The organism is Pseudomonas sp. WPR_5_2 (genome assembly GCF_003634475.1).
Taxonomy (GTDB): Bacteria; Pseudomonadota; Gammaproteobacteria; order Pseudomonadales; family Pseudomonadaceae; genus Aquipseudomonas; species Aquipseudomonas izuensis.
The window spans coordinates 115,344-171,113 of the sequence record NZ_RBLA01000010.1; the positions used below are offsets into that span (position 1 = coordinate 115,344).

The 55,770-nt window shown below is 60.3% G+C and carries 54 protein-coding genes and 1 pseudogene (2 of these 55 running past the window's edge); 25 read left to right on the forward strand and 30 right to left on the reverse strand.

Annotated features, from left to right (window positions below; translation table 11 throughout):
* Nucleotides 1–392, reverse strand: the 5' portion of a protein-coding gene (locus BJ917_RS28780; RefSeq protein ID WP_096515028.1) for a ferredoxin--NADP reductase. It extends 385 nt beyond the left edge of the window; the window shows 392 of its 777 coding nt (coding positions 1–392); its start codon is at nt 390–392; the stop codon falls past the left edge of the window.
* Nucleotides 393–716: 324 nt separating this feature from the next.
* Between BJ917_RS28780 and BJ917_RS28785 the strand changes: the two genes are divergently transcribed.
* The gene (locus tag BJ917_RS28785) at nt 717–1,448 is read left to right on the forward strand and encodes an autoinducer binding domain-containing protein (RefSeq protein WP_096515026.1); all 732 of its coding nucleotides are present in this window, start codon (nt 717–719) and stop codon (nt 1,446–1,448) included.
* Between the two features lie 163 nt (nt 1,449–1,611).
* Nucleotides 1,612–2,736, forward strand: a complete 1,125-nt coding sequence (locus BJ917_RS28790; protein ID WP_121105735.1) for a methyltransferase — start codon at nt 1,612–1,614, stop codon at nt 2,734–2,736.
* 76 nt (nt 2,737–2,812) lie between these two features.
* On the opposite strand, the gene BJ917_RS28795 is transcribed toward BJ917_RS28790, so the two are convergent.
* From BJ917_RS28795 to BJ917_RS28805, 3 genes are all read right to left on the reverse strand, one after another.
* Nucleotides 2,813–2,980, reverse strand: coding sequence for a DUF2474 domain-containing protein (locus BJ917_RS28795; RefSeq protein ID WP_096515022.1), 168 nt, complete (start codon nt 2,978–2,980; stop codon nt 2,813–2,815).
* An 80-nt stretch (nt 2,981–3,060) separates the two neighbouring features.
* Nucleotides 3,061–4,068 carry a cytochrome d ubiquinol oxidase subunit II gene (gene cydB / locus BJ917_RS28800; protein WP_121105737.1) on the reverse strand — a complete coding sequence of 336 codons (1,008 nt, stop codon included), beginning with the start codon at nt 4,066–4,068 and terminating at the stop codon, nt 3,061–3,063.
* A 2-nt stretch (nt 4,069–4,070) separates the two neighbouring features.
* The gene (locus tag BJ917_RS28805; protein ID WP_096515018.1) at nt 4,071–5,495 is read right to left on the reverse strand and encodes a cytochrome ubiquinol oxidase subunit I; all 1,425 of its coding nucleotides are present in this window, start codon (nt 5,493–5,495) and stop codon (nt 4,071–4,073) included.
* A gap of 482 nt (nt 5,496–5,977) precedes the next feature.
* On the opposite strand from BJ917_RS28805, the gene BJ917_RS28815 reads away from it, so the two are divergent.
* The 3 genes and pseudogenes from BJ917_RS28815 to BJ917_RS28825 all read left to right on the forward strand — a co-directional run bounded on the left by BJ917_RS28815 (nt 5,978) and on the right by BJ917_RS28825 (nt 7,883).
* Nucleotides 5,978–7,219: an MFS transporter gene (locus BJ917_RS28815; RefSeq protein WP_096515016.1), complete on the forward strand. Its 1,242-nt coding sequence runs from the start codon at nt 5,978–5,980 to the stop codon at nt 7,217–7,219.
* An 85-nt stretch (nt 7,220–7,304) separates the two neighbouring features.
* Nucleotides 7,305–7,582: pseudogene (locus BJ917_RS28820) on the forward strand (type II toxin-antitoxin system RelE/ParE family toxin).
* A gap of 13 nt (nt 7,583–7,595) precedes the next feature.
* Nucleotides 7,596–7,883 (forward strand): HigA family addiction module antitoxin, encoded by a 288-nt coding sequence (locus BJ917_RS28825; protein WP_121105739.1) that lies wholly within the window; start codon nt 7,596–7,598, stop codon nt 7,881–7,883.
* Nucleotides 7,884–7,889: 6 nt separating this feature from the next.
* Here the strand turns inward: BJ917_RS28825 and BJ917_RS28830 are convergent, their stop codons facing one another.
* Nucleotides 7,890–8,441, reverse strand: coding sequence for a DJ-1 family glyoxalase III (locus tag BJ917_RS28830; protein WP_096515012.1), 552 nt, complete (start codon nt 8,439–8,441; stop codon nt 7,890–7,892).
* An 82-nt stretch (nt 8,442–8,523) separates the two neighbouring features.
* Nucleotides 8,524–8,961: a DUF4879 domain-containing protein gene (locus BJ917_RS28835; RefSeq protein WP_096515010.1), complete on the reverse strand. Its 438-nt coding sequence runs from the start codon at nt 8,959–8,961 to the stop codon at nt 8,524–8,526.
* Nucleotides 8,962–9,178: 217 nt separating this feature from the next.
* On the opposite strand from BJ917_RS28835, the gene BJ917_RS28840 reads away from it, so the two are divergent.
* Both BJ917_RS28840 and trmA read left to right on the forward strand, forming a co-directional pair.
* The gene (locus tag BJ917_RS28840) at nt 9,179–10,474 is read left to right on the forward strand and encodes an NCS2 family permease (RefSeq protein ID WP_121105741.1); all 1,296 of its coding nucleotides are present in this window, start codon (nt 9,179–9,181) and stop codon (nt 10,472–10,474) included.
* The gene (trmA, locus tag BJ917_RS28845) at nt 10,471–11,550 is read left to right on the forward strand and encodes a tRNA (uridine(54)-C5)-methyltransferase TrmA (RefSeq protein WP_121105743.1); all 1,080 of its coding nucleotides are present in this window, start codon (nt 10,471–10,473) and stop codon (nt 11,548–11,550) included. The genes BJ917_RS28840 and trmA overlap by 4 nt, the downstream gene beginning before the upstream one ends.
* A 59-nt stretch (nt 11,551–11,609) precedes the next feature.
* Here the strand turns inward: trmA and BJ917_RS28850 are convergent, their stop codons facing one another.
* Nucleotides 11,610–11,816, reverse strand: coding sequence for a 4-oxalocrotonate tautomerase family protein (locus BJ917_RS28850; RefSeq protein ID WP_096515004.1), 207 nt, complete (start codon nt 11,814–11,816; stop codon nt 11,610–11,612).
* Nucleotides 11,817–11,936: 120 nt separating this feature from the next.
* Between BJ917_RS28850 and BJ917_RS28855 the strand changes: the two genes are divergently transcribed.
* The 3 genes from BJ917_RS28855 (at nt 11,937) to BJ917_RS28865 (ending at nt 14,287) form a co-directional block, all read left to right on the forward strand.
* The gene (locus BJ917_RS28855; RefSeq protein WP_096515002.1) at nt 11,937–12,848 is read left to right on the forward strand and encodes a LysR family transcriptional regulator; all 912 of its coding nucleotides are present in this window, start codon (nt 11,937–11,939) and stop codon (nt 12,846–12,848) included.
* 138 nt (nt 12,849–12,986) lie between these two features.
* Nucleotides 12,987–13,427 carry a type II 3-dehydroquinate dehydratase gene (gene aroQ, locus BJ917_RS28860; RefSeq protein ID WP_096515000.1) on the forward strand — a complete coding sequence of 147 codons (441 nt, stop codon included), beginning with the start codon at nt 12,987–12,989 and terminating at the stop codon, nt 13,425–13,427.
* On the forward strand, nt 13,424–14,287 hold the full coding sequence (locus BJ917_RS28865; protein WP_372237775.1) for a shikimate dehydrogenase: 864 nt from the start codon (nt 13,424–13,426) through the stop codon (nt 14,285–14,287). The genes aroQ and BJ917_RS28865 overlap by 4 nt, the downstream gene beginning before the upstream one ends.
* A 101-nt stretch (nt 14,288–14,388) precedes the next feature.
* On the opposite strand, the gene BJ917_RS28870 is transcribed toward BJ917_RS28865, so the two are convergent.
* On the reverse strand, nt 14,389–15,063 hold the full coding sequence (locus BJ917_RS28870; RefSeq protein ID WP_096514998.1) for a TetR family transcriptional regulator: 675 nt from the start codon (nt 15,061–15,063) through the stop codon (nt 14,389–14,391).
* Nucleotides 15,064–15,165: 102 nt separating this feature from the next.
* Complete coding sequence (quiC, locus tag BJ917_RS28875) at nt 15,166–17,067, reverse strand: 3-dehydroshikimate dehydratase QuiC (protein ID WP_096514996.1); 1,902 nt, start codon at nt 17,065–17,067, stop codon at nt 15,166–15,168.
* 514 nt (nt 17,068–17,581) lie between these two features.
* Here quiC and BJ917_RS28880 point away from each other — a divergent pair.
* Nucleotides 17,582–18,919: an MFS transporter gene (locus tag BJ917_RS28880; protein ID WP_096514994.1), complete on the forward strand. Its 1,338-nt coding sequence runs from the start codon at nt 17,582–17,584 to the stop codon at nt 18,917–18,919.
* 123 nt (nt 18,920–19,042) lie between these two features.
* On the opposite strand, the gene BJ917_RS28885 is transcribed toward BJ917_RS28880, so the two are convergent.
* From BJ917_RS28885 to BJ917_RS28900, 3 genes are all read right to left on the reverse strand, one after another.
* Nucleotides 19,043–19,921 carry a DMT family transporter gene (locus tag BJ917_RS28885; protein ID WP_096514993.1) on the reverse strand — a complete coding sequence of 293 codons (879 nt, stop codon included), beginning with the start codon at nt 19,919–19,921 and terminating at the stop codon, nt 19,043–19,045.
* Between the two features lie 113 nt (nt 19,922–20,034).
* Nucleotides 20,035–20,850, reverse strand: a complete 816-nt coding sequence (locus BJ917_RS28890; RefSeq protein ID WP_096514991.1) for a sugar phosphate isomerase/epimerase — start codon at nt 20,848–20,850, stop codon at nt 20,035–20,037.
* A gap of 229 nt (nt 20,851–21,079) precedes the next feature.
* Entirely contained in the window at nt 21,080–21,856 is a 777-nt protein-coding gene (locus tag BJ917_RS28900) for an IclR family transcriptional regulator (protein ID WP_096514989.1), read from the reverse strand.
* 174 nt (nt 21,857–22,030) lie between these two features.
* Between BJ917_RS28900 and BJ917_RS28905 the strand changes: the two genes are divergently transcribed.
* The 4 genes from BJ917_RS28905 to BJ917_RS28920 all read left to right on the forward strand — a co-directional run bounded on the left by BJ917_RS28905 (nt 22,031) and on the right by BJ917_RS28920 (nt 26,777).
* The gene (locus tag BJ917_RS28905; protein WP_121105745.1) at nt 22,031–23,779 is read left to right on the forward strand and encodes an FAD-dependent oxidoreductase; all 1,749 of its coding nucleotides are present in this window, start codon (nt 22,031–22,033) and stop codon (nt 23,777–23,779) included.
* A gap of 117 nt (nt 23,780–23,896) precedes the next feature.
* The gene (locus tag BJ917_RS28910; RefSeq protein ID WP_121105747.1) at nt 23,897–24,766 is read left to right on the forward strand and encodes a neutral zinc metallopeptidase; all 870 of its coding nucleotides are present in this window, start codon (nt 23,897–23,899) and stop codon (nt 24,764–24,766) included.
* 148 nt (nt 24,767–24,914) lie between these two features.
* Nucleotides 24,915–25,808 carry a neutral zinc metallopeptidase gene (locus BJ917_RS28915; protein ID WP_121105749.1) on the forward strand — a complete coding sequence of 298 codons (894 nt, stop codon included), beginning with the start codon at nt 24,915–24,917 and terminating at the stop codon, nt 25,806–25,808.
* Complete coding sequence (locus BJ917_RS28920; protein WP_121105751.1) at nt 25,809–26,777, forward strand: alpha/beta fold hydrolase; 969 nt, start codon at nt 25,809–25,811, stop codon at nt 26,775–26,777.
* Between the two features lie 138 nt (nt 26,778–26,915).
* On the opposite strand, the gene BJ917_RS28925 is transcribed toward BJ917_RS28920, so the two are convergent.
* The 3 genes from BJ917_RS28925 to BJ917_RS28935 all read right to left on the reverse strand — a co-directional run bounded on the left by BJ917_RS28925 (nt 26,916) and on the right by BJ917_RS28935 (nt 29,051).
* Nucleotides 26,916–27,509, reverse strand: a complete 594-nt coding sequence (locus BJ917_RS28925) for an HAD family hydrolase (protein WP_096514979.1) — start codon at nt 27,507–27,509, stop codon at nt 26,916–26,918.
* Nucleotides 27,506–28,375 (reverse strand): acyl-CoA thioesterase II, encoded by an 870-nt coding sequence (gene tesB, locus BJ917_RS28930; RefSeq protein WP_096514977.1) that lies wholly within the window; start codon nt 28,373–28,375, stop codon nt 27,506–27,508. Before tesB ends, BJ917_RS28925 begins: the two co-directional genes overlap by 4 nt.
* Nucleotides 28,376–28,481: 106 nt before the next feature.
* The gene (locus BJ917_RS28935; protein ID WP_096514975.1) at nt 28,482–29,051 is read right to left on the reverse strand and encodes a GNAT family N-acetyltransferase; all 570 of its coding nucleotides are present in this window, start codon (nt 29,049–29,051) and stop codon (nt 28,482–28,484) included.
* A 92-nt stretch (nt 29,052–29,143) separates the two neighbouring features.
* Between BJ917_RS28935 and BJ917_RS28940 the strand changes: the two genes are divergently transcribed.
* Together BJ917_RS28940 and BJ917_RS28945 are read left to right on the forward strand one after the other, a co-directional pair.
* On the forward strand, nt 29,144–30,064 hold the full coding sequence (locus BJ917_RS28940) for a histone deacetylase (RefSeq protein ID WP_121105753.1): 921 nt from the start codon (nt 29,144–29,146) through the stop codon (nt 30,062–30,064).
* A gap of 280 nt (nt 30,065–30,344) precedes the next feature.
* Entirely contained in the window at nt 30,345–31,586 is a 1,242-nt protein-coding gene (locus BJ917_RS28945; RefSeq protein WP_121105755.1) for a TIGR03862 family flavoprotein, read from the forward strand.
* Nucleotides 31,587–31,701: 115 nt separating this feature from the next.
* On the opposite strand, the gene BJ917_RS28950 is transcribed toward BJ917_RS28945, so the two are convergent.
* On the reverse strand, nt 31,702–33,039 hold the full coding sequence (locus tag BJ917_RS28950; protein ID WP_096514969.1) for a DEAD/DEAH box helicase: 1,338 nt from the start codon (nt 33,037–33,039) through the stop codon (nt 31,702–31,704).
* Between the two features lie 55 nt (nt 33,040–33,094).
* Nucleotides 33,095–34,036, reverse strand: coding sequence for a drug/metabolite exporter YedA (gene yedA / locus BJ917_RS28955; protein WP_096514967.1), 942 nt, complete (start codon nt 34,034–34,036; stop codon nt 33,095–33,097).
* Between the two features lie 165 nt (nt 34,037–34,201).
* Between yedA and BJ917_RS28960 the strand changes: the two genes are divergently transcribed.
* On the forward strand, nt 34,202–34,660 hold the full coding sequence (locus tag BJ917_RS28960) for an Lrp/AsnC family transcriptional regulator (RefSeq protein ID WP_096514966.1): 459 nt from the start codon (nt 34,202–34,204) through the stop codon (nt 34,658–34,660).
* 125 nt (nt 34,661–34,785) lie between these two features.
* On the opposite strand, the gene BJ917_RS28965 is transcribed toward BJ917_RS28960, so the two are convergent.
* The 3 genes from BJ917_RS28965 to BJ917_RS28975 all read right to left on the reverse strand — a co-directional run bounded on the left by BJ917_RS28965 (nt 34,786) and on the right by BJ917_RS28975 (nt 36,950).
* Nucleotides 34,786–35,397 (reverse strand): PolC-type DNA polymerase III, encoded by a 612-nt coding sequence (locus tag BJ917_RS28965; RefSeq protein ID WP_096514964.1) that lies wholly within the window; start codon nt 35,395–35,397, stop codon nt 34,786–34,788.
* A gap of 22 nt (nt 35,398–35,419) precedes the next feature.
* Nucleotides 35,420–35,899 (reverse strand): NYN domain-containing protein, encoded by a 480-nt coding sequence (locus BJ917_RS28970; protein ID WP_096514962.1) that lies wholly within the window; start codon nt 35,897–35,899, stop codon nt 35,420–35,422.
* A 256-nt stretch (nt 35,900–36,155) separates the two neighbouring features.
* Nucleotides 36,156–36,950 (reverse strand): DUF2076 domain-containing protein, encoded by a 795-nt coding sequence (locus BJ917_RS28975; RefSeq protein WP_096514960.1) that lies wholly within the window; start codon nt 36,948–36,950, stop codon nt 36,156–36,158.
* Between the two features lie 179 nt (nt 36,951–37,129).
* Here BJ917_RS28975 and BJ917_RS28980 point away from each other — a divergent pair, with 179 nt between their 5' ends.
* Together BJ917_RS28980 and BJ917_RS28985 are read left to right on the forward strand one after the other, a co-directional pair.
* Nucleotides 37,130–37,804: a YciC family protein gene (locus tag BJ917_RS28980; RefSeq protein ID WP_096514958.1), complete on the forward strand. Its 675-nt coding sequence runs from the start codon at nt 37,130–37,132 to the stop codon at nt 37,802–37,804.
* 66 nt (nt 37,805–37,870) lie between these two features.
* A complete protein-coding gene (locus BJ917_RS28985; RefSeq protein WP_096514956.1) occupies nt 37,871–38,950 on the forward strand; it encodes an endonuclease/exonuclease/phosphatase family protein in 1,080 nt (359 codons plus the stop codon).
* Between the two features lie 99 nt (nt 38,951–39,049).
* Here the strand turns inward: BJ917_RS28985 and BJ917_RS28990 are convergent, their stop codons facing one another.
* From BJ917_RS28990 to BJ917_RS29005, 3 genes are all read right to left on the reverse strand, one after another.
* Nucleotides 39,050–39,484 (reverse strand): RidA family protein, encoded by a 435-nt coding sequence (locus tag BJ917_RS28990; protein WP_121105757.1) that lies wholly within the window; start codon nt 39,482–39,484, stop codon nt 39,050–39,052.
* A 37-nt stretch (nt 39,485–39,521) separates the two neighbouring features.
* A complete protein-coding gene (locus BJ917_RS28995) occupies nt 39,522–40,802 on the reverse strand; it encodes an NAD(P)/FAD-dependent oxidoreductase (RefSeq protein ID WP_256658582.1) in 1,281 nt (426 codons plus the stop codon).
* Nucleotides 40,803–41,148: 346 nt separating this feature from the next.
* Nucleotides 41,149–42,204, reverse strand: a complete 1,056-nt coding sequence (locus BJ917_RS29005; protein ID WP_096514950.1) for an ABC transporter substrate-binding protein — start codon at nt 42,202–42,204, stop codon at nt 41,149–41,151.
* A 375-nt stretch (nt 42,205–42,579) separates the two neighbouring features.
* On the opposite strand from BJ917_RS29005, the gene BJ917_RS29010 reads away from it, so the two are divergent.
* Nucleotides 42,580–43,491 carry a LysR family transcriptional regulator gene (locus BJ917_RS29010; protein ID WP_096514948.1) on the forward strand — a complete coding sequence of 304 codons (912 nt, stop codon included), beginning with the start codon at nt 42,580–42,582 and terminating at the stop codon, nt 43,489–43,491.
* A 107-nt stretch (nt 43,492–43,598) separates the two neighbouring features.
* On the opposite strand, the gene argE is transcribed toward BJ917_RS29010, so the two are convergent.
* The 3 genes from argE to hrpB form a co-directional block, all read right to left on the reverse strand.
* Complete coding sequence (gene argE, locus BJ917_RS29015) at nt 43,599–44,771, reverse strand: acetylornithine deacetylase (RefSeq protein WP_121105763.1); 1,173 nt, start codon at nt 44,769–44,771, stop codon at nt 43,599–43,601.
* Complete coding sequence (locus tag BJ917_RS29020) at nt 44,764–45,441, reverse strand: DUF1028 domain-containing protein (RefSeq protein WP_096514944.1); 678 nt, start codon at nt 45,439–45,441, stop codon at nt 44,764–44,766. Before BJ917_RS29020 ends, argE begins: the two co-directional genes overlap by 8 nt.
* 232 nt (nt 45,442–45,673) lie before the next feature.
* Nucleotides 45,674–48,190: an ATP-dependent helicase HrpB gene (gene hrpB / locus BJ917_RS29025; protein WP_121105765.1), complete on the reverse strand. Its 2,517-nt coding sequence runs from the start codon at nt 48,188–48,190 to the stop codon at nt 45,674–45,676.
* Between the two features lie 109 nt (nt 48,191–48,299).
* Here hrpB and BJ917_RS29030 point away from each other — a divergent pair, with 109 nt between their 5' ends.
* Both BJ917_RS29030 and BJ917_RS29035 read left to right on the forward strand, forming a co-directional pair.
* Entirely contained in the window at nt 48,300–48,719 is a 420-nt protein-coding gene (locus BJ917_RS29030) for a polyribonucleotide nucleotidyltransferase (protein ID WP_096514940.1), read from the forward strand.
* Between the two features lie 23 nt (nt 48,720–48,742).
* Nucleotides 48,743–49,648 (forward strand): cation diffusion facilitator family transporter, encoded by a 906-nt coding sequence (locus BJ917_RS29035; RefSeq protein WP_096514938.1) that lies wholly within the window; start codon nt 48,743–48,745, stop codon nt 49,646–49,648.
* Here the strand turns inward: BJ917_RS29035 and BJ917_RS29040 are convergent.
* Entirely contained in the window at nt 49,633–50,697 is a 1,065-nt protein-coding gene (locus tag BJ917_RS29040; protein WP_096514936.1) for a DUF6515 family protein, read from the reverse strand. The two genes, BJ917_RS29035 and BJ917_RS29040, sit on opposite strands and share 16 nt — an antisense overlap.
* Before the next feature lie 435 nt (nt 50,698–51,132).
* On the opposite strand from BJ917_RS29040, the gene BJ917_RS29045 reads away from it, so the two are divergent.
* Together BJ917_RS29045 and BJ917_RS29055 are read left to right on the forward strand one after the other, a co-directional pair.
* A complete protein-coding gene (locus tag BJ917_RS29045) occupies nt 51,133–51,612 on the forward strand; it encodes an Lrp/AsnC family transcriptional regulator (RefSeq protein ID WP_007937367.1) in 480 nt (159 codons plus the stop codon).
* 212 nt (nt 51,613–51,824) lie between these two features.
* Nucleotides 51,825–52,034 carry a DUF2788 domain-containing protein gene (locus BJ917_RS29055; protein WP_046815823.1) on the forward strand — a complete coding sequence of 70 codons (210 nt, stop codon included), beginning with the start codon at nt 51,825–51,827 and terminating at the stop codon, nt 52,032–52,034.
* Here the strand turns inward: BJ917_RS29055 and BJ917_RS29060 are convergent.
* The 3 genes from BJ917_RS29060 to BJ917_RS29070 all read right to left on the reverse strand — a co-directional run.
* Nucleotides 52,029–52,664, reverse strand: a complete 636-nt coding sequence (locus BJ917_RS29060; RefSeq protein WP_096514934.1) for a pseudouridine synthase — start codon at nt 52,662–52,664, stop codon at nt 52,029–52,031. The genes BJ917_RS29055 and BJ917_RS29060 overlap by 6 nt on opposite strands.
* A gap of 71 nt (nt 52,665–52,735) precedes the next feature.
* The gene (gene amn / locus BJ917_RS29065) at nt 52,736–54,235 is read right to left on the reverse strand and encodes an AMP nucleosidase (protein ID WP_172901646.1); all 1,500 of its coding nucleotides are present in this window, start codon (nt 54,233–54,235) and stop codon (nt 52,736–52,738) included.
* Nucleotides 54,236–54,406: 171 nt separating this feature from the next.
* A protein-coding gene (locus BJ917_RS29070) for an acyl-CoA dehydrogenase family protein (protein WP_121105767.1) crosses the window boundary here: on the reverse strand, nt 54,407–55,770 show its 3' portion. The gene runs 286 nt beyond the window's last position; 1,364 of the gene's 1,650 nt are visible here — the last part of the coding sequence; the start codon falls outside the window, past its right edge; its stop codon occupies nt 54,407–54,409.

Consider the following 55,770-nt stretch of genomic DNA (forward strand, 5'->3'; position numbering starts at 1 on the left):
AGAATCGACAGAAACGGCGCCAGGCCAGTACCGGTGGATAACAACCACAGATCACGCCCCTCGGCAAAACGATCGAGCGTCAGGTAACCGAAGGCCTGGCGGTCAACCAGCAGTGTATCGCCCACGCCTAGCCGACTCAGTTCACTGGTGAACTCGCCTCCCGGCACGACAATGGAAAAGAACTCGAGAAACTCGTCAAAGGGCGACGACACCATGGAATAAGCACGCCATACGGTACTGCCATCGGCTTTTGTCACGCCCAACCGGGCAAATTGTCCCGCACGAAAACGAAAGCCCGGATCCCTGGTGGCGCGCAGGGTGAACAGGTTCGGGGTCAATGGCTGGACGTCGAGCAAAGTCTGGCGGGTAAATTTCTCTTCGCTGGCAGTCATGGCGGGCTCCATTCAACAGATAACCGCAGTGTCTCGCAAAGCGAACCCGATAAACACCGACGCTTTGTAGTGTCTTTGGCAAACAGTCCGATTCTCACTAACTTGCTACAAGCGTTAACTGTTCAGTTCAAAATAAGATTAACACTGTCATTCAATTTAACTGCATAGCGATGTATCACGGTTAGAACCATAAACTTTCATGAAAGACGTTAATGAATTAAAAAATTCTCAACCTATGTATCGGAAACATCCTACACTCCCTTTCTCACTGACCGTCTGGATCCAATCTGCACCCTCAAGCTATCACGACTGTGGAGCCTCATGATGGAAAAATGGAAGGAGTCTCAACTTAAACAAATATCCTCTGCTACCGAACTGGAGACCGCTTACCGAATATCATTGAACTTCGTGAAAAATATCGGGTTTAAATTTTTCGCTTTTTCAACGACTTGCCCAACAAAAACTGAGCACTTCCATACGGTGCGGTTCAACAATTACCCACAATACTGGAACACCGAATACGAAAAAAGGAAGTACGGCTCCCTCGACCCGGTAGTGGCTCATTGCAATCAATCTATGCTACCCATTCTTTGGAGTGAAGAGCTTTTCTGTGAAGTTCCGTGGATTTGGACGACACTTGAGCAGCAAGGAATACAGTATGGTTGGTCACAAGCCGTTCACGACGACAATAGCGGCTTCTGCAGCATTCTGAGCCTGGCCAGAAGCCATTGCCCGATCAGTCCGTGGGAGCTCTATGAAAATCTGGGGTTCTCCGTGTTCATTGGCCGTCACTTGCATAAACTGGTCCTGCAAACACTGCCCAAGGAACCGGCCAAATCGTCTACACCACATTTATCGCCACGGGAAATCGACGTACTGAAGCTGGCGGCAGCCGGCAAGACCGCTTATGAAAGCGCCCGGATTCTCAACCTCAGTGCCCGCACGATCAATTTCCATGTACAGGAAGCCATCCGCAAACTCGGGGTCAATAACAAGGTTTCTGCCGTCATCGCCGCCGTGAAGGCCGGCTATCTCAATAGCAACGCGATGCGCTGAGCCGAAAAACCTGCGAGTAATCCGACACAAAAAAACGTACCATTCGCGGTCCCTCCTGAGTGATGACGTGTGGGTTGTCCACGACGCAGTCCACTCGGACGGCCCCGCCCGCCAGGACGCCCCTGGGCACGGGATACCCGTTGATTACCCAGAGCCCCGCCCCATGCCTTTGCTCGAAACACCTTTCGCCAGCCTTGACCTGATCCGCCAGCCCGAACAGCAGAACGAGCCGCTGCAAGCCTTTGATGCGGCAGACGAGTACCTGCTCAATCACCTGGCCGAACAGAAGCCCTCGGTCGACACACGAGTACTGGTGCTGAACGACAGTTTCGGCGCATTGGCCGCCAGTCTGGCCGGCAAGGTCAAGGTGATCAGTAGTGGCGACTCGTTCCTGGCCTTCCAGGGCCTGGAAAAGAACCTGACCCGCAATGGCCAGGCGTTTGATGCGGTGCCGGCCATACCCGCCAGCGAAATACCGACAGGGCCGTTTGACCAGGTGCTGGTACGGGTGCCGAAGACCCTGGCGTTACTGGAAGAGCAATTGATCCGGCTGCAAGGTCAGTTGGCTCCCGGCGCTCAAGTGGTTGCGGGAGCGATGATCAAGCATTTGCCACGCGCCGCGGGTGATCTGCTGGAGCGCTACATCGGCCCGGTGCAGGCGTCATTGGCGGTGAAGAAAGCCCGGTTGCTGATTGCCACGGTTGAAGCCAAGGCACCGGCCACGTCGCCCTACCCGACCCGTTATCGCCTCGATACCCCGGCCATCGAACTGCTCAACCACGCCAACGTCTTCTGTCGCGAAGGCCTGGATATCGGCACGCGGGCGTTTTTGCCGCATTTGCCGAAAAACCTTGGCGCGGCACGGGTTGCCGACCTCGGATGCGGTAATGGCGTGCTGGCCATCGCCAGCGCCCTGCAAAACCCCGACGCCCACTACACGCTGGTGGACGAGTCGTTCATGGCGGTGCAGTCGGCCGCCGAAAACTGGCGCGCGGCACTGGGTGACCGCGATGTCATCGTGCGTGCCGGTGATGGCCTGGCCGGGCAGGATCCTCAATCGCTGGACGTGGTGTTGTGCAATCCACCGTTTCACCAGCAACAGGTTGTCGGCGATTTCCTCGCCTGGCGGATGTTCCAGCAAGCCCGGGAGGCCCTGGTGGTGGGGGGTGCGCTGTACATCGTCGGCAATCGTCACCTGGGTTACCACAGCAAACTGGCGCGTTTATTCCGCGGTGTCGAGCAAGTGGCAGCTACGCCGAAGTTCGTCATTCTCAAGGCTCGCAAGTAACGGGTTCGCAAAAAAAACCCTCCAGCCGGAGGGTCATCAATCCGCGCCTGAAGGCGACGGGACGGGATGTCGTTTTTCAGTGAGTGGTCAGGCCTGCGGCGTTCATGAACATGCGCATCAAGCTGGCCACGACGAACAACGCACCGACGCTGCCAACCCAGATCAGGGCCAGCCAGCCAAGCCGCTGCCACAGCGGCTTTTTTTCGGCTTCTTCAATGTCGTGCAGGGAATGTTTGCCGGTCATTGCTAAATACTCCGAGGAAGAAGGCGCCTGTGAAGACGCCATCGCGAGCAAGCTTTGCTCCTACAGGTTTGAGGCGCGCTCTAGTGGTAACCGTCTTCGTGGGTGACTTTGCCGCGGAACACGTAGTAGCTCCAGAAGGTGTAGCCCAGGATGAACGGGATGATGAACAGCGTGCCCACCAACATGAAGCCCTGGCTCTGCGGTGGTGCGGCGGCATCCCAGATCGAGATCGACGGCGGCACGATATTCGGCCACAGGCTGATCCCCAAACCGCTGTAGCCGAGGAAGATCAGCACCAGCGTCAGCAGGAATGGCGTGTAGTGCGCATTGCGGGCCACCGCACGGATCAGACCGTACAGGGTCACCAGCACCAGAATCGGCACCGGCAGGAACCAGAACAGGTTGGGCAACGTGAACCAGCGCGCGGCAATTTCGACGTGAGCCAGCGGCGTCCAGATGCTGACGATACCGATCACCGCCAGCAACACGAACGCCAATGGCCGCGCCAGGTCATGCATCTGTTCCTGCAATTTGCCTTCGGTCTTCATGATCAACCAGGTGCAGCCAAGCAGCGCATAGGCCACTACCAAAGCGGCGCCGCAGAACATCGTGAAGGGCGTCAACCAATCCAGGGAACCACCGGCGAACTGACGATCGACGACCGGCAGGCCATCAATGAAAGCGCCCAGCGCCACCCCCTGGAAGAACGTTGCAGCTAGCGAGCCGCCAATGAATGCCTTGTCCCAGAGATGGCGTTTATCGTCCCGCGCCTTGAAGCGGAACTCGAACGCCACGCCGCGAAAAATCAGCCCGATCAGCATGAAAATCAGCGGCAGGTACAACGCCGAGAGCACCACCGAGTAGGCCAGCGGGAAAGCACCGAACAACGCCGCCCCCCCCAGTACCAGCCAGGTTTCGTTGCCGTCCCAGACTGGCGCAACGGTGTTCATCATTACGTCGCGGTCACTCTTGCCCGGTATGAACGGGAAGAGAATGCCGATGCCGAGGTCAAAGCCGTCCATGACCACGTACATCATGATGCCGAAGATGATGATCACGGCCCAGATCAGCGGAAGATCAATACCCATGTTCAAATCTCCTTGGTCAGGGTGTGGTGCTCATCGTCGGCAGCGGACAGCGGACGCGCCGGTGTGCGCTTCTGGCCGGGACCTCCGTCGTTGGTTTCCTTGCCTTCGTCGATCTTCGGCCCTTTGCGTACCAGGCGCATCATGTAGCCCAGACCGGCACCGAACAGCGCGAAATACACCACGACAAAGAGGATCAGGGTGATGCTCATCTGCATGAAACTATGGTGGGAGGACGCATCCGCCGTGCGCATCAGACCGTAGACCACCCACGGCTGGCGGCCGATTTCAGTGGTGAACCAGCCGGCAAGAATCGCGATCAGGCCGGACGGCCCCATCCACAATGCCAGGTGCAGGAACGGCCGCGAGGTATAGAGCGTGTTGCGTTTGCGCAGCCAGAGGCTCCACAGACCGGTGAAGATCATCAGGAAGCCCAGGCCGACCATGACCCGGAACGACCAGAACACGATGGTCGAATTAGGTCGGTCTTGCGGCGGAAATTCCTTGAGCGCCGGCACCTGTTTATCCAGGGAGTGAGTCAGGATCAGACTGCCCAGGTACGGTATCTCGACGGCAAATTTGGTCCGCTCTTCTTTCATGTCCGGCCAGCCGAACAGGATCAGCGGGGTCGCCTCGTTACCCTTGTTTTCCCAATGGCCCTCGATCGCGGCGATTTTCGCCGGCTGATGTTCGAGCGTGTTGAGGCCGTGGAAGTCACCGATGACCGCCTGAATCGGCGCGACGATCAGCGCCATCCACATCGCCATCGACAGCATCTTGCGGATCGCCGGGTTGTCCTTGCCGCGCAGCAAATGCCAGGCCGCCGAGGCGCCGACGAAGAAGGCGGTCGCGACGAACGCCGCGGTGGCCATGTGCATCAGGCGATAGGGGAACGACGGGTTGAAGATCACCGCCAGCCAGTCGGTTGGAATGACCTGGCCATTGACGATCTCAAAGCCCTGCGGCGTCTGCATCCAGCTGTTGGAGGCGAGAATCCAGAAGGTCGAGATCAATGTGCCGATGGCGACCATGACGGTGGCGAAAAAGTGCAAGCCGCGCCCGACCTTGTTCCAGCCGAACAGCATCACACCGAGGAAACCGGCTTCAAGGAAGAAAGCCGTGAGGACTTCGTACGTCAGCAATGGCCCGGTCACGGACCCGGCGAAGTCCGAGAAGCGACTCCAGTTGGTACCGAACTGATAGGCCATGACCAACCCCGAGACCACGCCCATGCCGAAGTTGACGGCAAAGATCTTCGACCAGAAATGGTAGAGGTCGCGGTAGGTGTCGTTGTGTGTTTTCAGCCACAAACCTTCGAGTACCGCCAGGTAACTCGCCAGGCCAATGGTGATGGCAGGGAACAGGATGTGGAACGAGATGGTGAACGCGAACTGAATTCGGGCGAGATCAAGTGCCTCTAAACCGAACATAAGTCTTCCTCTGTCAGGTAATACGGCTGCTGGCCGGAAGCCTGCACCCACGGCCCCCACGGGTATGAAGTGTGGCGAATCTCTATTTGTTCTTTTTTTACACGCATCGCTACGCAGGGAATCTGGCCTTGCGGCCGCCGGATCAGATCCTTTGAGGGGATTGATCTGGATCAAGTAACGTTGAAAGAGTAGTCCCATTTCCGGGGATGAACCGCGTGGTCTTTTGCCGCGTGACAAGTTGCCTCATGGTTGGGGTAACAGGCAGAAACACATCTCCCTGTGGGAGCGAGCCTGCTCGCGAAGAGGTCGGCACGTCCATCGCTGATGTCGACTGACACTCCGCCTTCGCGAGCAGGCTCGCTTCCACAGGATTTGTCTCGTTGCGGCAATCGATGTCTGGCTAACGAAATTTTCCGGCACCGCAACTTCCTGTTACAGGTTGGTGATAACCTCACCCTTCCTCTCCCCCAGACTCGCCTCAAATGCCCAGCCAAGAGCCTTTGCTGTTACGTCACCACCGTCCTTTCCTCGCGTTCTGGCTGGCCCGGATTTTTACCGCCAGTGGCTTTCAGATGCTCACCGTGGCCATCGGCTGGAACCTCTACCAACTGACCGGCAATGTGCTCGACCTGGGCCTGGTAGGGTTGGTGGAGTTCGCCCCACGTGTCCTGTTCATGCTGCACACCGGGCACGTCGCGGACCGCTACGACCGGCGCAAGGTCGCGGCGATCTGCCAGTCCTTGCAAGCGCTGATCGCCCTGTCGCTGGCCATCGGCAGCGCGACCGACCATGTCACCCGGGAAATGATCTTCATCCTCGCTTTCCTGCTGGGCGCCGCCCGCTCCTTCGAAATGCCGACCACCCAGGCCTTGCTGCCGAGCATTGTGCCCAGCGCCCTGTTCCCTCGTGCCGTGGCCGCCGCGCAATCGGCCCAGCAATCAGCGACCATCGTCGCCCCGGCCCTGGGCGGTCTGCTCTACGCTTTCGGCAGCGTGTGGGTCTATGGTCCGACGGTGATCCTCTACCTCATTGCCTGCACCCTGATGCTCAATCTGCCGGCTCGCCAGACACCTTTGAACAAGGGCAAGGCCACGCTGGATTCGCTGTTGGCCGGGATTCGCTTCATTCGCAGCAGGCCGGACATTCTCGGTGCGATCTCCCTGGACCTGTTCGCGGTCCTGCTCGGTGGCGCGACGGCGCTGCTGCCCGTCTTCGCCAAGGACATTCTGCTCACCGGCCCGTGGGGACTTGGCTTGCTGCGCTCGGCGCCGGCGGTGGGGGCGCTGTTGATGTCGTTGTTCCTGGCGAGGTTTGCCGTGGAACGCAATGTCGGACGGGTGATGTTCACCGCGGTGGGCGTATTCGGCGTGGCGACCATCGCCTTCGGTCTGTCGACCTCGTTCTGGTTCTCGCTGGCCGTGCTGGTGGTATTGGGCGCGGCCGACATGATCAGCATGGTGATCCGTGCCTCTTTCGTGCAACTGGAAACCCCGGACGAAATGCGCGGCCGTGTCAGCGCGGTCAATGGTCTGTTCATCGGCGCCTCGAACCAGCTGGGTGAATTCGAATCCGGGCTGACGGCCCACTGGTTCGGCACCGTGCCGGCAGTGGTCATGGGCGGCATCGGGACGCTGGTGGTGACCGGCACCTGGATCAAACTGTTCCCGACCCTGGCCCGGCGCGATCGAATGCATGTGCCGGTGCAAGAAGAGGCGAAGGTCTGAAGCACTTGCCCATCACAGATTTGCCGATCAAGTGCGATACATAGATACCGCCTAGAGTGTAATGTATCGCCTTACACTCAGCGACATGATCAAATCCTTTCAGCACAAAGGCCTTCGGGGCTTCTTGAAACCGGTTCGACTCGCGGGATACGGGCAGACCACGCAAAGCGTCTGTCTCGAATGCTGCAGTTCATGGATCGCGCATCGGTACCTGGCGACCTCGACCTTCCGGGATGGCGCCTGCATCCGCTCAGAGGTGATTTGAACAACTATTGGTCACTGAGTGTTTCGGGAAACTGGCGGGTGATTTTTCGCTTTATCGGCTCGGATATAGAACTGGTCGACTATCTGGACTACCACTGACAGGAGGCAGGACATGCCCATGCACAACCCGCCGCATCCCGGCGAAACACTGTTGATGGATGTATTACCTGATCTGGGCATCAGCATCGCTGAATTAGCCCGGCATCTCGGGTTTGCGCGCCCTCATCTGTCACGCGTATTGCACGGGCATGCCCCCATCAGTCCGGACCTGGCGGTTCGTCTTGAGCGTGCGGGAATTGGCAAGGCTCGCGTATGGTTGGGGGTCCAGACCGACTACGATCTATGGCAAGCGGAGCGACGCGAGCAACCGGTCATCACCCTCATCGCTGCCCACGCATAACGTGTCTTAAACGACCAACTCTGCCGCCACCGCCGTCCGCGTGGCTTGGCCGCACAACTGTTCCACCAGGGTCAGGGCAAATGCCAGCGCGGCACCCGAACCCTGGGCAGTGATGCAGTTGCCATCGACCACCACGGGTTGATCGACGAAGTTACAGCCCGACAGCTGATGACTGGCCGAAGGCAGGCACGTCATGCGCCGCTGACGCAGCACGCCGTAGCTTTGCAGCGCCAGCGCCGGAGCCTCGGCGATGCCCGCGAACAGGCGACCGGCCGCGGCCTGGTCCTTGATCAGTTGTTGCAGGGGTTGATGGGCCGCCAGGTGTTGCGCCCCCACGGCACCGCCAGGCAGGACGATCAGGTCGAAGGGCTGGGCCAGCAAGTCCACCAGCATCGCATCGGTGGTGAGGCGGGTTCCGCGGGCGCAGGTGAGCATGCGCCGTCCTTCGATGCTCGCCACCACCACTTCGACTTTGGCGCGGCGCAGTACATCGACCAGGGTCACGGCTTGCAGGTCATCGATGCCCTCGGCGAGGGTAATCAGGGCTCTAAAGGTCATGAACGCAATCCATGGAATGATCCTTAAAGCGTAGTCAGCTTTCCTTACCCTTGTTCGAGGCTCACTATTTCTTGATACAGCGCTACTTGATGTAAAGCTGTGTCGACATCGTGTTGCCCGGTGCATTGATCGACGTGTTGCTGAAGGTGAACGTGCCTTCCTGCTTGCCGGCCAGATCGAAAACGTACAGGTTGCCGACCGTTTTTCGACCCGCGACGCAATCGGTGAGGTTGCCGTTATCGTAGGCGCAGACCGGCGTGCGGCTTCCGTTCACCTCGAAACCATCCAGCGCGACATGGGGCTGGCTGCCACCGTAGCCCACTTCCAGCACGAAAACCCTGATGTTCGCGCCACTGTGATTGCAGCGGGTCTGTGTCTGCCCTTCTTCAATGGTTTCGAAACCACAGCCCGGCGACTCGACCTTGAGCACTTTCAGTTGGGTCAGCGGCGGTGCCGAGGCCGCCGAGGCGGTTTGTGCCCCCAGGACCATGGCAATCAAGATCAATAGACACTTTTTCATGCAACCCCCCAAAAAAACCAGCGCGCAGTATGGCTGACTCAGGTTAAACGCAAAACATCGACGACGTTCACTGCCATAAGCAGCCATAAACCCACGCGGCTGGTATGATGCGCGGCTTTTTCCGACCCACAGTAAATTCCCAGGCGCCTGCAGCGGTCTGTGCTTTGCTGTTGAGGTCGATACATTCACGGCGCCCGGCGCGCCACGGGGAGCAGACATGCTGGAAAGGCTGTTTCAACTCAAGGCACACAACACCAACGTACGCACCGAGATTCTGGCGGGCGTCACGACCTTTTTGGCCATGGCCTACATTCTGTTCGTCAACCCGAGCATCCTCGGCGAAACCGGCATGGACAAGGGCGCCGTGTTCGTCGCCACCTGTCTGGCAGCGGCCATCGGCTCCACGGTGATGGGCCTGATCGCCAACTACCCGATCGCCCTCGCACCGGGCATGGGCCTGAACGCCTTCTTCACCTACACCGTGGTGCTGCACATGGGCCACACCTGGCAAGTGGCGCTGGGTGCAGTGTTCATTTCGGCCGTGTGCTTCTTCCTGCTGTCGATCTTCCGCATTCGTGAGTGGATCATCAACAGCATCCCTCTACCGCTGCGTTCGGCAATCGCCGCCGGTATCGGCCTGTTCCTGGCGCTGATTGCCCTGCACAACGCAGGCATCGTGGTCAGCAACCCGGCAACCATGGTCGGCCTGGGCGACCTGAAGCAACCGGCTCCGATCCTCGCAACCCTCGGTTTCGCCCTGATCGTTGCCCTCGAAGCCCTCGCCGTGCGTGGCGCGGTGCTGATCGGCATTCTGGTGGTGACCATCGTTTCCATCGTCATGGGCTTCACGCCGTTCGGCGGCGTGATGTCGATGCCACCTTCGCTGGCGCCGACCTTCCTGCAACTGGACATCAAAGGCGCGCTGGACATCGGTCTGGTCAGCGTGATTTTCGCCTTCCTGTTCGTCGACCTGTTCGACAACTCCGGCACCCTGATCGGCGTTGCCAAGCGCGCCGGCCTGATGGGCAAGGACGGCCACATGCCGAAAATGGGCCGCGCCCTGATCGCCGACAGCACCGCTGCGATGGCCGGTTCCCTGCTGGGCACCTCGACCACCACCAGCTATATCGAATCCGCTGCTGGCGTGAGTGCCGGTGGCCGTACCGGCCTGACTGCCATAGTCGTGGCGATTCTGTTCCTGCTGGCACTGTTCTTCTCGCCACTGGCCGCCAGCGTTCCAGCCTTCGCCACCGCACCGGCCCTGCTGTTCGTCGCCGTGCTGATGACATCCGGGCTGGCCGAAATAGACTGGGACGACATCACTGTTGCCGCGCCCGTGGTGATCACCGCGCTGGCAATGCCATTCACTTACTCCATCGCCAATGGCATTGCCTTCGGTTTCATTTCCTGGACCGCCATCAAGCTAATGTCCGGTCGCGGCCGTGAGCTGAACCCGGCGCTGGTGATTCTGTCGATTCTGTTCGTGATCAAGCTGGGTTGGTTCAACGCATGACTTTTGATTCCCAGGCCTACGCCCTACAGCTCGAAGACAAGGTCACGCGTTTGCGTGATCTGCTGGCCCCCTTCGATGCGCCGGAGCCGGTCGTCTTCGACTCGCCGCTACAGAATTTCCGCCTGCGCGCCGAATTCCGCCTGTGGCGCGAAGCAGGCGAGCGCCATTACGCGATGTTTTCCCAGGAAGACAAACGTACGCCAATCCTGATCGAAGAGTTCCCGATCGCCAGCCTGCGCATCAATCAGTTGATGCCGCAGCTCAAAGCGGCATGGCAGGCCAGTTCGGCCCTGAGCCACAAGCTGTTCCAGGTGGAGTTCCTGACCACCCTGGCCGGCGATGCGATGATCACCTTGTGCTATCACCGCCCGCTGGACGAGCACTGGCACGCGGCGGCCACGAAACTGGCAGCCGACCTCAACGTCAGCATCATCGGCCGTTCAAAGGGCAAACGCGAAGTCATTGGCCGCGATTACGTGGTCGAGCAACTGGAAGTGGGCGGTCGCACCTTCAGCTATCGCCAACCCGAAGGCGCGTTTACCCAGCCCAACGGTACAGTGAACCAGAAGATGCTCAACTGGGCATTCGACGCACTCGGTGATCGTACCGACGACTTGCTGGAACTGTACTGCGGCAATGGCAACTTCACCCTGCCGCTGGCCACCCGCGTGCGCAAGGTGCTGGCCACCGAGATCAGCAAGACCTCGGTCAATGCTGCGCTGAGCAACCTCAGCGAAAACGCTGTGGATAACGTCACCCTGGTGCGCCTGTCCGCCGAAGAACTGACCGAAGCGTTGAACGAAGTTCGTCCGTTCCGTCGCCTGCACGGCATTGACCTGAAAAGCTACGAGTTCGGTAGCGTCTTCGTCGACCCGCCCCGCGCCGGCATGGACCCGGACACCTGCGAACTGACCCGACGTTTCGACAACATTCTCTATATCTCCTGCAACCCGGAAACCCTGGCGGCCAACATCGCCCAACTGCACGACACCCACCGCATCACCCGATGCGCGATGTTCGACCAGTTCCCGTGGACGCATCACATGGAATCCGGGGTGTTGTTGACCCGGCGGTGATTGCAGACATCACCCACAAAAAAGCCGTCATCACGACGGCTTTTTTGTTTTCAGCGAAATCACCCCGGCTGATTTTTACGATATTCAGTGGTGGTAATGCCCTTATACCCCCAGTTATCTGTGTCGATTTCCTCGATCACGATATGGGTCAGCTCCGGAGGCTTGCCGAGGACACGCTGCAAGGTCTCGGTGATTTCGGCGATGACCTGGGCTTTCTGCTCACGGGTAACGCCGTCACGGGTAATACGTACACTGACGAAAGGCATGCTGCTTCTCCTGCTCGGTTGATTCAGAAAGGCTTACCAATTGAAGCTCACTGTATCTGTGTGCAGGCATCTGATAAATACTGGTTTACGCACTTAATTTGATCCCCGGTGTAATCAATCATGCAGCGACAATTCGACGATCTTCAACTGGGCAGCATCGAGCTGTTTTGCCTGGCCGCCGAGGCCGGCAGCTTCACCGCGGCCGCGCTGGTGGCGGGCGTCACGCCGGCCGCAGTGAGCCGCTCGGTGTCACGCATGGAGGAGCGTCTGGGGGTGCGGCTGTTTGCGCGCACCACCCGCAGCGTCAACCTGACCGACAGTGGCCGGCGTTATTACGAAGAATGTCGCCAGGCATTGGCACAACTGGTGGAGGCCCAGCGCGAAGTCATGGGCCAACAGCAAGTGCCGTCCGGGACGTTGCGCATCAGTATTCCGACCACCTACGCACACCATCGAATCCTGCCGTTGCTCCCTGAATTTCGTGCGCGCTTTCCGGCGGTGAAGGTCGAGTCGCACATCAGTAATCGCAACATCGATTTCGTCGGTGAAGGCTATGACATGGCAATCCGCGTGCGCGCGATTCCTGACTCTGGCCTGATCGCCCGGCAACTGGAAGACGCCGCACTGGTGATGATTGCCAGCCCTGAATACCTCAAGCGTGCCGGCACCCCGCAAACCCTTGACGATCTGCAACAGCACGAATGCATTCAGTACGAACTGCCCAGCAGCGGTCGGCGCATCGCGTGGCTGTTCAATGATAACGGCGTACAGCGCGAAATTCTGGCCGAGGGCAACTTCAGCTGTTCCGACGATGTGCTGGGTGGCGTGACGCTGGCAAAACACGGTGCCGGTCTGTTTCAGACGTATCGCTTTATCGTCGAAAAAGAACTGGCCGATGGCACATTGGTGGAAGTGCTCAAACCCTATGGCGGGCGCTCGCGACCGTTTACGTTGCTCTATCCGCAAAGCCGTCACATGCCCCTTCGATTGCGGGCCTTTATCGATTTTCTGGTGGAGCATTTACCACGCTGAAAGCGAAACCGTCCGATCACCGCACACAAACCGCTGGGGAGCTTCCGCTTCAATTGACCAAATTAACCATCTAGTACAATTTATCTCCACAGGCCGAACCCTTGGCCAATGCCAAAAACAATAAGTGGAGAAACGTCGATGTCCCCCATCATTCTGGTGCTCAACGGCCCGAATCTGAACCTGCTCGGCACCCGTGAACCGGCGACTTACGGCCATGAAACCCTGGCAGACATTTCAGCCTTGTGCGGCCGTGCCGCCGAAGAGTTTGGCCTGGCGGTGGAGTTTCGCCAGACCAACCACGAAGGCGAACTGCTCGACTGGATTCACAACGCACGCGGCCGATGCGCCGGGATCGTGATCAACCCCGCCGCCTGGACACACACCTCGGTGGCGATCCGCGATGCCCTGATCGCCAGTGAACTGCCAGTGATCGAAGTCCACCTGTCCAACGTCCACGCCCGCGAACCTTTCCGCCATCACTCCTTCGTATCAGCCATTGCCACTGCCGTAATGGCCGGGTTCGGCAGCCACGGCTATCGCCTGGCGCTGGAGCATTTCAGCCAACGTCTGAAAGGATGAGCATCGTGAAACAGAACCAGACTGTATTGGCAGGACTGATCGGTGCCGGCATCCAGGCTTCGCGCACGCCGACGCTGCACGAGCACGAAGGCGATGCCCAGGGGTTGCGTTACCTCTATCGCCTGATCGACCTCGATCAACTGCAACTCGACTGCAACGCCCTGCCCGACCTGTTGATGGCTGCCGAGCGCATGAACTTCACCGGACTGAACATCACCTTCCCGTGCAAGCAGGCGATCATCCCGTTGCTCGACGAATTGTCACCGGAAGCCCGCGGCATTGGCGCGGTCAATACCGTGGTACTGAAGGACGGCAAACGCATCGGCCACAACACCGATTGCCTGGGGTTTGCCGAGGGTTTTCGCAGGGGGCTGAAGGGCGTTGCCGTTGAACGTGTCGTCCAGATGGGTGCCGGTGGCGCTGGCGCAGCGGTAGCCCACGCGCTACTGAGCGAAGGCGTACAGCAGCTGAGCATTTTCGATGTGGATACGAGCCGCGCCCAGAGTCTGGCGGACAACCTCAATCAGCATTTCGGCGAGGGCCGTGCAGTGGCCGGCCATGACCTCGCTGGCACCCTGATTGAGGCTGACGGCCTGGTGAATACGACACCTATGGGCATGAAAAAACTGCCGGGCATGCCGGTGCCCGTAGAGTTGCTTCGAGCACAACTGTGGGTGGCGGAGATTGTTTATTTCCCACTGGAAACCGAACTGCTGCGCAATGCCCGTGCCCTGGGTTGCCGGACGCTGGATGGTGGCAACATGGCGGTGTTCCAGGCGGTGAAGGCGTTCGAACTATTCAGCGGCGTGGTGCCGGATGCCCAGCGGATGCTGGCGCATTTTCAGAGCATGAATGTTTGAAATAGACGGGAGTACACCCGTAGGAGCCGGCTTGCTGGCGATGGCGTCTTTGAATACGCCATCGCCAGCAAGCCGGCTCCTACGAAAAGCAATTCGTCAGGTCAGGCCTGCAGGTAGCGCAACACCGACTCGCAGATCATCTCGCGATGACGCTGCTTGATGCTTTCGTCCGGCAGATCGATCTGGAAAATCTCGCCAAAGGTGTGGCGGTTCGACACGCGATAGAAGCAGAACGAACTGATCAGCAGATGCACATCCAATGGATCAAGACCGGCGCGGAACAGCCCCTGCTCGGCGCCGCGACGCAGAATCTCGCCCAATGAATCAAGAATGGTGTTGTTCATCGCCTTGATCGCATCGGAGCGTTTCACATACTCGGCGTTGTGAATGTTCTCGATGCTCACGATGCGCACGAAATCGACGTTGCGGTCATGGTGATCGAAGGTGAACTCCACCAGCCGCCGAATCGCCTCCACCGGGGCCAGTTCGGCCAGGTGCAATCGGTTTTCGGTGCTGCGGATATCGCCGTAGAGCTTTTCCAGAACCTCGACGTAGAGCTGTTCCTTACTGCCGAAGTAGTAATAGATCATGCGCTTGGAGGTGTGAATGCGTTCGGCGATGGCATCGACGCGCGCCCCGGAAAGACCTTGTTGAACGAACTCGACAATCGCCTCTTGAAGGATATTCTCGCGGGTTTTTTCCGGGTTGTTCTTGCGACTCTTGCGCGGTTCGACAGGTTGCACTGGCGCTGCGGGGAGTTCTGAAGTCATTGTCATTGCGGGCTCACGGCCATCACTGCACAGGTGGGCGATTATGAGCCGCGCCGCACAGTGAAGGAAGCCGTGCGGCAACGGTTTGTCGACGTGATTACGATTTTCCTACAACTTTGTCTGACGTACGGCACCACTTCGTGATTTCGCCATGGCCGCCAGGCGCACCGCGACGTTGGCCGCACCGTAACCGGCATAGCCGTTCCTGCGCTGGATGATCTCGAAGAAGAACCGCCCCTCGAATGGCTCGGTGTAGACATGAAACAGTTCGCCACCTTGGGCATCGCGGTCATAAAGCACGTTGTAGTAAGCGAGCTCACTCAGGAATTCGTCATCGAAATCGAACCGGGCCGCCAGGTCGTCATAGTAGTTCAGCGGAATATCCAGGAGCGGCACACCCGCCTCTTTCGCGCGGCTGACTTCGGCAAAGATGTCGTCGCAATCGAAAGCGATGTGATGCACCCCGGAGCCGCGATAACTCGACAACGCGTGTGAGATCGCGGTGTTGCGGTTCTCTGAAATGTTCAGCGGCAAGCGAATCGAACTGTCCCGACTGCGCAGCGCGCGACTTTTCACCAGACCATAAGGATCGGGCAGAACCACCTCGTCATCGGCCTCGAAATCCAGCAGGCTCTTGTAGAACAGTACCCAACTGTCGAGGCTGTCGGCGGGCAGCGCCATGGCCATATGGTCGATCCGCTTGAGGCCGCCTCGGGCCACGGCACCAGGCAATAGATTGAAGTCGGTGCCATAGACGTCGGCCTCCTGATCCACCAGGTAAATCAGGCTGCCGTCCGGCGCGCGCACCGCGGCGAGCTCCAGTTCATTGGGGCCGACCAGTCCGCGATAGGGCTGGCCTTTGTAGGCCACGGCCCGCGCCAGAGCGCTGGCACTGTCCTTGACCCGCACGGCGGTGGCGCACAGCGACGGACCGTGTGCCTCGAAGAAACTGTGGCCGAACGAGTAAGGTTCGGCGTTGAGGATCAGGTTGATATCACCCTGGCGCAGCAGGCTGACGTTCTTGGAGCGATGCTGGCCGGCCTTGACGAAACCCAGCCGTTCCAGCCAGTGGGAGAGTTTGGCGCCGAGGCTTTCGTCCACGGCGAATTCGAGAAACTCGATGCCGTTGTACTCGCTGGCCTTCGGTGTCTCGAACAAAATGTCGAGGTTGTTCGATGGCTGGGTTTGCTGCGCCAGACGCTGCCGGGTTTTCTCCTCCAGGTACAACAATGAGCGCAGGCCGTCGGCGGCGTTGGCCCGTGGCGGTGCGGCGCGGAAACCGTCATTGAAGATCTCCAGCGACAGCGGTCCGGTATAGCCACTCTTGATGATCGGAGCGAGGAAGCCCGGCAAATCGAATTCGCCCTGGCCCGGGAAACAGCGGAAGTGCCGACTCCACTCCAGCACGTCCATGGCCAGGATCGGTGCATCGGCCATTTGCACGAAAAAGATCTTGTCGCCGGGAATCTCGGCGATGGCACTCGGATCGCCCTTGAGCGACAGCGTATGGAAGCTGTCGAGCAACACGCCGAGGTTCGGGTGATCAGCCTGCCGGACGATGTTCCACACCTGTTGCCAGGTGTTCACATGCCGCCCCCAGGCCAGTGCTTCATAACCAATACGAAGGCCACGCGCGCCGGCGTGTTCGGCGAGCAGGCGCAGGTCATCGACCAGAATCTGTTCATCACCGATGGCGTCGGCCGAGGCGTTGCTGCACACCAGCACCAGGTCAGTCCCCAGTTCCTGCATCAGGTCGAACTTGCGCTCCGCCCGCTCCAGATTGCGCGACAGGCGGTCACGGCGGCAACCTTCGAAATCCCGGAAGGGTTGAAACAGGGTGATGGCGATCCCGAGATCGGCGCACATCTGCCTGATTTCCCGCGGGCTGCCGTCGTAGTAGAGAAGATCGTTCTCGAATATCTCGACACCGTCAAAGCCGGCGGCGGCAATGGCTTCGAGTTTTTCCGGCAGGGTACCGCTCAAGGACACGGTGGCAATGGAACGCTGCATATTTCGACTCCCGGGGTGGAGGCAATCTTGTTAAGGGCATTGCGCGCTTTTATGTAGGGGATTGCGTTTATCTTGGTTTGAATTATTGGCTGCGCGATTCAACACAGCAATTCAAAGTGTACTATCCGGTTAGTTTTGCGTGCGATTATCGAACACAATGGACTTTGGTGAATTGACGATTTTTTGTTCGCTGCGCAACATCAACACCACATTGAGTCCGGTCTTCAAATGCCGGCTTCAGTTAACCAAGACCCAGAACACCACATAAAAATTTCAAAAAACGGGTATACGCTCATGCGCTCATTCAACGCCTTGCTCGCTCGAACCACCGTCATTACGCCCTGCCTGGCGTCCATCCGAACCCTGCACACCGCCGGCATCACCGTGCCGCTAGCTGAATAACCCGTCAGTCGACGAAACCAGCCGATCAGTCCCGCGCCCACCGCATCGATTGATCACGTGCCCTTGAAGATTCGACGAGCTTCGCTTGTCAGTCATTGAACGGATGGCCCAGATGAATCCTACTCAAAGCTCTCGCATGGCCCCGGCCATGAGCGCCGCCACTGGCGGCATCGGCGACAAAATCCGCGGTGCCATGGCGGTCGGCAAAACCCGCTGGGGCATGCTGGCGCTGGTGTTCTTCGCCACCACCCTGAACTACATCGACCGCGCCGCGCTCGGCGTCATGCAGCCGATCCTCGCCAAGGAAATGAGCTGGACGGCGATGGACTACGCCAACATCAACTTCTGGTTCCAGGTGGGTTATGCCATCGGTTTCGTGCTGCAAGGCCGCCTGATCGACCGGGTCGGCGTCAAGCGCGTGTTCTTCTGCGCCGTGCTGCTCTGGAGCCTGGCGACAGGCGCCCACGGCCTGGCCACTTCGGCGGTCGGTTTCATGGTCTGTCGCTTCATTCTCGGCTTGACCGAAGCCGCCAACTACCCGGCCTGCGTGAAAACCACGCGCCTGTGGTTCCCGGCCGGCGAACGCGCCGTGGCCACCGGAATTTTCAACGCCGGGACCAACGTCGGTGCGATGTTCACACCGATGCTACTGCCGCTGATCCTGCACACCTGGGGCTGGCAGGCTGCGTTCCTGTGCATGTCGGCACTGGGTGGCATCTGGGTGTTGTTCTGGGCCTTGAAGTACTTCAATCCGGAAGATCACCCGAGCGTCAAACAGTCGGAACTCGAGTACATCCAGAACGAAGTCGAACCGGAACAAACCCGCGTACCCTTCTCGCGAATCCTGCGCATGCGCGGCACTTGGGCCTTCGCCCTCGCCTATTCGATGACCGCACCGGTGTTCTGGTTCTACCTGTACTGGCTGCCACCGTTCCTCAATCAGCAATACAACCTGGGCATCAACGTGACCCAGATGGGCATCCCGCTGATCATCATCTACCTCACCGCCGACTTCGGCAGTGTGGGCGGCGGGATTCTGTCTTCGTTCCTGATCGGCCGCGGGGTCAACCCGATCAAGGCGCGACTGATGTCCATGTTCCTGTTCGCCTGCTGCATCATCGGCGTGATCATGGCGGCCGGCTCCAGCAACCTGTGGGTGGCGGTATTCGCGATTTCCCTGGCCATCGGCGCGCACCAGGCCTGGACCGCGAACATCTGGAGCCTGGTGATGGACTACACGCCCAAGCACATGATGAGCACGGTGTTCGGCTTCGGCGGCATGTGCGCCGCGATTGGCGGGATGTTCATGACCCAGTTGGTCGGCCACATCCTGACCGTCACCAACAACAACTACACCGTGCTGTTCACCCTGATTCCGGCGATGTACTTCATCGCGCTGACCTGGCTGTACTTCATGGCACCGCGCAAGATTCCGAGCGTTACCGACTAAAGAAGTCATCATTCCCTGTGGGAGCGGGCTTGCCCGCGATAGCGGTGGTTCAGCCAACATTTATGTAGGATGTGCCGACCTCATCGCGGGCAAGCCCGCTCCCACAGTGTTTTTCATAGGCGTCTATTTGCGGCTTTGCTGCCACGCCGCCGCCAGCCCGCTGCAGCAAATCACAGCAATACCGATCACGGTGGTCAGGGTCGGCGTGTGGGAAAACAGCCACCAGCCCAACAGGCCGGCAAACACGATCTGGCAATAGCTGAACGGCGCCAGCAAGGCTGGCGCGGCATGGCGGAAAGCCTGGGTCAGGAACAGATGCGCCGTCATCCCGCAGGCCCCCAGCGCCAGCATCATTGCGCCATGCATCAGGCTCGGCAACTGCCAGAAGAACGGCACCAGCGCACTCATCACCAGGGTGTTGCACAAGCCTGCGAAAAAGTTGCTGGTGGTCGGACTGTCGATCTCGCTGAGCTTGCGTGTCAGCAACTGATAGAAGCAGAAAAACAGCGCCGAGCAGAACGGCAGCAACACCGCTGGCGTGAACAACTCACCACCGGGGTGAACGATGATCAGCACCCCGCCGAACCCGAAAATCACCGCCAGCCATTGCCCGCGCGTCACCCGCTCCTTCAACAGCGGCACCGACAGCGCGGTGACCAGCACCGGTGCCAGGAAGTTGACCGAAGTGGCCTCGGCCAACGGGATGTACATCAACCCGGTGGTGAAAAACAGGCTGGTGCCCAGCAGGCACAATGCCCGGGTCAGTTGAAGCAGCGGTCGCTTCGTGCGCAGGACCCGCAGCCCGGATTGCGGCAGAAAGATCCCGGCCATCAACAGGGTATGGACCACATAACGGGCCCACACCACCATGACAATCGGATAGAACCCGGACAGGTATTTCGAAATGGCGTCGTGGCTGGAAAACAGGAAGGTGGCGACAACGATCAGCAGAATCCCTTTGAAGGGCTGATTGACGCCGGAAAGCGGGGTGCTGACGGTCATTGGGTTTCCTTTGCATTAAAAATCAAAAGCATCGCGGGCAAGCCTTGCTCCCACAGAATTGAGGTGATCCTTGTGGGAGCATGGCTTGCCCGCGATCAGGTGCGCAGCACCGCTTACAGCCGCGCCAACAATTCCCGGGTTCTGTCCAAAGCCATCCGCGCCCGCTCCAACCCACTCACACCCTGCTCCAGCAGTTGTACCGTGGGAATCTCCAGGCTCAATGGAATGTTAGCCGGCAAACAACCCAACAATCCCGACAAATCACAATCACCATCGCCGGGAAAGCGTCGCTCGTTGCGCGCCTGACGCAATATCTCGGCCATGTCGGCCGGTCGCTGTCCGGCAACATCACACAACTGCGCATACCGCAAACGTGAAGGCGCAACCCTGGCCAGATCTTCCAACCGTGAACCCGAACGGTCGAAGTGGAACGCGTCCACCAGCACTGCACCGTTTTCGCGCCCGGCGCGCTCGACGATGCGCACGGCTTGTTCAAGATTGCGCGCGTCGGTCCAGGGCATGAACTCCAGATGCGGATGCAAGCCATAGGACACTGCCAGATCGCACAGTTCGGCAAAGTTTTCCGTCATCCGTTGCTCGTCAGAATCATTACCGGCCACCAGCAATTCGCTGGCACCGAATTCGGCACCGACCGCCAGAATGTTCTCGAACTCGGCTACGACGGTTTCCGGCTTCAGCCGCAGGATTTCTACATCCAGCACACGAATGCCGGTGTCACGCAGACGCGCCAGGGTCTGGCGTCGTAATTCAGCATCGGCCACCAACGGAAAATGATGTTCCTGCGGCGTCGCCGGCACCAGGCGCAAACCGACATGGCTGTAACCGGCTCGCGCGGCCACCTCGACCATGTCGGGCGGTGACAACTCCAGCACGGTCAGGCTGGCGAGGGAAAAGATGCGTTCACTCATGGGCGGCCTCTTGTTGGACGACTGAATTCCAACAATTTAGAACCAGGTTCCACATTCTTATACAAGTAGACACCGATAGTGTTCGATCAACGCACATTTTTAGGGCAAACCCATACCCTGTGGGAGCGGGCTTGCCCGCGATAGCGGAATGTCTGCCGACATAGATGTTGAATGTGGGCCCCTTATCGCGGGCAAGCCCGCTCCCACAAGAGCCGTATATGTCCACCAGCTAAGTGAACAACTCCGACGCCACGCTCGCCGCCGATAACTCCTCGGTAAACGCCAACAACAACGGCGCCAGTTCATGCAACCGCGCCCCCGGCATCCGCGCACTCGGCCCGGCAATGCTGAGCACTCCGATCACCCGTCCATCACCGGGATGACGCACCACCGCGGCAATCGCCGACGTACCCACCGCCGAACTTTCCTCGACGCACGCATAGCCTTGCTCGCGTGCCAGACGCAGGCGTTCGAGCAGTTCGATGTTGGAACGCGGTGCATTCGGCCCCAACTCCAGCGGCCGATCCGCCGCCTGGCGCTCCACCCGTGACAAGGCTTCGGCATCGCTCATGCACGCCAGCCAGGCATGCCCGGATGCGGTGTAGAACAACGGTGCGTCACGGCCCATGTCCGGGTCGTAACGCAAACCGGAACGAGCGCCCTGGGACTTGGCGATCCAGGTCTGCCGCTCGCCCTCGATCACCCCCAGACGCACCAGTTCACCGGTTTCCTGGGCCAGGCGATCGAGCACCGGCTGCACGATATCGGCGCCGCTGCTCGACAGGTAACGGAACCCCATCGCCACCAGTTTGGTCGACAAGTGGTAACGCAGGTTTTCCGGATTCTGGCGCACATAGCCGAGGCGAATCAGCTCGGCGAGCAGCCGGTGAGTGGCGCTTTTGGGGATGTCCAGTTGCTCAGCCAGCGTCTGCATCGGCAGGCCGCGAGGGTCGCTGGTAAGGCTTTCAAGCACACTGAAAACACGTTCGATCTGACTGCCGGCCATGGGCGTCTCCACGCAAATTTTGCCGATTCTAGAAGACATCCGGTGGATTACGAAATCTGGAACTGACTGTCCGATAACCGCCCATTTTATGGACATCGTCCTTGCCCGATTCAATCAACCTCTTATATTTTTCGGAATCAAATTCCAAAATAATAAATCGCTGGAGCCCGAAAAATGCCTGCCGAGCCGCAATTTCTTCCTGAAGTTGACTGCGATGTACTCGTTGTCGGTTCTGGTGCGGCCGGTTTATCGGCGGCTGTGACCGCGGCATGGCATGGCCTGAAAGTCATCGTGGTCGAAAAAGACCCGGTGTTCGGTGGCGCTACGGCCTGGTCAGGTGGCTGGGCCTGGGTGCCGTGCAATCCCCTGGCCCGTCGCGCCGGGATCGTCGAAGACGTGGAGTTGCCGCGCACCTACCTGAAACACGAGTTGGGCGAGCATTTCCAGCCAGCGATGATCGACGCATTCCTGGAGGCCGGCCCTCGGATGGTCGCGTTCTTCGAACAACACACTTCGTTGCAATTCGCCGACGGCAATGCGATTGCCGACATTCATGGCGAGACGCCGGGTGCCGGTACCGGTGGACGCTCAGTGATCGCCGCGCCGTACGACGCACGAAAAATCGGCAAGTTGCTCAAGCGCCTGCGTACGACCATGCGGGAAACGTCCTTCATGGGCATGCCGATCATGGCCGGTGCAGACCTCACGGCGTTTCTCAATCTGACCCGTTCGCTGTCGGCAGCCTGGCATGTTACCCGGCGATTTACCCGTCACCTGCTCGACCTCGTCCTGCAGGGTCGGGCGATGCAACTGGTCAACGGCGTGGCACTGGTGGCGCGCCTGGCAAAATCCGCCGAGGACCTTGGTGTGTTGCTCTGGGAATCGGCGCCGGTCACCGACCTGCTGCGCGAAAGCAATCAGGTGCGCGGCGCGGTGGTCAGCACCGCCAAGGGACCGATACGGATCAAGGCACGCAAGGCCGTGGTGCTGGCGGCCGGTGGTTTCGCCAATGACATCGAGCGGCGCAAGGCGCTGTTCCCGCGCACACCCACCGGTCATGAACACCTGGCCCTGCCGCCACTCGGTGTGTCCGGCGACGGCCTGCGACTGGGTGAAAGCGTCGGCGCCCACGTGGACAGCAACATGCAGTCCCCCGTTGCCTGGGCGCCAGTTTCCCGGGTGCCACACAGCGACGGCAGCACAGGCCACTTCCCCCATATCATCGAACGCGGCAAACCGGGAATCATCGGCGTACTGAGCAACGGCCAACGTTTCGTCAACGAAGCCAACGGCTACTACGACTACGTGACGGCCATGGTCGCTGCCGCGCCAGAGGGTGAAGAGGTCGCCTCCTGGCTGATCTGCAGCCATGCTTTTCAACGGCGCTACGGCTTGGGCATCTCTCGGCCGTTTCCCGTGCCGCTGTCATCCTTCATCCGCAGTGGCTATCTGAAAACCGGCAACACACTCGAGGAACTGGCGACAGCCTGCGGCATCGACCCAAGCGGCTTGGGTAATACCGTGTCGGACTACAACCGGCATGCACGTAACGGCGAAGACCCGCAATTCGGCCGTGGCTCGACACCCTACAACCGCAAACAGGGTGACGCATTACAGCAACCGAACCCGTGCGTCGCGCCGATCGAACAGGGACCGTTCTATGCCGTGAAGGTCGAGCCAGGCTGCTTTGGCACCTTCGCCGGACTAAAGGTCAACGAACATGCCCAGGTCCTGGATGACTCGGGCCGGGCCATCGCAGGGTTGTACGCGGCGGGCGGCGACATGGCCAGCATCATGGGCGGGCACTACCCCGCCGGCGGCATCAACATCGGCCCGGCACTGACCTTCGGCTACATCGCCGCACGCCACATCGCAGGAATCAGCCCGGACTTCGCGCCGGCGGGGGATGCGTTCGACCAGTAACCGGGAAATGGCCACGACCTCACTAACTCTTACACATTTCTCCCACACCCTTTTGCCTGTGCGGTTATTCATGGAGACGGCGATACCCGCCCCATCAATCCATGAGAGACCGCAAACATGTTATGGAACAAGGCAAGACGCAGCGACAACGTAAACGACACTCGCAAGGGCAAGGATGCCCGCACGCTCACAGGGAAAACACTGAGTGTCGGGCTGGCCGCGACTGCTCTGGCAGCCGCAGGGCTTTACTCCACACTCGACACCCCATCCGGCGACATTCCCCTTGCACCCTCGAACATAGCGACCCCATCCGCCGCTCCCCTCGCGATCGAGACCGCCGAAGACCTGCAAATGAAGTTTGTCCAATCGGTACTGGGCGAAACCGAAGACACCTGGAAACAACTTTTTGAGCAATCGGGAAGGCGCTACCCGAAGTCCTCGCTGACGTTGTTTGAAAAATACGTGGACACCGGGTGTGGGTTCGCCAGCTCAGTCAGTGGTCCCTTTTATTGCCCAAGCAACCTACAGGTGTATCTCGATCTCGACTACTTCACGAGGCTCGAGCAGCAGTTTTCAGTGGTCGGAGACTTCGCACGGGCCTATATCATCGCTCACGAAGTCGGGCATCACGTCCAATTGGTACTGGGAATGTCGGGGCCGCTTGAAGAGGCCTTGCTGGACCAGCAAACCGTCACCGGTGATGGAGGCCTGGAGGTGCGCGGGGAGTTGCAGGCCGATTGCCTGGCCGGCGTCTGGGCACACCATGCGCAACAGCGCCTGGACTGGCTGGAAGCTGGCGATATCGAAGCGGCATTGCATGCGGCAACAGTGTTTGGTGACGACAACCTGCAGCGCTCCAAAAATGCCGTCGTCAAGCCAGAGACGTTCAGCCACGGTACCTCACAGCAGCGCGTGAACTGGTTCAAAACCGGTTTTGAAACCGGCCGCACGGACGCTTGCGATACCTTCACCGCAGTAGATCTGTAGGACCCGCTCGTCAACGAAACCTCTAATGTCACGCCATGCACAGAACCGCCGCCGCACAAGGCTGTCTGACGACCGGACTGGCGCCGCTCCCACTGAGCAGCAACACTCATCGCACGGAGCTTTACCCAGAACAGAAGAGGATTCCCACATGCTATGGAAAAAAGGCCGACGCAGCGACAACGTGGTCGATGCCCGTGGCGATGATGTCGGCGGCGGTGGCGGCGGGATGCGCTTCGGTGGCGGCAAGGGCCTGAGCCTGACGGCCATTCTTCTGATTGTCGGGATCGGCTGGATCACCGGCCAGGACCCGATGCAGATTCTTGGGCAACTGACCGGGCAAATGGGCGAGCAATCGGCACCGGCCACCCATCAGACCCGCAAGGCGCCACCGGCCACTGACGAAGGGGCGGAGTTCGTTCGCTCGATCCTGGGCGATACCGAAGATACCTGGCGGCAGATTTTCCAGCAGGCCGGCCGTCAATATAAGGACCCGACCCTGGTGCTGTTCAGCAATCGGGTCAATTCCGCCTGTGGCCTGGCCACCTCGGCGACCGGTCCGTTTTACTGCCCGGCAGACCAGAAAGTGTACCTGGACACGGCGTTCTTCCAGGAGATGTCACAGCGCTTTTCCGCCGCTGGCGACTTCGCCCAGGCCTACGTGATCGCTCATGAAGTCGGACACCATGTTCAGACCTTGCTCGGCGTGTCCGCGAAGATTCAGGCAGCCCGCCAGCAAGGCCGGCAGATGGAAGGTGACGGCGGCTTGCTGGTCCGTCAGGAATTGCAGGCCGATTGCCTGGCCGGAGTCTGGGCCAACAATGCGCAAAAGCGTCTGAACTGGCTGGAGCCGGGCGACATCGAAGAAGCACTGAACGCCGCCAACGCCATCGGCGACGATCGACTGCAGCAACAGGGTCAGGGCCGAGTGGTGCCGGACTCGTTTACCCATGGTACGTCGGCGCAACGGGTGCGCTGGTTCAAAACCGGATTCGCCCAGGGCCAGGTCGGCCAGTGCGATACCTTCGCGGCGAAAAATCTGTAAATGAAAAAATGGTTGTTGGTGTTGTTGTTCACTTGCGCAAACCCTTGCACAAATACCTGGGCTGCCGAGCATGGCGTCAAGGAGCTCAGTCCCGGCCGACTGTTGTTGAAATCAGGCGAGATGGCGGTAGGTCTCGGCCCCGCCCCGGCAAAAATCGAACGGGTATTGATCATCGTCCACGGTCGCCTGCGCAATGCGCAAACCTACCTGCAGAGCGGCGAGCACGCGGTCGAACTGGCCGGCCAAAACGCAACGACGCTGGTGATCGCCCCGCAATTTCTCAATGAAACCGACGTCGCACTGCACCCGGTGGCCGACACGGTCTTGCGCTGGCAAGGCAACGAATGGATGGCCGGCGGCGAGTCCACCGCGCCGTTTCGCTTGAGTTCGTACGAGGCACTGGACGAAATCATTGCCCGCCTGGGTAATCGCCAGCAGTTTCCGGACGTGAAGCAAATCGTCGTCGCCGGTCACTCCGGTGGCGCTCAGGTGGTCCAGCGCTACGCCTTGCTGGGCCACGACCAGCCCGCTCTGGAGGCCGCCGGTGTACGGGTGCGCTACGTGATCGCCAATCCGTCTTCCTACGCGTATCTCGATGAGCGCCGGCCAGTGGCCTTCAACCACGCCGGTTGCCCGGGCTTCAATCGCTGGAAATACGGACTGACGGATTTACCCGCCTATGCCGAAGGACAAACTGCCGCGCAATTGCAGGAAAAATACCTCAAGCGCGACACCGTTTACCTGCTGGGCCAGCAAGACATCGACCCGAATCATCCGGCACTGGATAAAAGCTGCGAGGCCAAGGCTCAAGGCCCGTATCGATTGGCTCGCGGGCGCTTCTACTTCAATTATCTGAAACGGCTGAAACCGCAAGGGTTGCATCAGCAGCTGATTGAAGTACCCGGGGTAGGGCATGACGGGGATGGGATGTTTACGTCGCCCGAGGGGCAAAAAGCACTGTTCCCGTAGGAGCTGGCTTGCCAGCGATTCAGTCAACGCGGTGAATCAAGTAGATCGCCTCGCGAGCAGGCTCGCTCCCACAATGGAATGCGATCAACTGTGGGAGCGAGCCTGCTCGCGATGGCGTCGGATTGGACAACACTGCCCTCAAGCCGAAATCATCTTCCTCAACTCAACACAATCCGCCGCATGCCAATCCGCCAGATCCGGCCACGGATTATCCGGCAAATTCACCAACACCGTCCGCGCGCCCGCCGCTCGACCACAATCCAGATCGAAGCGGTAATCGCCGACCATCACCATCTCGCTCGTCGGCACGCCCCAGGCCTGCGCCAGTTTCAGCAAACCACCGGGATGCGGTTTTGGCGGCGCTTCATCGCGACCGAGCACATCCCCCACCGCGAAGCAGTCGGACAGGCCGATGGCCTCTAGCGTGACGTGCGCCAGCTCACGGGCATTGCGCGTGAGAATGCCCAGGCGATACCCGCGCCCGGCCAGCTCACGCACCAGTTCCACGGCACCCGGTGCCGGCTTCGAGCCCAGCGCCAGGTCCCGCTCGTGTTCCAGCAACCACGCGTGTTTGGCCGCGGCTTCATCGGCCGGTAACGCGGCGAGGTGAGTCAGGATGTCGTGTTCGGCCGGGATCGCCAAGGCCACGCGAATCGCCGCGAAGTCATGCACAGCCACCGTCAGGGTGCCGTCCATGTCGAACACCCAATGGCGCACCTCGGCCAGACTCATGCCCAATCCTTGCGATGGCGAATCAGGCCTTCCTGAGTGACCGAGGCCACAAGTTGCCCGGCACGGTTGAACACGCTGCCACGGCAGAACCCGCGGGAGTTGCCGGCCCACGGACTGTCCATGACGTACAGCAACCAGTCATCGGCACGCAGGTCGGCGTGGAACCACAGCGCATGGTCGAGGCTGGCGACCTGCATGTCCTTGTGCCAGACGGATTTGCCATGGGGTTGCATCGAGGTGGTCAGCAGGCCGAAGTCCGAAGCGTAGGCCAGCAAGTATTTGTGCAGCGCCGGGGAGTCGGCCAAGGCACCGTCGGCACGAAACCAGACGTGCTTGATCGGATCGGAGGGTTGCGGATTGTAGGGGTCTTTCTCGGTGATTGGCCGAAACTCGATCGGTTTCGGGCACAGCAGCTTTTCGCGCATTTTCTCCGGGATCAAGTGCGCGCGCTGCTGGGTGAGCTCCAGTTCCGATGGCAGGTTTTCCGGACCGACCACTTGCGGCATTTGGCTCTGGTGCTGGAAGCCCTCTTCGTCGTACTGGAACGAGGCGCTGCAGGTAAAGATCGGGTGTCCCTTCTGGATCGCCGTCACCCGGCGCGTGCTGAAACTGCCGCCATCGCGAACCCGGTCCACCTGATACACCACCGGCAACCCGGCATCGCCCGGGCGCAGGAAATAACCGTGCATCGAATGCACGTGGCGCGTCTCTTCGACGGTCTGACTGGCCGCCGACAGCGACTGGCCGAGCACCTGACCGCCGAACAACTGACGAAAGCCCAGGTCCTGGCTGCGACCGCGGAACAGGTTTTCTTCGATCGGCTCCAGGGTCAGCAGGTCCACCAGATCATCCAACACTTGGCTCATTCAGACTCTCCTCACACAACGCAATGCCGCGCAGTTCTGGCTGCGTCGGTCAATTCAGTTTCTGGCCCGGGCCAACATGAGGGCCATTGTAAACGTCCGGGCCAGGTTATCCATGCAAGGTTTGCAGCCATTGTTCACGGCTGATTCGATACAGCACGTGATGACGCAGGGGATGATCGACGGCGAGTTTCGGGTGTTCGAAGTCATCGGCAGGGTCATGGTGCATACCGATGGCCTGCATGACTTTTTGCGATGGCAGGTTGCTGTCAGCGGTGAACGAGACGACCTCGTTCACCGGCAGGCGGTCAAAGGCGCAGCGCAGAGCGGTCCAGGCGGCTTCGCTGGCGTAGCCAAGCCCCCAGTGCTCGCGCGCAAGACGCCAGCCGATCTCGATGGCCGGGGTGAACGGCGTGTCGAAACCGACCACACCGAGGCCTGTAAAGCCGATGAATTGCCCGGTGTCCTTGCGCTCCAGTGCCCACAGACCAAACCCGTGCTCGGCAAAATGGCCTCTGATTCGCCCGATCAATGAAGCACTTTCCAGTCGACTCAAGGGCGCCGGAAAATAGCGCATGACCTGCGGGTCGGCACACATCGCCGCGAAATCCGGCAAATCCTCGTCGCGCCATTGGCGCATCAACAGTCGCGCGCTCTCGAGTTTCAGTATCGGCTCCATCGTCCCCCGCCCCCCTCCGCATGGATGTCGCAAGTCTACAACGCTGGTAGGATCCTTCACTCACTCCAGTACACCTTATAGACAAATCAGTCATGCCCCTGCCGCTGATCTATCACGAAGACTACAGTCCCGAGTTTCCGGCGGATCACCGCTTCCCCATGGACAAGTTTCGCCTGCTGCGCGATCACCTGGTGGAAAGCGGCCTGACCCGTGACGCCGACCTTCTGCGTCCGGAACTGTGCCCGCCGGAGATTCTGGCCCTCGCCCATGACCCTTCGTATATCGAACGCTATATGGGGGGTGAATTGTCACGTGAGGATCAACGACGCCTTGGCCTGCCCTGGAGCGAAGCGCTGGCCCGACGCACGGTGCGGGCGGTGGGCGGTTCGTTGCTGGCGGCCGAGCAGGCGCTGGAACATGGCCTGGCCTGCCACTTGGCGGGCGGCACCCACCACGCGCATTACGATCATCCTGCCGGGTTCTGCATCTTCAATGACCTGGCCGTGATCAGCCATTTCCTGCTGGAAAGTGGCCGGGTGAATCGGGTGTTGATCTTCGATTGCGATGTGCATCAGGGCGATGGCACTGCACGAATCCTGCACAACACCCCGCAAGCGGTGACCGTCTCCCTGCATTGCGAGCAGAATTTTCCTGCACGCAAGGCCGAAAGTGACTGGGACATCCCGTTGCCCAACGGCATGGGCGATGCCGATTACCTGAAGGTCGTCGACGATGCGCTCAACTACCTGCTGCCGCTCTACCAACCGGATCTGGTGCTGTACGACGCGGGGGTCGATGTGCATAAAGATGACGCGCTGGGTTACCTGAAACTGACCGATCAGGGTCTGGCCGCCCGCGATGAAAGCGTGATGCGCCATTGCCTGGGCCGCGATATTCCGGTGGTCGGGGTGATCGGTGGCGGCTACAGCAAGGACCGCCAGGCCCTTGCGCGACGGCACGGCATCCTCCATCACAGCGCACAGCGGGTCTGGCAATCATCAGGTTGTCATTGAGTTGTGGATGCTTTACCCACAATGCCTGTGGAGCTGCCTGTGGATAACCTGAGTGAAAGGGACTACAGCCCCTGCAGATCATGGGCTACAGAGCTGCGGTTGTTTTTTAACCAGCTCCCAAACCAACGAAGTACCCTGTGGGAGCGAGCCTGCTCGCGAAGACGGCAGCACATCCAACGAAGATGTATCTGACACACCGCTTTCGCGAGCAGGCTCGCTCCCACAAGGGGCCGGGCTGGTAGAATGCCCGGCTTCATTCGCCAAAACCGCAGCGCACTCCATGACCCAATCCTCGACCACCTCCTCCCCTCACGTCGCCATCATCGGCGGCGGCCCCGCCGGCCTGATGGCCGCTGAAGTGTTGAGCGGAGCCGGGATCAAGGTCGACCTGTACGATGGCATGCCTTCGGTGGGGCGAAAATTCCTCCTGGCCGGCGTCGGCGGCATGAACATCACCCACTCCGAAGCCTACCCCGCCTTCCTCTCGCGCTACGCCGAACGTGCGCCGCAGATTGCACCGTTGCTACGAGGCTTCGGTGCTGATGCGTTGTGCCAGTGGATTCATGACCTGGGTATCGAAACCTTTATCGGCAGCTCCGGCAGGGTCTTCCCGACTGACATGAAAGCCGCGCCTTTGCTGCGTGCCTGGCTCAAGCGCCTGCGAGAAGCTGGCGTCGTCATCCACACCCGCCATCGTTGGCTCGGTTGGGATGAGTCCGGTGGTTTGCGCATCGACAGCCCCGACGGCGAAAAAACCGTCCAGGCAGACGCCACCCTGCTCGCCCTCGGTGGCGCAAGCTGGGCGCGCCTGGGCTCGGACGGTGCGTGGAGGCTGCCACTGGAGCAGCACGGTGTCGGACTGGCGCCATTGCAACCGAGCAATTGCGGCTTCGAGGTGCAGGCCTGGAGCGAATTGATGGTCAGCAAATTCGCCGGCGCCCCACTGAAAAACATTGCCATCGGTTTGAACGACGACATTCCACGATTGGGCGAATGTGTGATCACCGCGACGGGTATTGAAGGCAGCCTGATCTACGCCCTGTCGGCACCGATCCGCGAGGCGATCAACCTGCACGGCTCGGCGACCATCCATCTTGATCTGTTACCGGGCCGGCCTGTGGATAAAGTCCAGGCCGCGCTGAGCAAACCGCGCGGCTCGCGCTCGATGGCCAAGCATCTGCACAGTCAGTTGGGAATCGACGGGGTGAAAGCTGCGCTATTGAGAGAGCTGACAACCGCCAACTGTTTCGCCGACATGGCGCTGCTGGCCAAGGCCATCAAAGCCCTTCCACTGACATTGGTAAAAACCCGGCCATTGGACGAGGCCATCAGCAGCGCAGGCGGCGTGAAATTCGAATCGATGGACGAACGCTTGATGCTCAAGCAACTGCCTGGCGTGTTCTGCGCGGGGGAAATGCTCGACTGGGAAGCGCCGACGGGGGGTTATCTGCTGACTGCATGTTTCGCCAGCGGGCGGGCAGCGGGGTTGGGGATGATTGAGTGGTTGCAGCGCAAGGTCTGAGACCGCGGCGCACCCTTCGCGAGCAGGCTCGCTCCCACATTGATCTGCGCCATACGAAGATCCACTGTGGGAGCGAGCCTGCTCGCGAAAGCGGCCTAACGGACGCCGCAGCTAATCAAGGTTTACGCTTGCGCGGTCCGGTATTGAACACCGGCACTTTACGCACAGGCTTGACCGAAGGCTCTGGCGCCGAAACCTCGCCGCTATCGACCCACTTCCCAAGATTACGCTTGCCGCCACCACCGGAAGCCTTCGGCTTCTTCGGTTTCTTCGGCTTTTTCACGACCTGACCACTCGCATCCGTATCCGGCACCCGGTGCTCGGGTTCGAAGTCCGGTTCGTTCTGACGCTTCAAGGTCTGGCGGGTCAACATCTCGATGGCCGACAGAAGATTCACTTCATCGGCGCATACCAGGGAAATCGCCTCACCGGTCGATCCCGCACGGCCGGTACGACCGATCCGGTGGATGTAGTCCTCAGCCACGATCGGCAAGTCGAAATTGACCACCAGCGGCAGGTCTTCGATATCCAGGCCACGGGCCGCGACATCGGTGGCCACCAGAATCTGCACGTCGCTGGCCTTGAAACGGTCCAGTGCACGCTGACGGGTCGCCTGGGGTTTGTCGCCGTGGATGCCGTCGGCGTTGATGCCCAGGCCCTGGAGTTTTTCCACCAGCGCGTCCACGCCGTTGCGGGTCTTGGCGAACACCAGTACCTGCTTCCACTTGCCCTTGCGCATCAAATGCACGAACAGTTCCGGCTTGCGCTTCTTGTCCACCGTCACCACCCACTGCTTGACGGTGTTGGCCGCCACGTTGCGCGGGCTGACTTCGATGCTCAACGGATCGTTGAGCATCTGCCCGGCCAGCAGGCGGATGTCATCGGAGAACGTCGCGGAGAACAGCAGGGTCTGACGCTTTTTCGGCAACGCCTTGTAGATGTTCGCCAGCTCTTCAGAGAAGCCCAGATCCAGCATGCGGTCGGCTTCGTCCAGTACCAGGGTTTGCAACTGGTTGAACTTCAGCGCGTTCTGGCGAAACAGGTCGAGCAAACGGCCCGGGGTCGCGACCAGCAGGTCTACGCCGCTGCGCAGCTTCATCATTTGCGGGTTGATGCTGACACCGCCGTACACCGCATAGGTGCGCAACGGCAGGTTCTCGGCGTACTGACGCACGGCTTCATGAACCTGCTCGGCCAATTCGCGGGTCGGCACCAGGATCAGTGCACGCACCGAGTTGGCGGTGACTTTCGGCCCTTCCATGGCCAGCAGTTGCAGGAGCGGCAAGGCGAAACCGGCGGTCTTGCCAGTACCGGTCTGGGCGGCGGCCATCAGGTCGCGACCGGCCAGCACCGCTGGAATGGCTTGCGCCTGAACCGGCGTCGGCGTCTGGTAGCCGAGCTTCTCGAGAGAGCGCAGCAAGGGTTCGATCAGGCCAAGGGTGGCGAAAGTCATGGGAATACCGTAGGAAAATTCAGCGCGGACAAGATGCAATGGCGCGCAGTTTACCCTAATTCACACGGGATTCAGTCGGCACCACCTTCGGCACGACCTTCGCCACCGGTTGCTCGGGCGTACGGCGCCACTGTGGCAGGCCGATCAATACCACGGCGCTGATGATCACCAGCATCGCCAGTGCTTCTTCGATACCAATGGTCTCGCCGACAAACACGATCCCCAGCAACACCGCCACCGCCGGGTTGACGTAGGCATAACTGGTGGCCGCCGCCGGACGCACGTGTTTCAACAGGTACATGTAGGCGTTGAAGGCGATGATCGAACCGAACACGGTCAGGTACGCCAACGCGGCCCAGCCTTCGATCGGCGGAACCTTGTCCAGGTGTTCGCCGCTGATCGCGCTGCCGATCAGCAACACCACGCCCCCCACCAGCATTTCCACGGCACTGGCCATGGCGCCCTGAGGCAACGGCAAGTGTTTGCTCCAGACCGAACCGAACGCCCAGGTGGCCGCGGCAAAAATCAGCAAGGCAGCGCCCAAGGGGCTTGATTGCAGGTTGGAACCGAGGTTGAGCATGGCAATGCCAACCATCCCCAGCACAATCCCGGCCCATTCAAGACGGGTATTACGCGCCCCCCAGAAATAGCCACAGAGCAAGGTAAACAGCGGCACCGTCGCGACTGCCAGGGCCGCGACCCCGGAGGCCACGCCCGTGTGCTCGGCCACGCTGACCGCACCGTTACCGCACGCCAGCAGCAATACGCCAATGATGCCGGCGGCTTTCCATTGCCCCCAGGTCGGTGCCGGCGCGCCCCTCCAACGCAGGAAGGCGTACATCAAGGTGCCGGCGATTACGAAGCGGATACCGGCAAGCAACAATGGCGGCCAATACTCCACGCCGATGCGGATGACCAGGTAAGTCGAACCCCAGATCACGTACAAGGCGAAAAAGGCAGCGATCAACGGTAAGGGAAAGCGACGTAGGCCGGACATGATGGGCAGCTCACAGGCAGTACAAGTGAACGGCTATTCTAGAAAGGCTGGCGCTGGAAAATAAGTTACAAAACCTGTTTAAAGCGCCGGTACACTTTTCAAAACACGGAGTTCAGGGCTATATACCGTGCTTTCGAAAGTCGCTCATATTCAGGAGTCACCACGATGGATAAGTACGACCGCATGCTGCTCGGCGCCCTGCTGGAAAACGGTCGCGCGTCCTACGCGGATCTTGCGCGCAAGGTCAATCTTTCCGCCCCTGCGGTGGCTGAGCGCGTGGCCAAGCTCGAAGCCAGCGGCGTGATCACCGGCTATCAGGCAAAGGTCGACATGGCCAAGCTCGGCCTGCCGATCCAATGCGTCATCGAACTGCGCCTGAACCAGCACGGCAACCAGAAAGCCTACGACGACCTGATCAAAATCCCGCAACTGACCGAATGCCATCGGGTGACCGGTGATCCTTGCGTGATCATGCAGGCGGCGGTGGGCTCGATGCCGGAGCTTGAAGATTTGATCAACCGAATCGCCACGTTCGGGTTCAGCAAGACGTCGATCGTGTTGTCGAGCGCGATAGAAAAGCGCGTGCCGTTGGGGCAGTTGGAAGGGAATGGCAAGGCAATTTAATTGCTGTAGGTGATCCACTGTGCGAGCGAGCCTGCTCGCGAAGGCAATTGATCATTCAACATTGAGGTCGACTGACACTCCGCTTTCGCGAGCAGGCTCGCTCCCACAGGGGAATCGTGTCGCGGTCAGACCCCGCGATAGCGCTTGAGGTGCTCACCCACCTTCGCCGCCGGCACTTTCTGCAACTTGCACAGCAAATCATGGGACAACTCGCGCAGCCCGTGTTTCTGACGCAACTCTTCAGCCAGGTGCGCCGTCAGGTTGGCGGCCATTTCCGCATCGGCCATGGCCCGGTGGGCCTTGCCGGTGTGGGGCAGGTTGGCGAAGGTGGTGAGGGTGCCGAGTTTGTGGTTCGGCGCCGCGGGCATCAGGCGACGGGCCAGCAGCAGCGAGCAGGCAAAGTTTTGCAGGCGGGTGCGCTTGATCCGTCCCAGCTCGAAATCCCAGAACTTCTGGTCGAACGCGGCGTTGTGCGCCAGCAACGGCGTGGTGCCGACGAACTCATTGACTTCGTTCATCACCTGCTCCGCCGAGGGAGCCGTGCGCAACATGGCGTTGCTGATGCCGGTGAGTTGTTCGATGAAGGCCGGGACGCGCACGCCGGCGTTCATCAGGCTCTGGTAACGCTCGACGATGCGCCCCTGTTCAAGAATCACCACGGCAATTTCCGTGGCCCGACAGCTGCTGCTCGGGGAGATCCCGGTGGTTTCAAAGTCGATGACTGCGATGCGTTCCAAACCTGTTTCAACTCCGTAAAAATCAATTCTTGAGCAGCAAGGCGCCTTCGATCGGTACGTAACGGCTGGCGGCGCGGATCAGCGAGTTGGCCGTCAGGCCCGGTACGCCATAGGCCACCGCCTGCACGCCGTGCTTGCTGATGATGCGCTCCAGCAACATGTCGAAATCACCGTCGCCCGAGGCCAGCACCACTTCGTCGACATGGTCTGCCGCGTCCATGATGTCGAGGGTGATGCCCACGTCCCAGTCACCCTTGGCCGAGCCGTCGCTGCGCTGGATATACGGCTTGAGCTTCACGGTGAAACCGAGATTGCGCAGGATCTGCTGGAACTGCTGCTGTTTGCTGTCGCCACGATCGATGGCGTAGGCGTAGGCCTCGACGATCTGCCCCTGCTTGCTGATCTCGGCCCACAGCGCGGCATAGTTGAAGTGACAACCGTAAGCCTGACGCACGGTGTAATAGAGGTTTTGGACATCGGCGAACACAGCGATTTTCTTCACCGCAACATCCCCTTGGTGCGCAGGCAGGATCAGGCACCGGGCCCGAAAAGTCGCCCAGTATGCCAGCCTGAAGGAGTGTTCCGCGAAAAATCGACCCGAGGCACCTGAGTGCCCCGGACGAATGGCAACTTGTGGCGAGTGACAATCTGTGGCGAGGGAGCTTGCTCCCGTTGGGCTGCGCAGCAGTCCCATTCTCTTGGGGTCGCTTCGCGACCCAACGGGAGCTTGCTCCCTCGCCCAGATCAGTGAAAATCAATCAGACGAAGGAATCGTCGTCGCCACCAAAGAACGATGAGCTGTCATCGCTGTAGTCGGCGTCTGTAAAGCCACCCCGGTCATTAGCGTAGGAATCGTTACCGGCCATGCGTTGGTCATCGCCCCAGCCATTGTTGCCCTGGTCATTGACCTGGGCCGGTTCTTCCTTGATGACTTCGACGATTTCCTGCGGCTGCTGATTGTGATGGAACAGGCTGCTGATGCCCTGGGCCAGCATCACGCCACCCGCCACACCCGCCGCGGTTTTCAACGCGCCGCCGAGGAAGCTGCTGCCCGCCATCGGTGCCGCTTGTTGCGGGGCGTAGTTTTGCTGAGGAACGTTTTGCTGCGGTGGAGCACCGAAGTTCTGCTGGGGCGCCTGCGAATTGAACGAAGACCGTCCCGGCTCACGCCAGCCGCCACCGCTCGACACCGGTGCGTTCTGGCTGGGCGCCGGCTGCGGATCACGGGAACCGCCACCGAAAATGCTCGACAGGAAACCACCGCTGCTCGGCGCAGCTGGAGCCGGAGCGGCTGTCTGTGCCCTGGCATGTTGCAGATCGGCCTGCAATTGCAGGATCTGCTGGTTCAGTTGTGTGTTCTGTTCGTCGAGGCGCTTGATCGCCGCCTCTTGCACCAGAATCGCCTGGGTCATGAAATAACCTGCCGCGGGCTGGCGGGTCAGGTGTTCCTTGATCCGCGCCTCGGCCTGGGCGTCGCGCGGGGCTGATTCCGTTTCGGCCTGTTGCAGCCGGGAAAACAGTCCATCGATCAGGGTTTGTTCTTCGCTGTTCATGGCGACCTCGTAGATTGCCGGGGAAATCGTTGTCCTTTTCCACTTCAGGATAAGGTGCCCGACCTTAATGGAGGCTGAAACAAGTTGTTTCAATGACCTTTACCGAACGTTTACGTTTGCGCCCCCCTGCACATCATCGGTTAAAGTGAGCCACTGCTTCCAACCTGCGATACCGACTGATGAATCCGTTCGACGTACTGCGTGACTCCCTGTACTTCTTCAAGCGCAATCTGGGCCAGATCGTGCAACTGTGCCTGCCGCTGGTCATTATCGAGGCCTTGTTGCAACAAGTGGTCGACCACTCCACCGAACCGGACAGTTTCCCCGGCGTCAGCGTGATCGTCGGCCTGCTGGTTTATCCGCTGTACACCGCTGCACTGATTCTGTTCCTCGACGCCCGCAGTCGTGGCGAAACGCCAAGCAACCGCCAGCTGCTGTCGCGATCCGCCTACCTGTGGCCGCGCTTCGCGCTGTTGACCGCCCTCAATACCCTGCTGATTTTGCTTGGCTTGTCGCTGTATTTCCTGCCGGGTATCTACCTGATGGTGACCCTGGCCTTCGGCGAGTACCTGCTGGTGCTGCGTGGCCTGGCGCCGCTGGCGGCCATGAAGGAAAGCCTGCGCCTGACCCGCGGGCACTTCCTGCGCATCCTGGTGTGCATTCTGTGCGTGATGGGGCCGTTATGGCTGCTCAAGGGCGCAACACTGGCGGCGTATCCCGAGCCGCAGAACCCGGTGATCTCGCTATTGATCGACAGTGCTCACAGTTTCCTGCAATTGTTCACCAGCGTGGTGCTGTTCCGTCTGTTCATGCTGATCACCGATGTGCCGGAAAAAATCGACGGGCCACTCTGACCTTGGGCGACCGCCCGTCCGTCGGGTATGCTCGGGGTCAATTTCCGTAACGCTATAAGCCGAGCCATGACCCGACTGCTGCGCTACACCGTGCTGGGATTGCTGATTGTGACCGGGCTGACCGGCGTGATGATCTACAGCCTGACCTGGCGCCCCGAAGCCCGGGAAGTGCTGCCGGTCAGTTGCAGTACCCGGGCGCCGTCCCTGGCCCCCGGCCAGGCGCTGAAGGTGATGACCTGGAACGTCCAGTACCTGGCGGGCAAGCGCTACGTGTTCTGGAATGACCTGGCGGCCGGCGCCGACGACTCCCCTACCCCCGAAGACATGGCCTTCAGCCTCGATGAAGTGGCGCGGGTGATTCGCGACGAACAACCCGACGTGGTGCTGTTGCAGGAACTCGATGACGGTGCCAAGGCCAGCGCCTATCAGAACCAGCTCAAACTGCTGCAGGAACGGGTCGCCGATCTGTATCCGTGCAGCGTCCACGCCTTCGACTGGAAAGCTGATTTTGTCCCGGATCCGCATATCTTCGGCAGCGTTGGCCGGCAATTGGCAACCCTGAGCCGCTACCAGATCGAGCATGCCCAGCGCCTGCAATTACCAGTCGCCCCGAGCAATCTGATCAGCCGCCAGTTCCAACCGAAAAACGCCTTGCTGGTCGCCTACCTGCCATTGAGCGATGGCGGTCAGTTGGCCGTGCTCAACACCCATCTGGACCGCGTGACGCAACCCGACGAGTCACTGCAAACGCAAATCTCGGCCGTGGCCAAGGTCCTGGACAAATACGAAAGCCGCGGGACGCCGTGGCTGATCGGCGGTGATTTCAATCTGCTGCCGCTGGGGCAATACCAGCGCCTGCCCAACGAACAGCGCACGCCCTACTCCGCCGACAGCGCACTGCACGTGCTGTGGGACAAGTACCCGATGATCCCCACCAACAACGAAGCCAGCGGCATCGACCGCGCCCGCTGGCTGACCCACTACCCGAACGACCCGGGCCTGAACGGTCCGGACCGCACCGTCGACTACCTGTTTTACAGCCCACGCCTCAAGCGGGTCGAGGCGATGGTCAGGCAGGACGATACCTTGCGTATTTCCGATCACCTGCCGGTGATTGCGCGGTTCCTCCTCCCGCCCTCCCCTTGACCTGATTTGACCTGTGGGAGCAATGCTTGCTCGCGATAGCGGTGTGTCAGCCTGCATTGATGTTGGATGTGCCGACGTCATCGCGAGCAAGCTTTGCTCCTACAGGGATTGCGTCGATTTCCAGTCATCAGGAATAACCGCAATCACATCGATTTCCATCAGCCACTGCGGTTGGCCAAGCCCGGAAATCACCAGTCCGGTGGAGATCGGGAAAACGCCCTTCAACCACTTGCCCACCACCTGGTAAACCGGCTCGCGGTAACGCGGGTCGATGATGTAGGTGGTGGTTTTGACGATATGCGAAAGATCGCTGCCCGCCTCATCCAGCAGCTGTTTGACGTTTTTCATCGCCTGTTCGGCCTGGGCCGCCGGATCGCCAAGACCCACCAGGTTTCCTTCGAAGTCGGTGCCGATCTGACCCCGTACATAAACGGTGTTGCCAGCCCGTACGGCTTGGCAAAGATCATTATCCAGAGATTGGTTTGGATACGTGTCTTTGGTATTGAACATGCGAATTCGAGTGTGAGTAGGCATCAACGGACTCCCCTGAAGCTTGATTTATGATCGGTTCTTAACGCTGCGACGGGTCGCGGTATTCCAGGTACTGGCGCTGCGTGGCAATGTGGCCGGCGACATGTTTGGCGTCGTGCCAGACGCCCCAGATAAAGCTCGATCCGCGACGTGACAGCCACGGCAGGCCCACGAAATAAACACCGGGCTCGCTCGAGACACCGCGCTGATGACGCGGCTTGCCCTTATCGTCAAACGCATCGACCTGCAGCCAGCTGTAATCGACGGCGTAGCCGGTGGCCCAAATGATCGAGGTGATACCCGCCTCGACCAGATCCAGCTCAAGGATTGGATGGGTGATGCAGTCCGGGTCGGGAAGCATGAACCGGGCTTCGGGCTCTTCGGGAAGGTCAAGACCGTTGCGCGTTACGTAGGCGTCCGCCGCATCCAGCAGCGACAGATAGTTTTCGTCACCGGCAGCGACGTTTTGCGCCAGATCCTGCTGGAACGTCACCACGCCGTCGTCGAAGGATCGGGTCAGCCCCACCAGCGTGACGCCTTGCTGGGCCAGTGCCCGGAAATCGACGGTCTGCCCGCCGCGCGCACCGCTGACCGCGATGGTGACGTGCTCACGCCCCGGCTGCATGACTTCAGCATCCCAGAGCCCCAGAACCCCCAGCCACCAGCAGAAGTCACGGTTGCGATAGGCGCGAGGCGGACGGTCATGCTGGCCGACAGAGAGATAGACCTGTTTACCGGCGCGCTGGAGTTCATCAGCGATTTGAACACCGGAAGAGCCTGCACCAACCACCAGCACGCCGCCCTCGGGCAGTTGCTGCGGGTTGAAATATTGAGCCGAATGAATTTGCGTGATCCGGTCGTCTTTCGGGGCAATCGGGGGAATGACCGGGCGCTGGAAAGGGCCGGTGGCCGCCACCACGCGATTGGCCTCGATCACCCCTTCGGAGGTTTCGATGGTGAAGCCCGGGCGATCGGCGTTGCGTACCACTTTCTTGACTTCGACACCGGTACGAATCGGTGCTTCGAATTTCTCGGCATAGGCTTCGAAATACGCCGCTACGCGATCTTTCGAGGCAAAGGCATCGGGCTCGAGGTCTTCGAACGCCAGTCCGGGGAAGCGGTCATGCCAGACAGGGCCGTTGGCAACCAGCGAATCCCAGCGTCCGGTGCGCCACGCTTCAGCGATGCGGTTACGCTCCAGAACGAGGTGGGGAACACCCAGTTTGCTCAAGTGCTCACTCATGGCGACGCCAGCCTGGCCGGCCCCGACGACAAGCGTATCTACTTCTATCTTGTTAACAGTCATGCTTGTGTCCTTCATTGAGGCAACTTTGGCGCGCCAAGTCGCTACAGATCAGTTGCTTTTATTAGTTAGTTCCACGCTTATAACTTTGCTTGCGGGGTGGTTTTATTCTGTGTGGTAAATGCAAATTGCGAAAATATGATTTTTATAGTTGTTAGCCAGAAAAAAACTGTCTGGCAACAAAACTAACTATTTGTCTTATTGAATATGTATTGACACGAACCCTGTAGGAGCAAGCTTGCTCGCGATGGACGTCAACAATTACGCGTTTTGCCAGAATGAACGCGTTGCCTGGGCGTTTTTCGCGAGCAAGCTCGCTCCTACAGTTTTAAGGAGCGAGCTCAGTTCCCCGACACAGAACGGCTTAGCGTGCAGCCCAGGCGTTGAAGCGCTCCTCAAGCTCTTCGCCGTGATCGACCCAGAACGTGGCATCCACTAACTGGCCTTCAGCCAGATTGGCCTGGGCCGTGGGTAGCTGGGAAAGGGTCTCCGCTGGTAGCTGCGCCAGCACATCCTTGCGGATCGGGCCGTAGGGAATCTGGCTGGAGAAGGATTTCTGGCCGCTCGCCTGGCTGGCAAACACGATGAAGCGTTCGGCCAGCGCCTTGTTCGGACTGCCGCGAACGATGGCCCAGTGATCAGGATCGTAGAGGTGGCCGTTCCATGAGATCGCCAGTTTCGAACCTTCCTTCTGCGCGACAGCAATACGGCCGTTGTAGGCGGCAGACATGACGACGTCGCCTGCTGCCAGCCATTGAGGCGGCTGGGCACCGGCCTCCCACCATTGGATCGAGGGCTTGATCTGGTCAAGCTTGTGGAAGGCCCGGTCCACGCCCTCCTTGGTGCCCAGGACCTTGTAAAGGTCTGCCTGTTTGACGCCATCGGCGAGCAGCGCCACTTCCAGCGTGTATTTGGCGCCCTTGCGCAGGCCGCGCTTGCCAGGAAATTGCTGCAGGTTCCACATGTCTGCCCAGGACGTTGGCGCCGCCGAAACCTTGCCTGAGTTGTAGGCCAGCACCATCGACCAGACGTAACTGGCCACGCCGCACTCGCTGACAGCGCCAGGCAGGTAGTTACCGGCTTCTCCGATCAGCGCCGGGTTCAGCTTCTCGAACAACCCTTCTTCACATCCACGCAGAAGTTCGGGACTTTCAACTTCGACAACATCCCAACTGACCTGGCCGACATCGACCATCGCCTTGACTTTGGAAAGTTCACCGCTGTATTCCCCGACTACCACCTTGCCAGCACCACTTTTTTCAAAGGGTTTAAAGTAAGCACCCTCTTGCGCTGCTTTGGTGGCACCACCGAACGAAATAACCGTAAGGCTTTCTGAATGCGCAACGACTGGCACTGTAAACCCAAGTAACGCTGTTAAACCAGCGATCGTTTTAACGCTCGAAGATGAATATTTGAACATAGAAGCGCCCTCACTTTTTAATTGTGATTAGTTACTGAGGCAGTCACGACCAGGCGGCCGTAAATGTGCGCATATCCATCCGCGCGATGACATTTTGTTGTTTTAATTCGCACCCTCTTCAAGTGTGCGGCCAGAGGTCGAACACGCTACGCCACCTGCTCGACCGCCAGGGTGGTCGGGTTTTTTCGGAGGATGCAGAGATAGTGCGTCAACCGTGCGCAGAGGAAAATTATTAAAAATATGCTCGGGGTATAAGAAAAAACTGGGCAAGCGCTTACCCAGTCCGCAACCGTCATAAGGTAAGGTTCAGTCAAGCATTCGCGCGACGTGGGCCATCCAGGCTTTCACCGCGAACACGAAAATAAAGAGGTGCGTGTGGCTTCCTACACATTGCGACAACTCAAGTACTTCGTCACAACGGTAGAAGCCGGCAGCGTGGCGGAAGCTTCGAGACAGCTCTATATCGCGCAGCCATCGGTCTCGACAGCGATCAAAAGCCTGGAAGAGTCTTTCAACGTCCAGCTGTTCATCCGCCACCATGCCCAGGGCGTTTCCCTGACGCCCACCGGCACGCGCTTCTACCACAAGGCGCAGGAGCTTCTGCGCATGGCCAGGGAGTTTGAACAGAATGCGTTGGCGGACAACGATACGGTGTCCGGACAAATCGACATCGGTTGCTTCGAAACGGTGGCCCCGCTGTATTTGCCACAGCTGATCGCCGGCTTTCGCCAGCTGTATCCGGGCGTGGACATTCGCCTGCGCGACGGCGAGCAGCAGGAGCTGGTTCAAGGCTTGACCGCCGGCACTTTCGACGTCGCCTTCCTCTACGATCACGGCCTCGATAGCACCATACAAACCACACCGCTGATGCCACCGCAAAAGCCCTACGTCCTGCTGCCTGAAGGTCATCGCTTCGCCGACCAGAAAGAGGTATCGCTCAGGGATCTGTGCGGGGAGCCGATGATTCTCCTGGATGTGCAACCGAGCAGAACCTACTTCGTCAGCCTGTTCCACGAACTGGACCTGACGCCGAACATCGTATTCAGTTCGCCTTCGATCGAGATGGTACGCGGCATGGTGGGCCAGGGATTCGGGTTCTCCATCCTGGTGACCCGCCCGCATTCGGAATGCACTTACGATGGGAAAAAAGTGGTCATCGTCGATATCAAGGAACCGGTCTCAACCTCCGGACTGGCGTCCGCCCACCTCAAACGCAGCCAACTGACCAAGCCGGCACAATTGTTCGTGGATTTTTGCCGCGAGCAGTTGAGCCGGATGATTATGTAATGCTGTTGTGGGAGCGAGCCTGCTCGCGATGGTCGCTAACGATTACGCATGTTTTCTGATTAAACGCGGCGTTTTCAAATCCATCGCGAGCAAGCTCGCTCCTACAGTCATAGATACGCCGCTTCGGCACACAGATAGTCAGCCAATCGAATCAGCATCGCATCACAGCCATTCAACTGATCCAGCGCGATGAACTCGTCGGGTTTGTGCCCTTGATCCATGCTGCCAGGGCCACAGACCACCGTGGGTATGCCAGCCTCGTCAAACAGCCCGCCCTCGGTGCCGAACGCCACCGTTCCAAACGCCGAAGATCCGCTCAAGTGTGCCAGCAGTCGCGCCGCCTCGCTTTCGGGTGAGGTGGCCAATCCGGGATACGCACTCAACGGGCGCAAGCGGATATCCGTGTCGGGTTGCACCGCCCGCATCTTTGGCAGGACCTGTTCCTGGGCGAATACCTGCAACTGGTTCGCCACCTCTTGGGCATCGAAGCTCGGCAGCGCCCTCACTTCAAAATCGAACTCGCATTCAGCGGGAACAATGTTCAGCGCCCGGCCACCCTTGATGACACCGGTCTGCACCGTCGAATACGGAGGATCAAAGCGCTCGTCGTGGTGATCAGGATGCGCAAGCTCCGCGCCGATTGCGCCGAGCCGGCCAATCAGCTGCGCGGCGTACTCGATTGCGTTGACCCCATAAGGCGCGTAAGCGGAATGGCAAGCAGCACCGCGTACCTCGCAGCGCATCGCCAATTTGCCCTTGTGGCCCAGCACTGGTTTGAGTTCGGTCGGTTCGCCGATCAAACACAGCCGGGGTTTGTGTGGCCGCTTCTGCAACTCGGCGAGCATCGGCCGTACACCCAGGCAACCCACTTCTTCATCGTAGGAAAACGCCAGGTGCACCGGTGCCAGAAGCGGGCGCCGTACAAACACAGGGACCGCCGCGAGCACCGAGGCGATGAAGCCTTTCATGTCCGCTGTACCACGGCCGTAGAGACGTCCGTCCTTTTCCGTCAGGTGGAACGGATCAACCGTCCAGGCCTGACCGTCAACCGGCACCACGTCGGTGTGACCGGAAAGCACCACTCCGCCTGATTTGAGCGGACCGATGGTGGCGAACAGATTGGCCTTGGTGCCCTCCTCGTTGTAGAACAGCTCACTCTGCACGCCATGCCCCGCCAGGTACGCCTCGATGAAGCGGATCAGCTTGAGGTTGGAGTCGCGGCTGACGGTGGCGAAGGCAATGAGGCGCTCCAGAAGCTCGCGGCTGGACGCATTACTCATCCCCAGGCACTCCATAGCTCGGCGCAGCTGTCGGGTCGAGCGCGCGTGTCAGGTAGTCCTGCATTTGCGGTCGATAGGCCTGCCAGAGTCCATCAAGTTGTCCGATGGGATCTTCGTCGGCCCAGTCGACGCGCAAGTCGATGATCGGCCATGTGTAATCGCCCACCACCTTGAGTGCTGCGGAGTGAACAGGACCCGCCTCGCCACCGGCCGCCATCGCTGCATGCATGGCCGCCAGCAAACGATCCGCCAATTGACCAGGCTCGGCCTCGAACGCCTCGACCATGGCCTCAATCACCCGCACATCGCTCAGCAAATTACCCGCCGCAGCACAGTGCTCGCCTTTCACCGCGTTGTGCACGCCCAGCGACTCCTTGCCGCTGAAGCAGGCAATGCGGCCAGACGCATCGATCACTGTGACCTGCCGATACTGACTCCAGCCATTGGAGTTGAGTGCCTTGTCCAGCGCCGCGTCAGCCTCCAGATGCTGATGCTCCAACAGATCCAGTATCTGCGGCCCCAAAGCCGGCAACGTAATGTTCTGCGTGGAAACCGCCCCGACTCCCGCCCGCGCCCAAGGGCAACGCGCACCCACTGCAATGCTTGAAGAGCTGATGGCAATACCGAGCTGCCCGGTTTCAGGGCAGCGCCCGATAATTGAGAACGTCATGGCTCACTCCTTAGGTTTCTTGTGCGTGCGGATTTGTATTCTGTTCATGCACAGGAAAGGGAGAAAGCAGGTTTTTTGTGGCTTTGGGGTAGGAAAAAACTGGGCAGTGCTGACCGGGCACCTGTAGGAGCGAGCTCTGCTCGCGATGAACCCGAGAACGCCGCGGGGCGTCAGGTTTCCAGCGTTATCGTTGGCGTCCATCGCGAGCAGAGCTCGCTCCTACAGTTTTTTGTTATTTGCGTGGTTTGATGCGGGCGGTGGCTTCAGCCACCAACGGGTCATCAGGCCAATAGTGTTTCGGATACCGGCCCTTCAGATCCTTTTTCACCTCGGCGTAAGTGCTGCGCCAGAAGTTTGCCAGGTCCTGTGTCACCTGCACCGGCCGCCGCGCCGGCGACAACAGATGCAGCTTGACCACTTGCCGACCACCGGCGATGCGCGGGGTTTCTGCCAGGCCGAACAGCTCCTGCAAGCGCACCGCCAGAATCGGCGGCTGCTCGCTGTAGTCCAGGCGAATCGATGAGCCGGACGGCACGCTCAAGTGATGCGGTGCCAGCTCGTCGAGCCGCTGCGGCAGCGGCCATGGCAGCAGGTTATGGACGATGCTCGACAGGTCGAGATTGGCGAAATGACTGAGTCGCGAGACCTTCCCCAGGTACGGCATCAGCCAGTGTTCGAGGTTTTTTAGTAGTGCAGTGTCGCTGACATCCGGCCATTCGCTTTCGCCCTTGCCGGCCAGATCCAACTGGCGCAGCAATGCGACGCGCGCCTGCCACTGGCGCAGCTCCGGGGTCCACGGCAACAGCTCCAGACCTTTGCGTCGCACCAGATTGACCAGCGCCTGACTGCGGGCGGTTTCGTCGAGGCCGGTCAGCGGTTCGCGGCTGAGGATCAACTCGCCAACCTTGCGCTGGCGCTCGGCGCGCAGCACGCCTTCGCGTTCGTCCCAGTCCAGCTGATCGACGCAGCGCACCTGTTCGGCCAGCACCGAGTCGAACAGCGCCGGATCGAAATCCGCCGCCAGATAAATTCGTTCTTCACGCTGGCCCTGACGACTGCCGAGGTCAGCGATCACCAGCCATGGCTGTTTCATCAGGCTGTCGGCTTCGGCGAACAACGCGGCGCGTCCGTTGGCCAGGCGATACTCGGCGCCACCGGCACGGCGTTGCTGGGCGACGCGGTCGGGATAGGCCAGCGCCAGCAGCGCACCGAGCCAGCGTGGATGATCAGGATCGCCGACAGGTTCCGACGCCTTGCCACGCAGATAACCGCGATACTGCCGCGCCAGTTGCCGGGCCCGTTGCACGCCGCCCTGGGCACCGCGTGCGGCCCGCTCTTCGCCCGATAACAACACCAATCGGCTGTGCAGATCCGCACCGGCGCCACGCAGGATATCGCGCTCGCCGAGCAGCGCCGCGACGTCGCAGGCCATATCCGCCAGCCCCAGCGCCTGCCCGCGCAACAGCAAATGGGCGATGCGCGGATGCGCCGGCAGTTCGGCCATGGCCTGGCCGTGACGGGTCAATGTCTCGCCGTCCAGTGCGCCCAGGCGTTCGAGCAGATCCTGTGCCTGTGCATACGCGGCGGTCGGCGGCACATCGAGCCAGACCAACTGCCCAGGCGTCACACCCCAGCGACCGAGCTGCAAGGCCAGCCCCGCGAGGTCTGCCGAGAGAATTTCCGCACTGCCATATGCTGCCAGTTGTTCGTGCTGATCCTGCGACCACAAGCGATAACACACGCCCGGCTCCAGTCGCCCGGCGCGGCCCGCGCGCTGGGTGGCGCTGGCCTTGGAAATCCGTTGCGTGTCGAGACGGGTCATGCCGCTGCCGGGATCGAAACGCGGCACCCGCGCCAGCCCGGCGTCGATCACCACCCGCACACCGTTGATGGTGAGGCTGGTCTCGGCGATGTTGGTCGCCAGCACCACTTTGCGTTTGCCATCCGGCGCCGGATCAATCGCCGCACGTTGCGCGGCCAGGTCCAATTCACCGTGCAACGGGCAGAGCAAAACCTGCGTGTTCTCACCCAGCGCGTCGGCCAATTGCTGATGGACGCGCCGGATTTCCGCCTGCCCCGGCAGGAACACCAGGACGCTGCCGGTTTCATCGTTCAAGGCTTCGAGCACGGTCTGCACCAGTCGCGGCTCGATGTATTCTCCCGCCTGAAACGGCCGGCCCCAGCGCATCGCCACCGGGTACATGCGGCCTTCGCTGCGCAGGATCGGCGCATCGTCGAGCAACCCGGCCAGGCGCTCGCCTTCCAGGGTCGCCGACATCAACAGGATTTTCAGCGGCTGGTCATCACGAAACAGTTCCCGGCCATTCAGGCTCAGGGCCAAGGCCAGGTCGGCGTCGAGGCTACGTTCGTGGAATTCGTCGAAGATCAGCAGACCTACGCCTTCCAGCGCCGGGTCGTCCTGCAAGCGCCGGGTAAGGATGCCTTCGGTGACGACTTCGATCCGGGTGTCGGGGCCAACCTTGCTGTCCAGCCGAATGCGATAACCCACGGTTTCGCCGACCTTCTCCCCCAGTTCACTGGCCAACCGTTCCGCCGCCGCCCGCGCGGCCAGGCGTCGCGGTTCGAGCATCAGGATGGTTTGCCCGGCCAGCCATGGCTCATCGAGCAAGGCCAGGGGCACGCGGGTGGTTTTACCGGCACCGGGCGGTGCTTCGAGCACGGCTTCGTGGCGTGTAGCGAGGGCTTCACGCAGGGCGGGTAAAACTTCATCGATCGGCAACGAATTCATACTGGCTCCAAAGCAGAGCGGCGAGTATAACGGCGAACTGGTGGACGTTCGTCAGGGTCTTAATTCATACCGACGACACTTCGTTCTGAGATGACCAAGGAGATTTCCCATGCGTGTTCCCTTTCGCCTGATTGGCGGTGTATTGATCGCGACCCTGCTGACCCAGGTCACCGCGTGCGGTTCGATTTTCTACCCCGATCGCCGCGGTCAGATCGACGGCAAGATCGACCCCGCCATCGCCGTGCTCGATGCCGTGGGCCTGCTGTTCTACATCATCCCCGGCCTGATCGCGTTTGCCGTGGACTTCGCCACCGGCGCGATTTACTTCGCACCCGGCGAACACGCCCAAGTGGCCCCGGAAAAACTCAAGGAAGCCATCGGTGCCGACGGCAAAGTCGATAACCACAAGTTGCAGACTATTCTGGAGCGTGAACTGGGCCGCAGCTTCCCGCTGGACGATCCACGCCTGATCCAGCACAAGGGCAGCACCCAGCAACTGGCCTTGCTGGGCCTGCAACCGGCCGCATAATCGCGTAAGGAAAAGCCGCACTTATGATCTCCAGCTCCGAACACGCCCGCCTGCTGCGGCTGGCGACCCGTGCCTCGGTGGCGGTGGCCTGCACGCTGATCGTCGCCAAAGCCATCGCCTGGTGGTTGAGCGGTTCGGTGAGCATGCTCGCCGGGTTGACCGACTCGACACTCGACGGCGTGACTTCGCTGCTCAACCTGCTGGCTGTGCACTACGCCCTGCGCCCGGCCGACGACGATCATCGCTACGGCCATGGCAAGGCGGAATCACTGGCCGGCATGGCCCAGGCGCTGTTCATCGGTGGCAGTGCGGTGCTGATTGCGTTGCAGGCCATCGATCGGCTCAAACATCCGGAACCGGTGGGCGCGCCGTGGATCAGTATTGGGGTGATTGTGTTCTCGCTGGGCCTGACCCTCGCGCTGCTGATGTTGCAGCATCGGGTGGTCAAGGCCACCGGCTCCAATGCAGTGCGCGCCGATTCCCTGCATTACCGCTCGGACATGTTGCTCAACGGCAGCATTCTGGTGGCGCTGGTGCTGGCCGGGTTTGGCTGGCATCAGGTCGATGCCTGGTTCGGCCTGGGGATTGCCGCCTACATCCTCTGGAGCGCGGTGCAGATCGCCCGGGAGAGCTTTGCGGTATTGATGGATGAAGAGCTGCCGCCGGATGTCAGCCAGCACATGCTGGAGCTGGCCTGCAGCGTGCCGGGCGTTTTAGGTGCACATGACTTGCGCACGCGGATTTCGGGCAACCAGTGGTTCGTACAATTGCACCTGGAATTGCCCGGTGAACTGACCTTGTCAGTCGCCCACGGCATCAGCGATCAAGCGGCCGATGCAATTCACGCCGCTTATCCGCGGGCCGAAGTGCTGGTGCACGCCGACCCGCAGGAAGTGGTGAACGCTGCCAGGGCTCAGAAACTCACTTGATAACCGCGACTGCTCAGGCAGTTGCCCTGTGCCTGGCGGTAGGTTTGGACCACCGACGGGTCCGGTTGATAGGTCGCGGTGCGCGGATCGAAGCCACTTTGCTGCACCGCGTATTGATAGCACTCATAGCCATCCCGATTGACCTGATCCTGCGATTGCCCGTTGGCCGGATACGCCACCACGTCATAACCGTTGCTGGCCGGTTGTGGCGGCTGTTGCGGCTGCATGGCGCCGAGCGGTGGCTCGACCACTTCGTAATCCTGAGTGCTTTCCTGCCAGGCGTAATACGAACCGGCCGCGAGAAACAGCACCGATCCGCCGATCAAAATCTGCTCGGCATAGTCCGGCAAATAACGGACACGGATCCCGCGTGGCGGTTCGACCACCACATAGCGTGGTCCCAATGGGCGATACCAATACCCACCGGAATAGTAGTAATCCATGCCGCGGTACGGCACGCGATCGTTGCGTTCCGGGAAGCGTTCGATCACATGACCCGGCCGATACTGCGGGCCGGGGCCCCAGCCATTGCCATGCCCACTCGGGCGACCTTGCCAATGATTGTCGTTGGTCGGGGCGCCTATATAACCGTTCCAGTGCTGGTTGGGATCGTTGCGTCGCGGCTCGTCCTGATAGTAACCACGCCGTGGCTGTTGAGTCTGTTGCACGGTGTCTGGCCGGCCCTGGATCGGCAAGTCATTGGCGGGCAGTTGCGGCGGTGGCGGTGGCGGCCGAACCGGGCTGTTGAAATCGGGCTGTGGACGGCTCTGCCATTGGCCGCCGTTCTGGTGCTGGCCGTTGTGCTCGAACTGGCGGCTGTTGTCGCCACGAATGATGTCGTTGTTCTGCTGGTGCGGCTGGTTTTGTTGCTGGCCATTATTCTGTGGGTGCGGCTGATTATTGCCGCCATGGCCCTGATTGTTGCCCTGATGCTCCCCGTGCTGCCCGCCTTCGGGGCCCCGGTTCTGCGGCTCATCGGCCAGCGATTGCGCAGTGACACTGACACACAGCAAACCAACACCGGCCAAACGCCAGATGCGCGACTTCATGCTTTTCCTCACTGCGGGTTAGGGCCTGTATGTAAGACTGGGAAAGCCAAGGCCGGTTCTGCAACAGGTTATCAGTCGCGCAACTTTTTTATTGAGGGCCGAGACCAAATTCCAGGCAAGAAAAAGGGGAGACCCGTCGGCCTCCCCTTGAGAACTTCGTCCGTGCTCGACGCTTTTGACGTCGGCTCACCTCACGCCGTCTTCTGGACAGTGTGTAGCTCGGGGGCCGGCACATCCCCTGTAGGGGTGGCGACCGCAGCTGGCCTGTTTGGGCGAGCCGCACTGGACTGTTTGTCCGAGCAGTGATTCTGGTGATAAGAATAGGCTCGGAGGGCCGGCAGAGGATTGCGAAGATTGCTCAAATAAACATTACTTGCGCAATTTTTAACCCTGGATAGATAATCTTCCGCAATAGATACGACAAGGGACCGTTTGATGAGCAAACTCGACCGTTACGACCTGAGCATTTTGGCTGAATTGCAGCGCGATGCGCGCATCTCCAATCAGGAGCTGGCCGAACGTATCGGCCTGTCGCCTTCACCCTGCTCGCGTCGGGTCAAGCAGCTGGAAGACGACGGCTACATTTCCCGCCAGGTCGCTCTGCTCGACCGCAAGATGCTCGGCCTGAGCCTGACCGCCTATGTGCTGATCGGCATGGATCGACACACCCCGGAGCGTTTCGAAAACTTCGAAGCCGCCATTCGCACCTTGCCGCAAGTGCTGGAGTGCAGCCTGGTGACCGGGATGGATGCCGACTATCAGCTCAAGGTCGTGGTGCCGGACATGGACCACTATCAGAAGCTGCTGCTGGGGCACCTGACGCGGATTGAGGGGGTGACCAGTGTGCGCTCGAGTTTTGTGTTGAACCAGGTGTTGAACAGCACCGAGCTTCCTTTGACTCATCTTCGTAGCTGACGACGCCTTCGCTGGCAAGCCAGCTCCTACAGGGTTTTGTGTTGATCGCCATATTGCGGCTGACGCAGAACCTGTAGGAGCTGGCTTGCCAGCGAAGAGGCCAGCACAAGCGACGAATAGCTGCGACACACCGCCGCAGGCCCACACTGCGCGTAACCGTCATGCCTTATACTCCAGCGCCCTTTTAGCCCCGCCCGCGCTGGAGATGTCCGATGGATCCTGCAGTATTCGAAGAGTGGATGATGACCGGACTGGTCAGCATCCTGATCATTTTCATGGGTTTCATCGTCTGGGATCTGGCGAAGAAGTCCAAGGCCGGCCGCTTTGGTTCCTTCATCCTGTTCTTCGTGCTCGGGCTGGGTGTCGCTGCATTTGTGATCAAAAGCGTGGTGATCGGCCTGATCGAAACCGGCACGTTATAAACGCGCCGGCACTTCCTTCCACTGGCCCTGGTCGAGCCCTTCGAGGGTCCAGTCGCCGATCCTGACTCGCACCAGCCGCAATGTCGGCAGCCCGACCGCCGCCGTCATGCGCCGCACCTGCCGATTTCGGCCTTCGCGAATCACCAGTTCCAGCCAGCTCGTCGGCACGCTTTTGCGAAAGCGTACCGGCGGATTGCGCGGCCACAACTCAGGCTCCTCCAGTTGCCGCGCCTCGGCGGGCAAGGTCATGCCGTCATTCAATTCGACACCGTCACGCAAACGCTGCAACTGCTCGGTGCTCGGCTCGCCTTCCACTTGTACCCAATAAGTCTTGGCCAGTTTGTGTTTCGGGTCGGCGATTCGTGCCTGGAGCTGGCCATCATTGGTCAACAGCAACAATCCCTCGCTGTCGCGGTCCAGTCGCCCTGCCGGATAAATTCCGGGAATCTCGATGAAATCCTTGAGCGTCGCCCGCCCTTCACCGTCGCTGAATTGCGTCAGCACATCGAACGGCTTGTTGAACAGGATCAGCTTCGGCTCGGCCGGTGGCGCCTTGGCGACACGGCGGGGGGCTGAAGAAGCAGGCTTCGCGCCAGGATGGCGGGAAACGGGACGTTGGGGACGGGACATGGCAAAGGGCGCATCTAACGGTCAGGGCTCACTATGCTAGTGGCCTGACCATCAAATGACCATGACAACCGTTAGCGGAACGGCGGCTCGTCGAAACTGCGCAGTTTGCGCGAGTGCAGCGAGTTGAGTTCGGTGCGCAACAGGTCCACCGCTTCAATGCCGATTTTCAAGTGCTGGCTGACCGCGCGCTCATAGAAGGCGTTGGCCGAACCCGGCAACTTGATTTCGCTGTGCAGCGGTTTGTCCGATACACAGAGCAATGTGCCGTAAGGCACCCGCAAGCGATAACCTTGCGCGGCGATGGTGCCACTTTCCATGTCCACCGCCACCGCACGGGACAGATTGATCAATGGACGTTCCTGGGCCCAGCGCAGTTCCCAGTTGCGGTCATCGTAGGTCAACACGGTGCCGGTACGCAGGCGCTTCTTCAGTTCATCGCCCTTCTCGCCGGTGATGTTGGCCGCCGCCTGCTGAAGCGCAAGCTGCACCTCGGCCAGGGCCGGGATCGGAATGTTGGGTGGCACCACCCGGTCGAGAATCCCGTCGCGGCGCATGTAAGCGTGAGCCAGCACGTAGTCGCCGATGGTCTGCGACTGACGCAAACCGCCGCAGTGGCCGATCATCAGCCAGCAATGCGGACGCAGCACCGCCAGGTGATCGGTGATGTTCTTGGCGTTGGACGGACCCACGCCGATGTTCACCAGCGTCACGCCGTGACCGTCGCTGGCGATCAGGTGATAGGCCGGCATCTGGTAACGGTGCCAGACCACACCGGCGGCGATCGCCGAGGCCTCGCCGTGATCCATGCCCTTTTCAATGATCACGTTGCCCGGCAACACCATGCGCACGAAACGCGGGTCGCTGCGCAACTGCTCCAGGCCATGGACGATGAACTGGTCGACGTAACGGTGATAGTTGGTCAGCAGGATCCACGGCTGTACATGGCGCCAGTCGCTGCCGGTGTAATGCACCAACCGGCGCAGGGAGAAATCCACCCGTGCCGCGTCGAAAAGCGCCAGCGGCAGCGGATCGGTGTTTTCCCAATCGTAGAGGCCATCGGCAATGCCGTCGCTCGCTGCCGACAGGTCGGTACTGGGGAATACCCGCGCCAGCACGGCGGCGGTGACGCCGGAGCCGGCCAGCTCATCGCCCTGCTCGACCACGTACGGATAAGGAATGTTCTGCTCACTGACACCGACTTCCACGGTCACGGTGAAGTCGTGCATCAGCGGCACCAACTGTTCCAGCAGGTACTTACGGAAAGCCGAGGGATGAGTGACGGTGACGCTGTAGGTGCCCGGCAACTGGACCTTGGCGTAGGCACGGGTGGTCTGCGGGACTTCGCCCTGGCAGTGATAGGTCAGGCGCAGTTCGGGATAACGAAACATCGCCCGCTGCTCGGCGTCCGGCTCGACACGATCCTTGAGATAGCGTTTGAGCGCCTGACTCAACGCGGTGGTTGCACGATGGTGCAAGAGCGCAAGCCGGTCCACGGCTTGCTCGGCGGTTTGAACGACAATAAAAGCTTCGGTCACGATCAGCATCCTGTGTTCTGACTTGCAGAGCTTCATCTTGCCTGCATCGTTGCTTCACGGGAACAGTTACTGGATCACCACAGATCAATTGTGGGAGCGAGCCTGCTCGCGAATACGGTGGCACATTCAACATCAATGTGACTGAAAGACCGCTATCGTCGGAACGCCGCCCGGAGCCGGCTCACTCCTACAGTGGGACGGTGTCGTTCAGAAGCCTTGTGGTGTTGAGCGGGCGACGATCGCTTCGACGTCCAGCCCACGCGGCAACGCACCGTAGACCCGGCCACCACCACTCAGACGACTGGCAATAAACGCATCACTCACCACTGCGTTGCCGGCCTCCAGCAACAGCTTCGCCTGAAGGCCAAGGGCAACGTCTTCAGTCAATTGCCGCGCCCGGTACTGAATATCGCTGGTGTCCTTGAACGCCGCCTGCAATTGATTGATGTGAGCGGCCAGGCGCTTGTCGCCATGGCCGTCGCCCAATTCGCTGAACAACGCATCCAGCACACCCGGCTCCTTCGACAGGGCCCGCAGCACGTCGAGGCATTGCACATTGCCGGAGCCCTCCCACGTCGAATTCACCGGAGCCTCGCGGTAAAGCCTTGGCAGGATGCTGTCCTCCACATAACCGGCACCGCCCATGCATTCGGCGGCTTCATTGATCATGGCCGGCGCCCGTTTGCAGATCCAGTACTTGCCCACGGCCGTCACCAGCCGGGCGAATTTCGCTTCCTGCGAATCATCCAGATGATCCAGCGCGCGCCCCATACGCAGGCTCAAGGCCAGCGCCGCTTCGCTTTCCAGTGCCAGGTCCGCCAGTACGTTCTGCATCAAGGGGTGTTCGCTGAGCAATTTTCCGCCGACCTTGCGGTGGGTGCAGTGATGGCTGGCCTGGGTCAGTGCCTGGCGCATCAGGGCACTTGAGCCGACCATGCAATCGAAACGGGTCATGGCCACCATCTCGATAATGGTCGGAACGCCTCGGCCTTCTTCGCCGACCATCCACGCCAGTGCGCCACGGAACTCTACTTCGCTGGAGGCGTTGGAGCAGTTGCCGAGTTTGTTCTTCAGGCGCTGGATGTAGAACTGATTGCGCGTGTCATCCGGTCGATGGCGCGGCAGCAGGAAACAAGTCAAACCTTTATCCGTCTGCGCCAGGGTCAGGAAGGCATCGCACATCGGTGCCGAACAGAACCACTTGTGCCCTACCAGTTCATAGGCCTGGCCAGGGCCGCTGGCCCCCACCGGATAGGCCTTGGTGGTGTTGGCCCGCACATCGGTGCCGCCCTGTTTTTCGGTCATGGCCATACCGATGGTGACACCCGCCTTGTGGGCCATGCCGACATTGCGCGGGTCGTATTCGGTGGCGAGGATCTTCGGCAGCCATTTATCCGCCAGGTCCGGTTGCAGGCGCATCGCCGGGACGCTGGCAAAGGTCATGGTCAACGGGCAGCCGCTGCCGGCTTCGGCCTGGCTGTGCAAATACGTCATGGACGCGCGGGAGACATGGGCGCCGTCCTGCGGGTGCGCCCAAGGCAACGAAGTCAAGCCATGCTCGATCGCCGTGC

Coding starts and splice junctions, on each gene's coding strand:
- BJ917_RS29045 (WP_007937367.1), top strand. CDS start 51,133: ATGAGCAAACTCGACCGTTACGACCTGAGCATTTTGGCTGAATTGCAG.
- BJ917_RS28855 (WP_096515002.1), top strand. CDS start 11,937: ATGCAGCGACAATTCGACGATCTTCAACTGGGCAGCATCGAGCTGTTT.
- BJ917_RS28990 (WP_121105757.1), bottom strand. CDS start 39,484: ATGCCTACTCACACTCGAATTCGCATGTTCAATACCAAAGACACGTAT.
- BJ917_RS28885 (WP_096514993.1), bottom strand. CDS start 19,921: ATGACCGTCAGCACCCCGCTTTCCGGCGTCAATCAGCCCTTCAAAGGG.
- yedA (WP_096514967.1), bottom strand. CDS start 34,036: ATGTCCGGCCTACGTCGCTTTCCCTTACCGTTGATCGCTGCCTTTTTC.
- BJ917_RS28785 (WP_096515026.1), top strand. CDS start 717: ATGGAAAAATGGAAGGAGTCTCAACTTAAACAAATATCCTCTGCTACC.
- BJ917_RS29060 (WP_096514934.1), bottom strand. CDS start 52,664: ATGTCCCGTCCCCAACGTCCCGTTTCCCGCCATCCTGGCGCGAAGCCT.
- BJ917_RS28830 (WP_096515012.1), bottom strand. CDS start 8,441: ATGACCTTTAGAGCCCTGATTACCCTCGCCGAGGGCATCGATGACCTG.
- BJ917_RS29020 (WP_096514944.1), bottom strand. CDS start 45,441: ATGACGTTCTCAATTATCGGGCGCTGCCCTGAAACCGGGCAGCTCGGT.
- BJ917_RS28795 (WP_096515022.1), bottom strand. CDS start 2,980: ATGACCGGCAAACATTCCCTGCACGACATTGAAGAAGCCGAAAAAAAG.
- BJ917_RS29030 (WP_096514940.1), top strand. CDS start 48,300: ATGCGTGTTCCCTTTCGCCTGATTGGCGGTGTATTGATCGCGACCCTG.
- BJ917_RS28995 (WP_256658582.1), bottom strand. CDS start 40,802: ATGAAGGACACAAGCATGACTGTTAACAAGATAGAAGTAGATACGCTT.
- BJ917_RS28925 (WP_096514979.1), bottom strand. CDS start 27,509: ATGAGTCTGGCCGAGGTGCGCCATTGGGTGTTCGACATGGACGGCACC.
- BJ917_RS29005 (WP_096514950.1), bottom strand. CDS start 42,204: ATGTTCAAATATTCATCTTCGAGCGTTAAAACGATCGCTGGTTTAACA.
- BJ917_RS28985 (WP_096514956.1), top strand. CDS start 37,871: ATGACCCGACTGCTGCGCTACACCGTGCTGGGATTGCTGATTGTGACC.
- BJ917_RS28960 (WP_096514966.1), top strand. CDS start 34,202: ATGGATAAGTACGACCGCATGCTGCTCGGCGCCCTGCTGGAAAACGGT.
- hrpB (WP_121105765.1), bottom strand. CDS start 48,190: ATGAATTCGTTGCCGATCGATGAAGTTTTACCCGCCCTGCGTGAAGCC.
- BJ917_RS28870 (WP_096514998.1), bottom strand. CDS start 15,063: ATGACAATGACTTCAGAACTCCCCGCAGCGCCAGTGCAACCTGTCGAA.
- BJ917_RS28865 (WP_372237775.1), top strand. CDS start 13,424: ATGAGCATCGTGAAACAGAACCAGACTGTATTGGCAGGACTGATCGGT.
- quiC (WP_096514996.1), bottom strand. CDS start 17,067: ATGCAGCGTTCCATTGCCACCGTGTCCTTGAGCGGTACCCTGCCGGAA.
- BJ917_RS29040 (WP_096514936.1), bottom strand. CDS start 50,697: ATGAAGTCGCGCATCTGGCGTTTGGCCGGTGTTGGTTTGCTGTGTGTC.
- BJ917_RS28805 (WP_096515018.1), bottom strand. CDS start 5,495: ATGTTCGGTTTAGAGGCACTTGATCTCGCCCGAATTCAGTTCGCGTTC.
- BJ917_RS28945 (WP_121105755.1), top strand. CDS start 30,345: ATGACCCAATCCTCGACCACCTCCTCCCCTCACGTCGCCATCATCGGC.
- BJ917_RS28920 (WP_121105751.1), top strand. CDS start 25,809: ATGAAAAAATGGTTGTTGGTGTTGTTGTTCACTTGCGCAAACCCTTGC.
- tesB (WP_096514977.1), bottom strand. CDS start 28,375: ATGAGCCAAGTGTTGGATGATCTGGTGGACCTGCTGACCCTGGAGCCG.
- BJ917_RS28910 (WP_121105747.1), top strand. CDS start 23,897: ATGTTATGGAACAAGGCAAGACGCAGCGACAACGTAAACGACACTCGC.
- amn (WP_172901646.1), bottom strand. CDS start 54,235: ATGAAGCTCTGCAAGTCAGAACACAGGATGCTGATCGTGACCGAAGCT.
- BJ917_RS28905 (WP_121105745.1), top strand. CDS start 22,031: ATGCCTGCCGAGCCGCAATTTCTTCCTGAAGTTGACTGCGATGTACTC.
- BJ917_RS29055 (WP_046815823.1), top strand. CDS start 51,825: ATGGATCCTGCAGTATTCGAAGAGTGGATGATGACCGGACTGGTCAGC.
- BJ917_RS28890 (WP_096514991.1), bottom strand. CDS start 20,850: ATGAGTGAACGCATCTTTTCCCTCGCCAGCCTGACCGTGCTGGAGTTG.
- BJ917_RS28815 (WP_096515016.1), top strand. CDS start 5,978: ATGCCCAGCCAAGAGCCTTTGCTGTTACGTCACCACCGTCCTTTCCTC.
- aroQ (WP_096515000.1), top strand. CDS start 12,987: ATGTCCCCCATCATTCTGGTGCTCAACGGCCCGAATCTGAACCTGCTC.
- BJ917_RS28825 (WP_121105739.1), top strand. CDS start 7,596: ATGCCCATGCACAACCCGCCGCATCCCGGCGAAACACTGTTGATGGAT.
- BJ917_RS28850 (WP_096515004.1), bottom strand. CDS start 11,816: ATGCCTTTCGTCAGTGTACGTATTACCCGTGACGGCGTTACCCGTGAG.
- BJ917_RS28835 (WP_096515010.1), bottom strand. CDS start 8,961: ATGAAAAAGTGTCTATTGATCTTGATTGCCATGGTCCTGGGGGCACAA.
- BJ917_RS28940 (WP_121105753.1), top strand. CDS start 29,144: ATGCCCCTGCCGCTGATCTATCACGAAGACTACAGTCCCGAGTTTCCG.
- cydB (WP_121105737.1), bottom strand. CDS start 4,068: ATGGGTATTGATCTTCCGCTGATCTGGGCCGTGATCATCATCTTCGGC.
- BJ917_RS28975 (WP_096514960.1), bottom strand. CDS start 36,950: ATGAACAGCGAAGAACAAACCCTGATCGATGGACTGTTTTCCCGGCTG.
- trmA (WP_121105743.1), top strand. CDS start 10,471: ATGACTTTTGATTCCCAGGCCTACGCCCTACAGCTCGAAGACAAGGTC.
- BJ917_RS28790 (WP_121105735.1), top strand. CDS start 1,612: ATGCCTTTGCTCGAAACACCTTTCGCCAGCCTTGACCTGATCCGCCAG.
- BJ917_RS29035 (WP_096514938.1), top strand. CDS start 48,743: ATGATCTCCAGCTCCGAACACGCCCGCCTGCTGCGGCTGGCGACCCGT.
- BJ917_RS28980 (WP_096514958.1), top strand. CDS start 37,130: ATGAATCCGTTCGACGTACTGCGTGACTCCCTGTACTTCTTCAAGCGC.
- BJ917_RS28950 (WP_096514969.1), bottom strand. CDS start 33,039: ATGACTTTCGCCACCCTTGGCCTGATCGAACCCTTGCTGCGCTCTCTC.
- BJ917_RS28900 (WP_096514989.1), bottom strand. CDS start 21,856: ATGGCCGGCAGTCAGATCGAACGTGTTTTCAGTGTGCTTGAAAGCCTT.
- BJ917_RS28880 (WP_096514994.1), top strand. CDS start 17,582: ATGAATCCTACTCAAAGCTCTCGCATGGCCCCGGCCATGAGCGCCGCC.
- argE (WP_121105763.1), bottom strand. CDS start 44,771: ATGAGTAATGCGTCCAGCCGCGAGCTTCTGGAGCGCCTCATTGCCTTC.
- BJ917_RS28935 (WP_096514975.1), bottom strand. CDS start 29,051: ATGGAGCCGATACTGAAACTCGAGAGCGCGCGACTGTTGATGCGCCAA.
- BJ917_RS28915 (WP_121105749.1), top strand. CDS start 24,915: ATGCTATGGAAAAAAGGCCGACGCAGCGACAACGTGGTCGATGCCCGT.
- BJ917_RS28840 (WP_121105741.1), top strand. CDS start 9,179: ATGCTGGAAAGGCTGTTTCAACTCAAGGCACACAACACCAACGTACGC.